We start from the raw sequence: 57,671 nt of genomic DNA, 5'->3' as shown, positions 1-57,671 counted from the left end.
AATTTACCGACTACAACGACGGTTTTGTTTTACCGTGTTCGTTAGAGTTTCGAACCCAAGTAATGTTTAAAGAACGCGACGACAATATTATTACTGTGCATTCTTTAAATTACCCAGGCGAAAAAGACAGCTTTAGCGTTGATGAAGAAATCACTGAAGGCCAGTCGCAATGGGGTAACTACATTCGTGCTGTTACTTATGTTCTTAAAAGAGCGGGCTACACACTGCGTGGCGCCGACCTACTTATTGACAGCAACTTACCGCAAGGTAGTGGCTTGTCATCATCGGCCGCACTAGAAGTTGCTGTAGGCGGTATGTTTAACCATATTGCACAGCTTGGTTTACCGCCAGAGCAAATTGCGCTATTTGGTCAAGAAGCCGAAAACGACTTTATGCATTGCCAATGCGGCATTATGGATCAGCTTATTTCAGCTAAAGGCGAGAACGGTCATGCGCTATTAATCGACTGTGAAAACCTCGCAACTAAATCAGTTAAAGTTCCTGATGATTTAAATATTGTTATTGTTAATTCAAACTACCCGCGTAAGTTGGTTGATAGCGAATACAACCAGCGCCGTATTGACTGCGAACAAGCTGCTGTAAAAATGGGTGTAGAAACACTTCGCCAAGCCACCATGGCTGGCCTGCAAGCAGTAAAAGCGACATTAAGCGAAAACGAATATAAACGTGCACACCACGTAATTAGCGAAAACGACCGTGTAATTGCAGCAACTACTGCACTACAAAATAACAATATGGATGCACTTCGCACGCTAATGGCTGCATCGCACCAATCGCTTAAACACGACTTTGAAGTAACCGTACCTGCAACCGATGGCCTAGTAGAAATTTGTAAAGAAGCGATGGGCGAGCGTGGCGCAGTTCGTATGACGGGTGGCGGCTTTGGTGGTGCTATTGTATGTTTGTGTCGCGATGCGGAAGTACCACTAATTAAAGCTGCGGTAGAAAAGCATTACTTTGAACGCTTTAGCCTAAATGCTGATATTTACGTATGTTCAGCGGGTTCAGGATTACAAATTACGTCTTTTTAAATAAACTTAAGGAATAAGCATGGCAAAGGTTAATTGGGGAATTATTGGGTGTGGCAATATAGCTCACACCTTTGCTACAAGCATTGCGCATTGCAGTAATGCACAGCTTATTGGCGCGGCTTCAACGAGTATGCAGCGCGCTAAAGAATTTGCCACACCGTACAATATTCAAGGCTATGAGAGCTATCAAGCTCTTATGCAATGCCCAAATATAGATACTATTTATATTGCCAATACCCACGATCAACACTTTAAAACGATAGCCCAATGCTTAAAACACAATAAGCACGTGCTAAGCGAAAAACCAATTACCGTTAATGCTAAGCAGTTGCAAAGCCTCACTGAGCTTGCAAAACAACAAAACTGCTTTTTAATGGAAGGCGTTTGGATGCGGTTTTTACCAGCTATAGTAAAATTACAACAGCTCCTAAGTGGAGGTGTTATTGGTAATGTGCACAGTGTTAATGCCAACTTTAGTTTACCTGGCAGCTTTGCCGACACTCACCGATTAATGAACCCTACAACAGCCGGTGGCGCCCTGCTCGATTTAGGTATTTACCCTATTTCGATTGCTGATGTGGTATTTAATAAAGCCCCTGAACACATCAAATCCTTTGTATATAAAAGCACAACCGGCGTTGATGAGCGAAGCACTGCTATAGTGGATTACGGTAACGGGCAATTTGCATCTCTTGCCAGCGCACTACAGCAAAATGGCCCAACAGAAGCATGTATTAATGGTGAGCTTGGCTATATTCGAATACCTCAGTTTGTAGGTGCAAAAACGCTAGAGCTACACATAAACGGCCAAGACCCTCAGTACTTTGAATACGACTTTAGCGACGATGAAAACTTTAAGTTTGAAATTGCACATGTCACGCAGTGTATATTACAAAAACAAACCCAAAGCTGTGTATTACCACTGGGTACTAGCTTACGGGTTATGAACATAATGGATACCTTACGAGCACAATGGCAGCTGCAATATAGCAATGCCGTCGAGTCGGCTGAACTGACAAATTAAAAAATAAAAATACACAACAAGGACACACAATGACACACACACTCAAGGCGCTTTCAAAAGCCATATTACTTGCAACGTGCAGTTTATCTGCCAGTGTAGCTGTTGCTGAATCTAATAAACCAGAGCAGCTATACCCGCCAATCACTAGCGAAGTACTGCCAGAGCTTGCAGCTAAAGGTAGCTACAATGTAGGTGTGCAAACACTTGATTTAGTTAACCCTGCGCAATTTGACCCCGCTACACAAGGTCAAAAAGATCGTCCTTTAAAAGTAGAGGTGTGGTATCCGGCTGCAAATACAGCAAAAGCGCCACTTACCAGCTACACTGATCAAACTCGCTCAGGTAAAGAGTTTACTCTGCAAGCCGATGCAATGCGTGATGTCGCCATTAATAATAAAGAGCACTACCCTGTGATAGTGCTTTCGCACGGTTATACCGGTTACCGTACAATTATGTACTACCTTGGCGAGCATTTAGCGTCGAACGGTTATATTGTGGTAGCTATTGATCATACTGACTCGACCAATGCCGATGTTGATTTTAAAAACGCGCCATTCTCTGGCTTTTTTAGCACGCTTATAAATCGCTCACGCGATCAGCAGTTTGTTATTAATTACTTTAATGAGCAAAACAACTTTGCAAGCAAGCAAGTAGACAACAAAAGTGCAGGCGTAATTGGTTACTCAATGGGTGGTTATGGCGCGGTAAATACGATAGGTGGTTGTTACGCTTTTAATGAGCAAACTACGGCTATGTTTACGGGTATGAAAGACCCAGCTCAAATTAAACAAGTACAGCAATTACTAAACAGCTGCGCTGGTGGGCAATACCAAAACCCAAAAGTAGACCCACGTATAAAAGCGATGGTGGCCTTTGCACCATGGGGCGGACAGCACGCTATATTTGATGCCAAAGCAATGGAAAATATTAAAGTACCTTCGCTTTATATAGCCGGTAACTTAGATGACATTTCAGGCTATGAAGGCATTAAAAGTCTTTATGAACAAACAGGCAGCAAAGATAAGTACATGCTTACTTACAAAAATGCACGCCACAATATTGCACCACACCCAGCTCCTGCTATTGCACAAAGCAGCAGTGAGCTAGATATAGGCCATTACTACGAGCCTTCGTGGTCTATGCGTACACTAAACGAAATCAACAAACACTTTGTACTTGCCATGATGGATTGCCATGTAAAAGGCATAGCCAGCGAGTGTAAATACTTAGATTTACCACAAAACGGCGACCAAGCTGTTGTTGATGGTAAACCGCAGCCACAGTGGCGCGGGTTTGATAATCGCTTTTCTACCGGTATGGATTGGCAACAAGCTAAACCTCACACCAAGTAATAATAAACTTTAAGCGGCTGTTTTAATCAATAGCCGCATACGCCCTTAAAATAATGCAAAAATAAAACACCTTTTATATAAAAGAGTTACCAGAAAATATTAGCGTGTTTATTTTTTAATCTGCTATTTTAAGAAAAAACCATTGCCATTAACTTCGGTTAAAGGCAATCTAGTCATATATAAGATAAGATAAATAACACAAATATCATGTCCAAATACATACTCTCAATTGATCAAGGAACCACAAGCTCTCGGGCCATCTTGTTTACAAAAGATGCAGACGTTTTTGGTACAGCACAACAAGAATTTTCGCAGCATTTTCCACAAAATGGTTGGGTAGAACACGACCCTAACGATATTTGGCAAACAGTGCTTAGCACTAGTCGCGAAGTGTTAGCTAAAAACGATGTAAAGCCTGAAGAAATTATTGCCATTGGTATCACCAACCAGCGCGAAACCACTTTAGTGTGGAACAAAAAAACAGGCAAAACAATTTATAACGCTATTGTATGGCAAGACCGTCGCACAAGTGACTATTGCGAAAGCCTAACAACTGATGAGCTTTGCCAAACAATAAGCGATAAAACAGGCTTATTGCTCGACCCTTATTTTTCGGCCACTAAAATTCGTTGGATTTTAGATAACGTTGAAGGCGCACGCGAACAAGCCCTTGCAGGTGAGCTCGCCTTCGGTACGGTTGACACTTACCTACTTTGGCAGCTAACAGGCGGCAAAGAGCACCGCACCGATGCAACCAATGCATCGCGCACCATGTTATTTAATATTCATACCCAGCAGTGGGATCAAGAGCTTTTAGAGTTATTCGATATTCCAGAATCGATGCTGCCAGAAGTAATGGATTCAGCTGACGAGTTTGGTTCAACCAGTGCTGACATTTTTGGCGCGCCAATTCGTGTTTGTGGTATTGCAGGCGATCAGCAGGCTGCGCTTGTTGGCCACGCATGTTTTGAACAAGGCATGGCAAAAAGTACTTACGGTACTGGCTGTTTTTTAATGCTTAACACTGGCGAAAAAGCACTGACCTCAGAAAACCGCTTACTGACCACTGTTGCTTATAGATTAAACGGCAAGCCAACTTACGCCATTGAAGGCAGTATATTTATGGCTGGCGCAACTATGCAGTGGATTGTTGAAGGCTTAAAACTACTTAGCCATGCTGGCGAAAGTGAGTCGATGGTCAAAGATGTACCGCTCGATCATGGTGTATTTTTAGTGCCTTCGTTTACGGGTTTAGGTGCTCCTTATTGGGACCCTAATGCACGTGGCGCTATTTTAGGGCTAACACGCGATTCGGGTATTAGCACCATAGTTGCCGCAGCGCTGCAATCAGTTGGTTACCAGACCAAAGATTTACAAAAAGCGATGGAACGTGATGGTCTTCGCCCAAGTGTGCTTCGTGTAGATGGCGGTATGGTAAAAAATAATTGGGTTATGACCTTTTTATCAAACATTTTAGGCGCAACAGTTGAGCGCCCAACTGTGACCGAAACCACTTCTTTAGGCGTAGCATATTTAGCTGGCTTACAAACAGGTGTGTACGAGTCGACTGAGCAGTTATCTAAAATGTGGACATGCGACCGTCGTTTTGAGCCAACCATGAGTGCCGACGAGCGTAACGATCTATACGCAAAATGGCAGCACTGCGTAGCTCAAGTATGCTTAACGAATAAAAACTGCCCATAGTAAATACTAAGTGGTTAAGGCTAATACTTTAACCACTTTGCTTTTTTAACTTAGCTAAATGCTAGATTTAAAAAGCATGCTTTACTGCTTTAAATTGAAAATGGATTGGCGTCAAAATTAACGAATAAAAATCTGGGTTTTCTATTGTCAAATGAAAACAGCAGCTTTATGATGCTTATGTCTTATTTATATTACAAATAAAAAGGTTAGCTCGGTGGAATTAGCAGATAACGAATATGACTTACTAGTCATCGGTGGCGGTGTAAACGGCACTGGAATAGCAGCTGATGCAGCAGGCAGAGGGTTAAAAGTTCTCTTGTGCGAACAATCAGACCTTGCCTGTGCAACATCTTCAAACAGTTCTAAGCTGATCCACGGCGGTCTGCGCTACCTTGAGCACTACGAATTTAGATTAGTAAAAGAAGCCTTAGCAGAGCGAGAAGTGCTACTTAAAAACGCACCTCATATTATGTGGCCGCTAACCTTTAGATTGCCGCATCAAAAACACCTGCGCCCTGCGTGGATGATTCGCATTGGCTTGTTTATGTATGACAACCTAGCAAAACGCGAAACACTAGCGGGTTCTCGAAGCATTAAATTTGGTGAAAATAGCGTTTTAGAACCCTCTATTACCAAAGGGTTTGAATACTCTGATGGCTGGGTTGATGATTCTCGCTTAGTCGTTTTAAACGCCCTTGCAGCGCAGGAAAAAGGCGCCGTTATTACCACACAAACTAAGTGTATAAATGCTAAACGTGAGCAAGGTAAATGGCAGGTAACGCTTGAGCAGCAAAAGGGCAAAGCTAAATACACTATTTCTGCCAAAGGCATTGTTAATGCTGCGGGTCCTTGGGTAGCTAAATTATTTGATGAAGCCCTAACAGAAAAATCACCACAAAATATTCGCCTTGTAAAAGGTAGCCACATTGTAGTGCCTCGCATTCACGATGAGAAACAAGCTTATATTTTACAAAATAAAGATCAGCGCATTGTGTTTGTTATTCCGTTTGAAGATGACTTCTCACTTATTGGCACAACCGATGTAGAACACAAAGGTGAAGCACAAGACGTTAAAATTAGTGATGAAGAAATTGATTACTTAATTGATATTACTAATACCTACTTTAAACAACCGATTAAACGCGAAGACATAGTACATACCTTTTCAGGCGTACGCCCATTACTTGATGACGAATCAGTTAATGCACAAGCCGTTACTCGCGATTATAAATTAGAGCTTTCGAGTGATGCTAAGCAAGCACCTCTATTGAGTGTGTTTGGTGGAAAAATTACAACTTATCGCAAACTTGCCGAAGCTGCGGTTAATAAGCTTGAAGACTTTTACCCACAAATGAGCAAAGCGTGGACCAAGCATAGCTCGCTCCCTGGTGGTGATTTTAGCTCTGTAGAAGCACTTAAATCAGAGCTAAAAGCAAAATACGAATGGCTACCTGAAATAACACTTAAACGCTTTGTACGCACTTATGGTACTCGTGCTAAAAATATATTAGGTAGTGCAACTGGGTTGAGTGATTTAGGCCAAGATTTTGGCCATGGTTTATTTGCAGCAGAAGTAGATTACTTGCTAAATGAAGAGTGGGCAGAAAACGCATACAATATTTTATGGCGCCGCAGCAAATTAGGACTACGTTTTAATGAGGCACAAGTTGCTGCGCTCAATGATTACATTGAGCATAACCAAGCAGCTAAAAGCGCTTAACTATTAAGTTATAATAGCTTCCTGTTAACCCCTTTATAATTTAATTTTTATAGAGGGGTTTATTTTTTTGACTCTAAATTAAATAAATAATTAAAACCGCTAAGCGTCGCTGTTTTAATATCAAACTCAACACACTTCACACCTATTTGATTAAGCGCCGTAGTAAAACACTTATTCAGCTGCTTTGTGCCAATCACCACAACTTGTGTATCACTTAATAATTGCCATTCGCTAGCGTGGCGAGCTGCTCGTACATCGCTGCCAATTAATACACCCGACAAATAGGCTTTGGCTTGTACTGGCGTTAACTCCTTTGAAAGCTGGCGTGTACGCACACTAAAAATACCATGTGCCAAGTTACCGCTATCACTACCTAAAGTTAGCTCACAGCCTTGCTCAAATGCTTTAAAGTCAAACTCACCTTCTGCACAGTCGTTAGGAATTAAAACACTTTGATGACATAACAAATCATATAACTCGCCGGTCATGGCTGTTTTAAAGCAAATGATTTCGCCGTTGTTTATAAGCACCCATTTAGTATGTGTACCAGGTAAACATAATAATATTTTACCTTGTTGATACTCTGGATTTTGCTTTAAAAACCCTAAAATTTGCAGCTCTTCGCCGCGCATTACATCAAATAAGCTATTTTGCAGCGTACACTTTGTGCCAGGTAACGCTTTAATAATATGTCCATCGCAATCAAAGCTAACCGCAGCATTAAGTAGCCCTTCAGGATTAATTGGGCATTCTAAATATGGCGTTTCGTGCCAGCCGATGCTTGAGGTAATTTGCCCTGCAATATATATAGGTAAACTGCCATATTCTTGCTTCCACACTGCAATGGTGTCGATTAGGGTTTGCTCAAAATTTTGATTCGCTTTAACAACGCCAGGGCCATCACGTTGTGCTAATAATTTAAGTGTTGATTGCGCTTGTACTTCGCACAAATAAGCACGTAAATGGCTCGTGCCCCAGTCAACAGCAATAAAAAGAGATGAATTAGCCAAGCTTTAAAGCCTCCCACCGTCGATTTTAATACTCTGCCCGGTGATCATACTGCTTTCATCGGCGGCTAAAAAGAGTGCCAAATTAGCAACATCTTCAGGGGTAACTAATTTTTTAAGCGCCATGGCTTCCATCCACTTAACTTGCTCTTCTTCGGTAAACCAACTTGCTAGTTGACGGTCGGTGGCCACCCACCCTGGCAAAATAGCGTTAACGCGAATACCAAACTCGCCGTAATCGCGAGCCAATGCCTTAGTCATACCAATTAGCCCTGCTTTTGCGGTTACATAGCCTGCCATTTGTGGCTGGCCCATAATCGCGTTAATAGAGCTAAAATTAATGATACTGCCGGCTCCATCGCCTTTCATAAAAGACATAGCAACTTGAGAGGCAAAAAATGCAGGGTTTAAGTTTATTTGTAAGCACTGATCCCAGTCTTGCACTGTAACGTCTTCGCTCGCTTGGCGGCGGTCGTTCGCTACATTATTAACTAGCACATTAATGGCACCAAAAGCGGCGCATGCATCCACAAGTGATTGCTGAAGTGCATGAGAGTCAGTTACATCAACTTGCCTATACCATAGTTTTGCATTGGGTAAATCACGAATAAGCGATTGCGCTGCCTTATCATCAATATCTATAAATGCTACTTTTGCATTTTGGTTTACAAAGGACTTAACCATTGCTCTGCCAATGCCTGATGCACCGCCTGTAATAAAAATAACTTTACCAGAAAGACTATGATATTGAGCTAGGGTGTTCAAATTCAACTCTCCATACAGCGCATTTTCAATTTTATTTAAACTCTTTATAAACTTACACTTACAGTATAAAGAGCCAAACTAAGTTGTTATTGCTGTGCTAAAATATTTAACTAATTAAAAGTTTATATCATATCCTTAAGTACATTAATATGATATATGATATATAATAAAGCAATATATCAACTCGGAATCCTGCGCAATGAAAAGCCAACCCCGTCAAAATTTAACACAACAATTAACCCACGATTTGGGTTTTGCTATTGTGCGTGGTGTTTACCCTGTAAGCGAAGGCCTGCCTTCTGAAGCCGATTTATGTATAAAGTATGATGTAAGTCGCAGCGCTACCCGCGAAGCGGTAAAAATGCTCTCTGCTAAAGGATTAATTTCATCCCGTCCTAAGCAAGGTATTCGTGTATTACCTGAAAGCAGCTGGAACATGTTTGATACCGACGTACTACGTTGGATTTTAAGCAGCAAGCCATCACTTTCATTATTAAAAGAGTTTACTCAAGTACGCGTTGCCCTTGAACCACAAGCGGCCGCTCTTGCTGCACTAAATGCAACAGCTGAACAACTCGCTGAAATTGATAACGCCTTAGCCCGCATGGCTGAAGCAGACGAAGGCTTGGACGATCCACTAGAAGCTGACATTGCTTTTCATACCAGCATATTAGTTGCCAGTAACAATCGCTTTTTTGTGCAGTTAACTGAGTTTATTAGTACTGCCCTTAGAGTAAGTATTCGTTATACAAACCACATTAAAGGTGTACCGGGCGCAGACGTTGCTAAACACGCTGATATTTTAGAAACCATAAAGTCACGCGATCCTGAACGCGCTAAAAAAGCAGTAGAAACAATTTTAGAAGAAGCACTGCAGTTAATTGAATCTAAATTAGTTTAATGTTATTTCAACATATTGTATAAATATTGAGTCCATCGAATTTACTCTTTGCAGTACATTCGATGGACTTTTTTATTGCCTATAAGGCTTAATACCAATCCGCAATAATACTTAATCATTTTGCGGGGCTAAACGTGTCGCTACCTGCGTTAAAAAACTCTCATTTACGACTGCATGGATGTAGAAGGTAGAGCAATGCAGGAGCAATTGCCGAGAACAACTAAATAGCGAATTTTTTGCCTAGCTACCAACACGTTTTTCCGCCCTCAAAATAGCTCATTTAATTAAGCGAATTGGTATAAATTACAGACATTAAAAAATCCGATATCAGTCTCCTGATATCGGATTTTTAATTATTTAAATCAGCTTAATAACTCTGGTTATTAACTGAGATAAAACGCCTTTTACAGGCTAGAATTACAATCCTAATTTCTTCTCAAGGTAATGGATGTTAGTACCACCATTTTGGAAGTTTTCATCTGCAAGAATTCTCTTATGCAAAGGAGTATTAGTTTTAATTCCGTCAATTACTAGCTCGTTAAGTGCATTGCGCGCACGGGCAATAGCTACATCACGGTTTTCACCGTAAGTAATTAACTTACCAATCATTGAATCGTAATGTGGTGGAACCGTGTAGTCAGCGTAAATATGGCTGTCCCAACGAATACCTAAACCACCTGCTGGATGGAAACGTGTAATTTTACCCGGTGACGGGATAAACGTTTCAGGATCTTCAGCATTAATACGACATTCAATAGCATGACCACGAATAACAACGTCGTCTTGAGTGAATGATAACGGTTGACCCGCTGCAATTTTTAACTGCTCTTTCACTAAATCGATACCAGTAACCATTTCAGTTACAGGGTGTTCAACCTGAATACGTGTATTCATTTCGATGAAGTAAAACTCGCCGTTTTCGTATAAAAACTCAAACGTACCTGCACCGCGGTATCCAATTTCGATACATGCACGTGTACAGCGCTCGCCAATGAATTTACGCGTTTCAGCAGTAATTCCTGGTGCTGGAGCTTCTTCAACTACTTTTTGGTGACGACGTTGCATAGAACAATCACGTTCACCTAAATGTACTGCATTACCTTGGCCGTCGGCTAATACTTGAACTTCAATATGGCGTGGGTTTTCAAGGAATTTTTCCATGTAAACCATGCTATTACCAAAGAATTGCTTAGCTTCTTGCTGTGTTAATGCAATTGAATCAATAAGTTCAGATTCGCTGCGAACAACACGCATACCACGACCACCACCGCCACCAGCGGCTTTGATGATTACCGGGTAACCGATACGCTTAGCGATTTGCATGTTGCGTTCTTTATCATCTGATACTGGACCGTCAGAGCCAGGAACACATGGAACGCCTGCTTTACGCATTGCTGCGATAGCAGACACTTTATCACCCATAAGACGAATAGTGTCGCCACGAGGACCGATAAATACAAAACCACTTTGCTCAACTTGGTCGGCAAAATCAGCATTTTCTGCAAGGAAACCGTAACCAGGATGAATCGCTACAGCGTCAGTTATTTCAGCCGCAGCAATAATGCGCGGAATATCTAAATAACTTTCAGTTGCTGATGGTCTACCAATACAGATGGTTTCATCTGCAAGCAATACATGCTTAAGATCGCGATCTGCCGTTGAATGCACAGCAACCGTTTTGATCCCAAGCTCTTTGCAGGCGCGCAATATACGAAGTGCAATTTCACCTCGGTTTGCAATGACTACTTTATCTAACATTAGAGTTGGCCTTTTAGGTTACGCTATTATTCAATGATGAATAGAGGTTGATCAAATTCTATTGGCTCGCCATTTTCAGCTAAGATAGCTCTTACTGTACCGGCTTTATCTGATTCAATTTGGTTCATCATTTTCATAGCTTCGATAATACAAAGTGTATCGCCAACTTTAACTTGCTGACCAACTTCTACATATGCTGGAGCTTCAGGAGACGCAGCTGAGTAAAAAGAACCAACCATTGGTGATTTAACTTGATGACCCGTAGGCTCAGCTGGTGCTGCTGCTTCAACAGCTACAGGAGCCGCTGCAACTGGTGCTGCTGGCGCTGGTGCATATTGCTGTGGAGCAAATTGCGGGTAACCTGGGCCAGCGCTCATGTTGTTGCGGTTAATACGTACTGATTCTTCACCTTCAGTGATTTCTAGCTCAGCAATACCTGATTCTTCTACTAATTCGATAAGCTTCTTTATCTTGCGAATATCCATTACACGACCCGCCTGTTAGTTTGTGTGTTAATTTAAAATTAAATTGCGCTTTGCAACCGGCTCACAGCGGCATTTAATGCTGCGTGATAACCCATTGCGCCTAATCCACATATCACGCCTTGTGCCACATCAGAAAAATACGAATGATGACGAAAGGCTTCACGTGCGTGCACATTACTTAAGTGCACCTCAAAAAACGGAATATCAACACTTAACAGTGCATCACGTAATGCGACGCTAGTATGCGTAAATGCAGCTGGGTTGATAATTATGTAATCAACCGCTTGCCAAGCATCGTGAATTCGTTCGATGAGTGCTTGCTCACTATTACTTTGAAAATGCGTTAACTCAACATCTAGACTATTAGCAGCACTGGTTAGCTCCTCCATAATCTCACTCAGCGTCTGAAAACCGTATTTATCCGGTTCACGTTTACCAAGCATGTTTAAATTTGGACCATTTATAACTAAAAGGTTAAATTTTGCAGCCATAATACGCGATATATCCTATAAGTAATGAGTTAAGCGGTTACTAACTAGTTTTTCACTTTTAAGTAAGCAGAAAAAGCAATGTAGCAACAATTTCTCACGTTAACCAACTATTATAGTGATTTCGACGTAAATAGCAGCAAAATACTGGTCTTATCAGTGTCGTGGGTACAAATATAAGAAGAATTAAGAAGGTGCCACTTAGTCAATTCAAGTGGCACTATTGCACTATTATTGTGCGCTGGCGCGCACAACTGCTAGGTGTTTAGCAAAGTCCTCAGCATTTAAAAAGCCCGTTACGCGCTGCGTACTAAGCTCTTGTCCTTGAGTATTAAAAAACAAAATACTAGGTAAACCAAACACCGTGTACTCTTCCATTAGCTCAATTGTTTTATTATCACTCTCAGTTAAATCAATTTGAATAAGCTGATAGTGGCTAAACTCACTTTGCACTTTGGCATCAGGAAAGGTGTAATGTTCAAACTCTTTACACGCCACACACCAGTCGGCATATAAATCGACCATAACCATTCGACCTTCGTCGTTTGCTTGTGCAACTGCTTCTTTTAATTCTGCTAAATCAGCAACCTGTTTAAACTCATTATTTTGTGAGCTTACCTGTACTGTTTGTACTTGAACTGGCCAAAAGTAGTTTTTAGTTAACGTAAAGCCTGTAATAACTAATAGAGTTGCAGCAAACCATAATGCAGTTTTTAACTTGCTTTGTGTTTGGCTACTTTGCCAATGATGTAAGTACAGTGCTGTTGCTAATGCAAGCACACCTGCCATTAATAATATAATGTCGGCGCTTACTAGTCGCTCAAGTAATATAAGCGGCACAACGAGCATCACAAAACCAAACAAGGTTTTAACTTGCTCCATCCAACCACCTGCTTTAGGCAGCAGTTTACCGCCAGATGTACCAAGTAATAAAAGTGGTAACCCCATACCTAAACTAAGCACGTACAGTGTTAAACCACCTACTAAGTAATCACCACTTTGCGCTACAAATAACAGTGCCGCCGACAGTGGTGCCGTAGTGCAAGGTGATGCAATCAATCCTGAAAGTACACCCATTAAAAATACGCCAACGTAGTTGCCGCCTTTTTGGTTGTTACTTACTTGGGTTAGCTTGCTCATCATACTGCTTGGCAGTTTAATTTCGTACCAACCAAACATCGACATAGCCAATAATACAAACAATAAACTAAAACTGATTAACACAAATGGATGCTGTAAATACCCCTGCACTTGCCCACCAAGCGCCGCAACAACTAAGCCTAGTGCTGCATAGGTAACTGCCATGCCTTGTATATATACAAACGACAACGCAAACGCTTTTTTAGTTGAAAGGTTTTGCTGACCCGCAATTAAGCTCGACAAAATTGGAAACATTGGGAATACGCATGGCGTAAAAGCAAGGCCTACACCAACAGCAAAAAATATGAGTAAATTAGTTATTAAGCTCTGACTGGCTAATTGCTCAGTAAAAGTCAGTTCTTTTTCGGTGTCACCTGAATTTGTTGTAGGTTCAGTAGTTGGCTCGTTGAGTGCTGCAAATGTACTTTGCGCTGTTGCCGCTTCATCTGTAGCGCTATTTTGATCTACATTTTTAATCTGTGCGCCACTAATTACACTAAGTGGGATACTAATCACTTCTGGTGGATAACAAAGCCCCGCTTTTGCACAGCCCTGATAGCGAACCTTAACAACCGCTCCCTCAGTGATATTACTTAACTTACTAACAACGCTCGCGGTATTAAAAAAAACTTCTGTTTTACCAAAAAATTCATCTTCAATAATTTCGCCACTACCAGAGTCACCTACTTGAATGTTTGCGCCCTTGGCAATGATTTCTATTTTCTTTTTATATAAATAATAGTCTGGTGCTATATCCCAACCTACAAACAAGGTGCTGCCTTGCTGATCAAAGTCAAATACAAACGCTTGGTCTACAGGTAAAAAAGTGTGTTGAGGAGGCCCAAGTAGATCACCAAGCACATTATTAGTCGCAGCCTTTACAGGTACGGTTAATAATGTAACCAACAATAAAAAGAAAAAACGCATTAATTCAGTACCTCGTCCATCCAATTAAAATACGCCAAATTTCCCGTAGAAACTTCTAAAACCTGAATCTCTGGCACTTCGTAGCTATGTAACTCTTTTATTGTTAGAAACACATCGTTCATTTTATCTGATTTCGTTTTTATAAGTAGCTTAGCTTCAGTTGCTTCTGCAACTTCGCCTTCCCACATATAAATAGAGCCCATGTTAGGTAAAATATTTACACAAGCAGCTAGTTTTTTTTCTACCAACGCCCTTGCAAGTGTGCGTGCTTCTGCTTCGTCTTTGCAGGTCGTAAAAATCATTTTAAAATGCGTAGTCATTATGAACCTATACTTATTGGACAGTGTCTATCATCATAGTATCTGATAGCCGATACAATGTGTAGACGCTAAAATATCAGTAAAATGACGATACCTATGCCCTAACCTTGAAAAGAGACCTCGTCACCCTCATTTATATTTCATCAACTCTTTTGAGTGTCATTATTTAGAGAGCGCTATGTTTAGATTTTTATTTGTGTTGTTTATTATCATCCCTATTATCGAAATCGCTTTACTGATTCAAGTAAGCGACGTGATTGGCGGATTTGCAACAATTGCACTTGTTGTTATTACTGCGATTTTAGGTGCCAAAATGGTTAAAACACAAGGTATGGGGGCGCTGCAAAACGTACAAGCGCAAATGGCGCAAGGGCAAATGCCAGCCAAAGAATTATTTACCGGAATATGCGTTGTAATTGCAGGTGTATTACTCCTTACTCCTGGCATTATGACTGACGTATTTGGGCTACTATTATTAACCCCTGCAATTCGTAACAAATTGGCTGCAGGCCTTGCTAGCCAAGCAACTGTTAGAATGAGCGCAGGCATGCAACAAGGGCCATCGCCGTTTGCTGGGCAGCAACATGCTGAACGAGAGCAAGGGCAAATGGAACGACCAACCACTATTGATGGTGAATATGAGCGAAAAGATTAAAAATTTATCGTTTTTTCTCTTGGAATTTTTCACTCTACCCCCATTAATGAATGCAAATTAGAAAAGCTTTTTTCTGTACTGTTCAGAAACTGTTAGGAGAACTAAAAAACATGAACATTCGTCCTTTACAAGATCGCGTAATCGTTAAACGTCTAGAAGAAGAAACAAAATCTGCTGGCGGTATTGTATTAACTGGCTCTGCAGCTGAAAAATCAACTCGCGGAGAAGTTGTAGCCGTAGGTAATGGTCGCGTTTTAGAAAACGGTGACGTGAGAGCGTTAGAAGTTAAAGCCGGTGACACTGTGTTATTTGGCTCATATGTTGAAAAAGTTGAAAAGATCGAAGGTCAAGAGTACCTGATCATGCGTGAAGATAATATTTTAGGCATTGTAGGCTAAACCTACTTTTCGTTTATAAACATTTAAGAATTTAGAGGAATTTAAAACATGGCAGCAAAAGAAGTACTTTTTGCAGGTGACGCACGCGCTAAAATGCTAACTGGCGTAAACATCCTGGCAAACGCAGTAAAAGTTACATTAGGCCCTAAAGGCCGTAACGTTGTACTAGATAAATCATTTGGCTCACCAGTTATCACTAAAGATGGTGTATCTGTAGCAAAAGAAATCGAACTTGAAGACAAGTTTGAGAACATGGGCGCACAAATGGTTAAAGAAGTTGCATCTAAAGCAAATGATGCAGCCGGCGATGGTACAACTACCGCTACAGTACTTGCACAGTCTATTGTTAATGAAGGCCTTAAAGCTGTTGCAGCGGGCATGAACCCAATGGATCTTAAGCGCGGCATCGACAAAGCAGTTATTGCTGCTGTTGCAGAGCTTAAAGCGTTATCTGTTCCTTGTTCTGATACTAAAGCAATTGCACAAGTAGGTACTATTTCAGCTAACTCTGATAAAGAGATTGGCGACATCATTGCACAAGCAATGGAAAAAGTAGGCCGTAACAGTGGTGTTATTACTGTAGAAGAAGGTCAGTCACTTGAAAACGAACTAGATGTTGTTGAAGGCATGCAGTTTGACCGTGGTTACTTATCTCCTTACTTCATCAACAGCCCAGAAAAAGGCACTGTTGAACTAGATAACCCATTTATTCTACTTGTAGATAAAAAAATATCTAACATCCGCGAATTATTACCAACATTAGAAGCGGTTGCTAAAGCAAGCAAACCACTACTAATCATCGCAGAAGACCTTGAAGGCGAAGCACTAGCTACATTAGTAGTTAATAACATGCGCGGTATTGTTAAAGTATCAGCAGTTAAAGCACCTGGTTTTGGCGACCGTCGTAAAGCAATGCTACAAGATATCGCTGTATTAACTGGCGGTACTGTTATTTCTGAAGAAATCGGCTTAGAGCTTGAAAAAGCAACAGTTGAAGACCTAGGTACAGCTAAGCGCGTAATTATCACTAAAGATGATACAACAATCATTGATGGTGCTGGTGAAGAAGCGGGTATTAGCGGTCGTGTTTCACAAATTAAAGCACAAATCGAAGAAGCAACATCAGACTACGATAAAGAGAAACTACAAGAGCGCATGGCTAAATTAGCTGGCGGTGTTGCAGTAATCAAAGTAGGTGCTGCTACTGAAATGGAAATGAAAGAGAAAAAAGACCGCGTTGAAGATGCATTAAATGCAACTCGTGCAGCGGTTGAAGAAGGCGTAGTACCTGGCGGCGGCGTTGCACTTGTACGTGCAGCTAGCAAGCTGGTAGATTTAGTTGGCGACAACGAAGATCAAAACCACGGTATTAAAGTTGCACTTCGTGCGATGGAAGCGCCACTTCGTCAAATCGTAACTAACGCTGGCGAAGAAGCATCTGTTGTAATTAACGCAGTTAAAGGCGGCGACGGTAACTTTGGTTACAACGCAGCAACTGGCGAATACAACGACATGATTGAAATGGGTATCCTAGATCCAACTAAAGTAACACGCTCTGCATTACAGTTTGCAGGGTCTATTGCGGGTCTAATGATCACTACTGAAGCAATGGTAGCTGAAATCCCAAAAGATGAAGCTGGTGGCGCTGATATGGGTGGCATGGGCGGAATGGGTGGTATGGGCGGCATGATGTAATCATCCCCTAAACACCTAGCTCAAATAAAAACCCAGCTTCGGCTGGGTTTTTAGCTATTGGGCACAAATAAAGTAAAAGCCACAGGTGTGGCTAATTAATAAAATGACTTCGCGTATCCCTTTGCTTCTTAAATGCATGCCAAGCCATACTCAGAGTTAATTTTATTTATTAAAAATTATTAAGGATATTAAGATGAATAAAAAACCTGAACTAATCATCTCATCACTCGATGCAGATAGATTGTATGACTTAATGGAATCATTGCCTGCAGGTAGCTTTGCTAATAAAGAAGAATTGGAAGCTGAACTGGCACGAGCAACAATAGTCGAACCTAAAGATATGCCATCGTCAGTTGTAACGATGAACTCAACTGTAAACTTTATTGTTGAGTCTTCTAAAGAAGAATTTACGTTAACCTTGGTGTACCCAAAGAGCAGTGACTCTAGCGGCGATAAAATATCGATATTATCACCCGTTGGTAGCGCATTACTTGGGCTAAACCAAGGCGACGAAATTGAGTGGCCTAAACCGAGTGGCGGCTTAATAAAGGTAAAAATAAAAGAAGTAACCTATCAACCAGAACGTGCTGGTGAATTACACAGATAAACACTTTATGCACTTAGTACTAAAAATCGATTTAAAGTAGACCCAGCCTCGGCTGGGTTTTGCTTTTTATTATAAAGCAGATTGATATTGTTTAATTTATACCCACATCTAAGTTACGTATAACTAAGATTTATATTAAATGGATTTATTAAATAATAACGGAATATTCATCTTCTTTGTTTTTGTTGCCCTTGTGACTGGGTTATTTTCATTCGTAGTTTGGGCTATGCTCAAAATGGTCACGTGGGGTAAAAGTATGTCTAAGGGGGCTTATTTATTTTTAGCATTCTTTCCGCTTATTTCTATTATTCCTATCCCACCGCCTACATACGAAAATGTACAAAAAGCAAAACAAGAACAAAAAAAACGCAAAGAAGACTCAGGTGATCCACCCGATGATGAAGACGAACTCGTAAGTTAATTCATATTACATACTGCGGGCATATACCTGCGTAATCGTTTACTAAATATGATAAAAAGCACATTTATTTAATAGTACGGAGTGAGCTAAACATGACTAACGTTCAACAGCATATTGGCAGCATTGCATTAGTTGTTAAGGACTACGACGAGGCAATTGAGTTTTATACTCAAAAGCTTAACTTTGAGTTAGTGGAGGATACTGATTTAGGAGAGGGTAAACGCTGGGTGTTGATTTCACCTCCAAATTCAAACGGGGCTAGTTCAAATGGGACTAATTCGAGCAGGACTAATCTACTGCTTGCTAAAGCCACAACGCCTGAACAGATGAGTGCTATTGGTAATCAAACGGGTGGTCGCGTGTTTTTATTTTTGCATACCGATGACTTTTGGCGAGATTATAATTTAATGCTTTTTAAAGGCGTTACATTTAACGAAGAGCCTAGAGTAGAACCCTATGGCACCGTAGCGGTTTTTGAAGACTTGTATGGTACAAAATGGGATTTATTACAGCTTAATAATCAGTGAGATAAAATGCTGTTAAATATAAAAGCAAAATTTTTATTAAGCGCAGGAGTTATTGCATCTGCAGCGGCTGTATGGCATTTACTTTGTATATGGGGTGGCACTAGTTGGTTTATATTTGCTCGCGCCCCAATACAAATAATAGAATCATCACAGCAAGGTACATTCCTTGCGCCTTTAGGTAGTATTGCAATAGCTGGACTCATGTTTGCCTGTACTGCATTCGCCTTATCAGCAATTGGCTTAGTGCGTAACATAGTACTTACTAGAACCGCTTTAATTGCTATTGCAACCTTGTGTATCATACGAAGCTTAATAATTATCCCTGCATTAATACGAGCCGATACGTGGAATATTATAGCGAGCAGTGTTTGGCTTTATGTAGGTGTATGCTTTTTAGTGGGTGCAATAACGTTCCACAATTTAAAGCCGAACACTGATAGTTGAGTGACGCTTAAACTCACGTCACTTTATTTACTAACTCCCTTACAATTGGGAATAGATCACTGGGTAGCATTCCCCTTTGCCCATCTCGCTCACTTGCGATATCACCGGCTTTAGCGTGCAGGGTTATACCATAGCGTGCTGCTTCATCAATATTTAAACCTTGAGCAAGTAATGCCCCAATAATACCAGTGAGTACATCGCCACTACCGCCAACTGCGAGTGCTGGGTTACCATCTTCACATACCCACGTGTGCTCAGCATTATCTATTAATGTTCCAGCGCCTTTTAATACACAAGTCGCGGTATAGCGCTTGGCGCAAAGGCGAGCATAATTAAAACGATCAGATTCGATTTCGCTGGTGCTAACACTTAGCAGTCGCGAAGCTTCGCCGGGATGTGGAGTAAGTACGCATTGCTCTAACGTGTATGATGAAGCTTGCTTAGCCAGTAAATTAAGGGCATCTGCATCTATAACCAAAGGCATTTTATTGTTTTGGCAATATTGCATTACTTCATCGAATGTTTGTTGTGCCCACTCGTCTTGCCCAAGCCCTGGGCCAATAACAACGCAGCTTGCCCACTCTAGCGCTTGATGTAAGTTATTACTGCTTACCATAAGTTCTGGTCTACCAATACTAATAGGCGTTATTGAGCTTTCGTGTGTATACACTCTTACCATGCCAGCACCCGTTCTAAGAGCTGCTTCACTACTTAACCTAATTGCACCTGCAGTACCTTGATTGCCACCAACACATAAAAGCTTGCCATGGCTTCCTTTGTGACTATTGATTGCCCGCGTGGCTATTCCTTTAAAGCTATTGATATTAACAAGGGTTCCTGAAGATTGAGCGATACAAGTAAACGCATCACCAATTGCTAAATCATCAAATACTAACTTACCGCTATATTGTTTACCTGCCGTCGTTGTGAGCCCTTGCTTTATACCTACAAAAGTAACGGTTGAAGTCGCTTGTACTGCGCACCCTAAAGGCTGTCCTGTATTTGCTTCAATGCCTGATGGAATATCAATGCTTATTACGGGCTTACCACTGTTATTTACAGCGTTAATTATATTCGCAAAATTATCGCGTACGGCGCTATTAAGCCCAGTACCAAGGAGCGCATCAATAACTATATCGCACTTATTAAGAGTGTCTTTTGTAAAATGAGAAACAACCCCACCCGCTTCTATCCATAGCTGCTGCGCTTTTGCTGCATCACCAGTTAATACTTTATTAGGCTCAGCTGCGCATACTGTTACCTTTTTACCTGATTGCATAATAAGCCTAGCTACAACGTAACCGTCTCCAGCGTTGTTACCATGGCCAACAATGACTAATGTATGCTGTGCATCAAATAACTGCCATTGCTTATATACAGCCTCGCCTGCACGCTGCATTAGGGTAAATAAATCACAATGACTATTTTTAGCCGCTAAAGCTTCATTGTCTCTTACTTGTTGTGCGGTAAATAAAGTTTTATTGAGCATGACGGCTCCTTTAATAGGTGATACTTCACCTTATCAAATACTTATATCTAGCGGCTAGTTCTGTAGGCAATTTTAAACTGTAATTTTATTTAAAGTCTAACTTAGTAAAACACTGCCACTTCAATTTGAGCATGGCTCACTTGAGCAAGGTGAGCTAATTAAAGTACAATACAGTTAATTAAAGGCTTGGCTTACTTGTAACCCAAGCCTGTTTATTTTTAGGTAGAGAAAAACATGGCACAAACTCGCGGTAACTTATTTATTTTGTCAGCCCCTTCTGGTGCTGGTAAATCAAGCTTAATCAATGCGTTATTAAAAAAACACGCTGACATGAAAGTATCTGTATCACATACAACTCGCGCCCCTCGCCCAGGTGAAGAAAATGGCGTGCATTATCACTTTGTATCTACAGACGAATTTAAAGCGCTTATTGCCAAAGATGACTTTTTTGAATGGGCTCAAGTATTCGATAATTACTACGGCACATCAAAGCAGGCTATTGAGTCGCAACTTGATGCGGGTATTGATGTGTTTTTAGATATTGATTGGCAAGGCGCGCAACAAGTGCGCAAAATTATGCCAAGCGTACAAACTATTTTTATTCTACCGCCTTCAAAAGAAGAATTAGAACAACGCTTAAATAACCGTGGCCAAGATTCGGCTGAGGTTATTGCCTCTCGTATGGCAAAAGCACAATCTGAAACATCACATTATAACGAATACGACTTTGTAATTGTTAATGATGACTTTGAGAGCGCACTTGCCGACATAGAAATGATTGTAATGGCTCAACGCTTAACACTAAAAGCGCAAGAAGATCGTCATCAAGTTTTACTAAATAGTCTGCTTAAATAATTTAAGCTTACTTAAATTAGGCTTAGGCAAGTAAAACTGATAAAAATTGAACACTGGCTATTGGCGAAAGTGGCTCCTTGGAGTAAACTACGTCTTTGCTTTTAAATTATTTTTGGAGTGCTGTGATGGCCCGCGTAACAGTTGAAGATGCAGTAGATGCAGTTGGTAATCGTTTTGACTTAATTTTAGTTGCGGCTCGTCGTGCCCGCCAAATTGCTGTTGGTGGTAAAACTCCACTAGTAGACCCTGAAAACGATAAGCCAACGGTAGTTGCTTTACGTGAAATTGAATTAGGTTTAGTTGATAGCGCTTCAATGGACTTAATTGACCGTGAAGAACAACAACACCAAGAAGCAGCAGAATTAGCTGCTGTTGCTGCCATTGTTGGTGGCAACCAATAATCGACCTCCCGGTCTGATTTAGCCAACGGCGCAGTATTTCTACTATAGCCGTTGGCAATCCTTTCATTTCATCGTATATTCGTAGCTTACCTAATTTGCTTCACTAGGGCCTGTTTATCTTTCGAGGTTAAATTTGCAGCAGTATGCTTGGTATTTAGGCAAGGCAGAGTCTATGTAGTGTGGTTATTTCCCATAAATAGGCGATAACGCAGCATAAATGCAAAACATGCGCTGCCCAAAGGGTTCTGCCTAGGGGCAATTTACTCTTTGTTGCTCGATTTTTACTTAGCCCGCTAGGCTAAAAACCTCGCGCCGCGATTAAATCGCCCCTAGATTGAACAAATTTTAATCCTGAAAGGTCAACAGGCCCTAGAACATTGGAGTGTGAATGTATCTTTTTGAAGGTCTTAAAAAGAAAATTTCAGAATACTTGCCCGCTGCTGATGTAGAGCTGGTTCAAAAATCTTACGTGGTAGCCCGAGAGGCCCATGAAGGACAAACTCGCTCAAGTGGCGAACCTTACATAACTCATCCAGTAGAAGTAACCCAAATTCTTGCAGGCATGCATCTTGACCATGAAACGCTCATGGCCGCGCTAATGCATGATGTAATTGAAGATACTGATTTTAGCCAACAAGATTTAGCCGAAATTTTTGGCGAAACTGTGGCAGAACTCGTTGAAGGTGTAAGTAAGCTCGATAAGCTCAGCTTTAAAGATAAAAAAGAATTCCAAGCTGAAAACTACCGCAAAATGATTATGGCAATGACTCAGGATATTCGAGTTATTTTAATCAAGCTTGCTGATAGAACGCACAATATGCGTACTTTAGGGGCACTGCGCCCAGATAAGCGCCGCAGAATAGCACGTGAAACGCTTGAGATTTACGCGCCAATAGCAAACCGCTTAGGTATTCACGATATTAAAAATGAGCTTGAAGACTTAGGTTTTCAAGCTTTATATCCTATGCGTCATCGCGCACTTAAATCTGAAGTAGCTAAAGCACGTGGTAATCGCAAAGAAGTTATCACTAATATCCAACATGAAATAGAAGCACGTCTTGAAGAGTCAGGCATTAAAGCGACTGTGTCAGGCCGTGAGAAACATTTATATAGTATTTATAAAAAAATGCTTAATAAAGAACTGCTATTTAACGAAGTTATGGATATTTACGCGTTTAGAATTGCAGTTGATTCTATGGATACGTGTTATCGCGTATTAGGTGTGGCTCATAGTCTTTATAAGCCTATAGAAACACGCTTTAAAGATTATATTGCTGTACCAAAAACTAATGGTTACCAATCGCTTCATACTTCATTAGTTGGCCCACACGGAATACCTGTTGAGATTCAGATTCGTACTCACGATATGGATCAGATGGCCGACAAAGGTGTAGCGGCGCACTGGATGTATAAAAAATCAGGTGATGGTGCCGGTAATACTTCGCAGCAACGTGCTCGCCAATGGATGCAAAGCTTATTGGAGCTTCAGCAAAGTGCGGGTTCATCGTTTGAATTTATTGAAAACGTAAAAACTGAGCTATTCCCAGAAGAAATTTACGTATTTACACCTGATGGTCGTATTGTTGAGCTACCAATGGGCGCTACCGCAGTCGATTTTGCGTATGCGGTTCATACTGATGTAGGCAACACTTGTGTAGGCGCTCGCGTTAATCGCAAGCCACATCCTTTAAGTAGGCCATTAGATACAGGGCAAACCATAGAGATAATAACAAGCTCAGGTGCCCACCCTAATGCAACATGGCTAAACTTTATTGTTACTGGTAAAGCACGCTTAGGTGTTCGTAATTACCTTAGAAGCCAGCATCATGAAGAAGCTATGCTTTTAGGGCGTCGTTTACTTGATTCGGCATTAGGCGAAAACAAACTAGATAGCATTGCTGATGAAAATATAGCGAGAGTACTTGAAGAGCACGAACTAACTACGCTTCTTGAATTACTTGTAGAAATTGGCTCTGGTAACTTAATGAGTATGTTAATTGCCAAGCGCTTATTGCAAAATGACAATGACGATTTAACTGATATAACAAGCCAAGCTAAAGCGACCATTATTGGTACTGAAGGCATGTTAGTGAATTACTCTAAGTGTTGCCGACCTGTACCAGGCGATGCCATTACGGCTCATATAAGCCAAGGTAAGGGCCTGACCGTTCACCGCCAAGAATGTAAAAATATTCGTGGTTGGGAAAATGAGCGTTCTAAATACTTAGTTGTAAAATGGGACGATAACCCAGAAAAAGAATATATTGCAGCTCTGAGAGTTGAAATTATTAACCATCAAGGCGCGTTAGCTAAGCTAACCAATGTTGTCGCTACAACCCAAGCCAATATTGTCGAAATTGCCACCGATGAAAAAGAAAGTAATTTATACGTGATAGATTTAGGGGTTACCGTTAAAAACCGTATCCACGTTGCTAACATTATGCGCCGCATTCGCGTTATGCCTGATGTACAAAAAGTCTATCGTAAAAAATAAAATAGGAAACACATGAATAAAGCATTTATCTCTACCGACAAAGCACCTGCAGCTATTGGTACTTACAGCCAAGCAGTTAAAGTAGGTACCGCTGTTTATTTATCTGGTCAAATTCCATTAGTTCCAGAAACGATGGAAATGATTTCAGAAGATTTTAGCGAGCAAACGCATCAAGTATTTAAAAATATTGCTGCGGTATGTGAAGAAGCAGGCGGAAAAATTCACGATTTAGTTAAAATCAATATTTACCTAACTGATCTATCTAACTTCGCCACTGTAAATGAAGTGATGAGCCAATACTTTAAACAACCTTACCCAGCTAGAGCTGCATTAGGTGTTCGTGCACTACCAAAAGGTGCACAAGTTGAAATAGACGGAATAATGGAATTACCTTCTACCAATTAAGTATTACAGGCTATAGAGCTTCTCTATAGCCTTTATTTTTCGCTCCACACTTCGTTTTATCTGACTTCTTGACTCAAATGTAAATTTCTAGCAATCTGTAGTTGTGTTTTAAAAAACAAACTTAACTTAAGTAGTAAAAAAGGATTAACTCGTGTTTAAGCTTGCCAACAATGGAAATGTTTTACTTGATGTAAAAGAACATATTCCTCCCAGCGCTGCATTTATTTTAGAGGCTCTCGAAAAGTCAGCTTTTTGCGACTGTAAAATAGATCATGACGCTATTAATGATTTTTTTAAAAACGAAAACACACAACAAACTCTCGTTGTAGCAACAAAACACAATGCCACTTTAAATGTAACAATTAGCGACGATAAAATGCTGGCCATTGGCGAGCTAACGCTTGCCCAAGGTGGAAAGTTATTAAGCTTAGAAGATGCAAAAAAACAACTCGTTAAAGCAGGTATTGTACGTGGGTATAAACAAGCTTTTTTAGAACAGCTGCTACAAAAACAATCTGAACACTCTGCGGGATCTGTCGTTAAGGGGATATTAGCTAAAGGTAGGCTCCCAAGCGATGGTTTAGCCACTAAACTAATAACAACCGTAGAGACTTTAAAAGACCGTTTAAAAGCGCCCAAGCTCAAAGAAGATGGCAGTGTGGATATGCGCGACTTTGGCAAGCTTGCAAGCGTAGAACCTGGCTCTGTGCTTATTCGCCAGCAACCAGCAACTCCCGGTAAAGAAGGTTTTACTGTAATAGGTGACATACTGCCCGCAAAACCCGGAGAAAATAAACAATTAGTCGCCGGCGAAGGCACTGAAATATCAAAAATGAATCCGCTTGAGTTAGTCTCTACTATTGCTGGTGTTCCGGTTGAAATTAATAATGGTATGCGTGTCGACGATATTTTTACCATTTCAGATGTAAATGTAAAAAGCGGCCATATTGACTTTCAAGGCAGTGTTATTGTTACTCGCAATATAGACCCAGGGATGAAAGTAACTGCCAAAGGCGATATTACTATATTTGGCACGGTTGAATCTGGCGAGCTTACTGCAGGCGGAAACATCACGGTTAAACAAGGCATTATTGGCCATCAAAAAATGGATAGTAAGTCACTTTCTTGCAAGCTAATTGCGCTAGGTGATATTCATGTATCTCACTCACAGTATTGTTACCTCGATGCAAATAATATTTTTATTGATCGCCAAACAAGCCATTGTGTAATAAAAGCTAAGCGCTTACTGCAAGTAGGCCAATCCGACTTACCTAAGGGTAAAATATTTGGGGGTGAAATACTTGATGCAACAACTCTCATTGCTGGCGAAATAGGGAATGAATCAGGCGCTAAAATGATTATTAACCTAGCGGCTTCTGGCGCTGAAATAACAGCGGATACTGATAATTGCTTTAAAGACTTAGCTAAAACAGATGCACAATTAGATACGCTGCAAGCAGCGCTAGAAAAAACTGATTTAGTGAAGGATGCCGAAAAGAAGAAAATATTAATTACTAAAATTGGAGCTACTCAAAAACATTACTGTGAGCAAGCAGAGCTATTAGAAAAACGTCTTTCAAACTTAGATCACGACTTACACGATTTACTTAGCGACGCTAATTTAACGGTGAATTCTGTTTTGCATTCAGGTGTAGAGATTCATATTTTTGATAAAGTACTTAAAACAATCCGCAATTACCCTCCGTGCAACGTTAAACTTTTAAATAATAAAATTGAAATAGAGTTTAAAACACACTAAAAAATTGAGTGCTCTATTGAGCACTCAAATTAACTCACTTTTTTACAATTTAAAGTAAGCCACTTACCGTATCATAAGTTTGACTTGGCCATACACCCACTTGTACTTGGCCAATATGCTGCTTTTGTAGCAATAGCATAGCCAAGCGAGACTGCCCTATTCCACCGCCAATCGTTTGCGGAAATTTACTTTGTAGTAGCGCTTTATGCCAATCAAACTCTAAGCGGTCTTCATCTCCAGTTGTACTTAACTGCGCTTTTAAAACCTCAGGGCTTACACGTATACCCATTGATGATATTTCAAATGCATCTTCAAGTACTGGGTTCCATACTAAAATATCACCATTTAAACCCATATATTGATCGCATGTTGGCGTAGACCAATCATCGTAATCTGGGGCTCTTACATCATGAATTTTGCCATCTCCAAGCGCGCCACCAATACCAATCAAAAATACAGCACCATATTCTTGTGCAATGGCTTTTTCGCGTTGCTTAGCACTAAAGTCAGGATACATTTTACGTAGCTCTTCACTTTGCACAAACTTAATATCGTCCGGTAAAAAAGGCGTTAAGCCATAAGACTCTCTTACAAAAGCTTCCGTCTCTTTTATCCCTTTATAAATAGATTGAACAGTTTGCTTTAGTGTTGCCAGCGAACGCTCTGTCGTTTCGCTAATTACTTTTTCCCAATCCCACTGATCAACATATACAGAATGAATAGGGCTTAATGAATCTTCATCTGGGCGCAAAGCTTTCATTTGAGTGTAAATACCCTCACCAACACTAAAGCCATAAGTTGCCAGTGTTTTACGTTTCCACTTAGCCAGTGAATGCACCACTTCGTAGCGGCTATCTGTAATCGCTTTCACATTTACAGCAACTGCGTTTTCATGGCCGCTTAAGTTATCTTGCGTACCGTCGCCAACCTTAGCCAAAATTGGGGCTTGAACCTCAACCAGCCCAAGTTGGGTTTCTAGTTGTTGTGAAAAAAATTGCTTAACTTTACTTATTTGCTGCTGTTGCTGCACATAGTGTGAACTCATAATAATTGGCCTCATTCCCAGTTATTGTTACTTGCTTAATTGATAAAAAGCGCTCTAACTAGCGCCATTAATGAAGTTAATGTAACGATTTAAAGGATTAACTCAACATCCCATAACAAAAATAGCTTTAATATATAAAAACCATTAATTAAGTGGTATAAAAACCATATATTCGATAATTTTATGACAAATATATAATGGAAAATTATTTAATCGATAATCTCGATAAACAGATACTTCATGCGTTAATGGCAAATGCCCGTACTGCGTATGCCGAATTAGCAAAAAGATTTAATGTAAGCGCAGGGACAATTCACGTAAGAATTGAAAAAATGAAGCAAGCAGGGATCATTACAGGCACCCAATTAACGATTAATACTAAACAGCTAGGCTACGATGTATGCTGCTTTATAGGTATTAATTTAAATAACGCACGTGATTACCCGCAAACGCTTATAAAGCTAGAAGCATTGGAGGAAGTGGTAGAGGCTTATTACACAACAGGTAACTACAGCATATTTATAAAGGTAATGACAAAGTCCATTGATCACTTACAAGATGTGCTGATTAATAAAATACAGGCAATAGAAGCCATTCAGTCAACAGAAACACTTATTTCTCTACAAAACCCAATTAGCCGTACGGTAATGCCTTAACTGCAAAAATCTCGTATAATTGCCGAAAAAAGAGGATAACCATGCAGCAAACTCGCTATCAAAGAATCGAAGACGTACTTTCGCGCCGTCAAACAGACCTAACCGTGTGTTTAGAAGACGTGCACAAACACCATAACTTATCTGCAATAGTACGAAGTGCTGATGCGGTTGGTTGCCATCACGTACATGCTGTATGGCCTGAAAAGCAAAAATGGCTAACAAATAATACCTCAGGTGGCAGTAAAAACTGGCTAGAAACGCACCTGCATAGAAATATTGATGATGCAGTTACTGCAATGCGTGAACGCAATCCAGAAATACAAATACTAGCGACTCACTTATCAGAAGATGCCGTTGATTTTAGAGAAGTAGATTACACCAAGCCAACGGCTATTATTGTTGGACAAGAAAAAACAGGGATATCAGAAAAAGCCCTAGAATATGCCGATCAAAATATTATTATTCCAATGCAAGGCATGGTGCAATCGCTAAATGTTTCGGTTGCTGCTGCGCTAATATTGTTTGAAGCACAGCGCCAACGCGAGCTGGCTGGTTTATATAATAGAGATATGTTGAGCGCCGAAGTTAAACATCCACTTTACTTTGAAGGCTGCCACCCTATTATCGCAAGGCAATGTAAACAAAAAAAATTACCTTATCCTGCACTTGATGAAAACGGCGAAATAGTCGCTGACGAGCAATTTTGGCAAGCTTTAAAACATACTTGATGGACTAAAGCTCTGTAAGTACACTTAGCCTACTCACAAATAATAAGATTGATACACTTTGTCTAAACCTAGCTTAAATCAATACCCAATTACAGAGCTCAAAGGGGTCGGCCCAAAAATGGCTGAGCGTTTGTTAAAGCTAGGTATTTTAACTGTGCAAGATATGCTTTTTCATTTGCCACTTCGCTATGAAGATCGCACTCGCTTATACGCGATTAGCGAGTTGTCACTGCATAGCCATGTGAGTGTTGAAGCAACAATTGAAACAAGCCAAATTACATTTGGTAAAAGGCGCATGCTTGTTTGCCAAATCAATGATGGTACTGCCAGGCTAACACTACGATTTTTTAATTTTACCGCCGCACAAAAAAACGCATTTAGTGCAGGTAAAATAATACGTTGTTTTGGTGAAGTGCGCCGTGGCCGTGTTGGCTTTGAAATGAGCCATCCTGAATACAGCATCAGCGATACTTCCAACGAGCAACCAGTAGCGACAACATTAACGCCCGTTTATTCAACAACCGAAGGTTTAAAGCAACTATCGATTAGAGCTTTAAGCGAACAGGCTATTGATTTACTACATAAATACTCAGTAGAAGAACTACTGCCTTCACAGTGGCAGCCATCAAATATGCCACTAAGTGACGCCTTATTATTACTGCACCGCCCACCAAATGATGTTGATGTAACTGCATTAGAGCAAGGTACTCACCCTGCTCAACAGCGCCTTGTATTTGAGGAGTTACTTGCTCAAAACCTCAGCTTATTGAAAGTAAGAGAGCAAGGGCAACAAGTTAAAGCCGTGGCATTAAATCCGGTAAACACATTAGAAAGCCAATTTTTAGAGCAACTTCCTTTTGCACCCACAAATGCGCAAAGCCGCGTAGTTGCTGAAATTAAAGGCGACATGCAACACGCGTATCCAATGATGCGTTTAGTACAAGGCGATGTAGGCTCAGGTAAAACCCTAGTAGCAGCACTTAGTGCACTAACAGCCATTGCGCAGGGCTTTCAAGTAGCTTTAATGGCTCCTACTGAAATTTTATCAGAGCAACATGGCGTTAATTTTACAACGTGGTTTAATCAACTAGGTATAACCGTTGCTTGGCTTGGCGGTAAAACAAAAGGCAAAGAGCGCGTAGCAACACTTGAAAAAATAGCCTCTGGTGAGGCGCAAATGATTGTAGGTACTCACGCTTTATTTCAAGATGAAGTTAAGTTTAATAACTTAGTGCTTATCGTTATCGATGAACAACACCGTTTTGGTGTCCACCAGCGTTTATCACTGCGCGAAAAGGGTAAGTTTGGTGATTGTTACCCTCATCAACTAGTTATGACCGCAACACCTATCCCACGTACGCTCGCTATGACAGCCTATGCCGACTTAGAAACCTCTGTGATTGACGAGCTGCCACCAGGGCGTACGCCAATCACAACAGTAGCACTTCCAGATACTCGCAGAGACGATATTATTGCCCGCGTTAAATTAGCGTGTAACGAGCAAGGCCGCCAAGTTTATTGGGTGTGTACACTTATTGATGAATCTGAAGTACTGCAATGCCAAGCCGCCGAAGACAGCGCACTGCAGTTAAAAGAAGCGCTACCAGAGCTAAACGTAGGCTTAGTACATGGCCGAATGAAATCAGCTGAAAAACAAGCCATTATGAGCGAGTTTAAAGCAGGTAATATACATGTTTTAGTTGCCACGACGGTTATTGAAGTTGGTGTAGATGTCCCTAATGCGAGCTTAATCATTATAGAAAACCCTGAGCGCTTAGGCTTAGCACAGCTGCATCAGTTACGTGGGCGAGTTGGCCGTGGCGCTACTGCATCGCATTGCGTGCTTTTATACCACGCACCGTTGTCTCACACCGCTCAAAAACGATTAGGAGTACTACGCGATAGTAACGATGGTTTTGTGATAGCTGAGCGCGATTTAGAAATTCGTGGCCCTGGTGAAGTACTCGGTACAAAACAAACAGGGTTAGCCGAGTTTAAAATTGCCGATCTTACCCGCGATAAGCACATACTTAATCAAGTAAGACCGATTGCACAGCAAATGCTTAAGCAACACCCAGAGGTTGTTGACCCACTAATTCAACGTTGGTTGGGTAACAAGCAAAATTACGCGCAAGCGTAACCACTCTATTTTCGATACTTTTGAGTTTACTAAGTTAATTTACTAAATTAGCTTACAAAGGATATAAAAAAGCCAGCCCTAAACAATATAGAGCTGACTACTGATATCTAAACTAAGCTAAGCTAAGCTAAGCTAAGCTAAGCAGCATAAAAGCGATTAGCGCCTTTTACTGCTCTTAGTTAAATTTAAGCTTTATTAAGCTCAAAAATAAGCGATGTTTGCGGAAATGATATTGGCATTTGTAAGCCAAACTGCATTAACGCTTCACCTGTAAATGTTTGACCATTTACCGCAGCAATAGAAGATGGGCGATACTCTTCAAATTTTACCGGCCACACTAAATTAAGTGTGTACTGCGCATCGGCATCTAGGCCAACAAAACGAAGCTTATTAGGCGCTGTACGCGGTGTTTCGCGAACGCTGTTATAGGCAAATAACGCTTTTGTTTTTTGCTCATCGATTAAACCAAAGTTAATTGATAAATCGTCGCTATCTAGGCGGTATAAATCGGCGCTATGAATAAACTCACGATGCTCTTTGTGTAGTGCTATTGCCGCTTTAAGTGCATTGTATTCGTGATCGGTCAGCTCACGTGGGTCCATTTCAATGCCCATGTGGCCAAACATTGATACCGCAGCACGCATTTCAATGCTCACATTACGCCCTGTGATATGACAATCACGTGGGCCTACGTGTGCACCCATAACCGACGATGGGAAAAAGAACGAACATCCACGCTGTATTTCAAGGCGATCTAGCGCATCGTTTGAATCTGACGTCCATACACGGTCTGTGTGTGCAAGTACGCCGTAATCTACACGTGCACCACCTGACGAACAGCTTTCTATTTCAAGCCCTGGGTGCGCCGCTTTAATACGGTCAATTAAACGATAAAGTGCTAATGTTTGCTGGTGCACTGCTGGCTTACCATCAAAATTACCCGCATGGTTAATATCGCGGTTCATATCCCATTTAATGTACTTAATAGTTGGGTATTCAACTAAAATATCGTCAATTGCTTTGTATAGGTACTCAACAACCTCAGAGCGCGTTAAATCAAGTACGAGCTGATTTCTAAAGCTTAACTGTTCGTTATTTTGGGAGCCTAAAACCCAATCAGGATGCGCGCGGTATAAATCGCTATCAGGGTTGACCATTTCTGGTTCAAACCAAATACCAAACTCCATACCTAAGCTATTCACATGATCAATGACTGGTGATAAACCATCGGGGTAAATTTTGTAATCTACTGTCCAATCACCTAAACCAGCGTTATCGCCACGGCGGCCTTTAAACCAACCATCATCAAGTACAAAACGCTCAATACCTAACGGCGCTACTTTGTCGGCTAGTTGCTTAAGCGTATCTACGTCGTGATCGAAGTAAATGCCTTCCCATGTGTTGTAATGCACAGGGCGCGTTTTTTCACGCTGTGCTTGGCTAAGTAAATTAGCTTTAACAAAACGATGAAAATTACGAGAAAGCGCACTAAAACCTTCACTCGAAAACGAGCCATAAATGCTCGGGCTTTGATACGTTTGACCTTTAGCAAGCGTAAGCTCACCAGGAAGTAATAGCTCACCCATTTGTACATAACGACGACCTTCAGCTAAAAGCTCTGCGCGTAGTTTATTATTACCACTCCAACCTAAATGAAAGCCGTAACATTCGCCGTGCTGCTCGCCTGCATTTTCGTTATGCACTAATAAACCAGGAAATACATCGTGTGATGTTTTGCCTTTACGGTTTTCACGAACAAAACTGCCTAAGACTAAATCAACCGATTGACGCTGGAATTCGTTTGACCAACGACCTTCAAAGCTCACTATTTTGCTTACGCTATCTGGCAATTGAAATGTTGGCGCGGCGCAAAAATTAACGCCCAGTGATGAGTCACCTAAATTAGTTAATACAGTATGAGCGCTTAGTACGTCAGTGCTTTTATCAAGTGTAATGCTGTGCACGACTTCAATACCACGAAGCTTATCTACGCTTACAAATTCAAGTGTTGCGGCTGAAGGCTGACGAACTTCTTGAAGTTGTGGCCCTACTGACCATGCGATTGAATCATTTACTAGCTCAAGCCCTGGCGCACCAGTAAAGCCTTCGCCTAATAACGGAGATAGAGAAATAGGCGCTTCTTCAACCACGGCACATTTTACTTCTTGACGCGTAGCAAGCTGAGTTAGCATTGTTTCTGTTGTTTGCTCAGATAGGCGTTTACCAAAGTACAGTAACGCCGGTGTTTTGCTCTGGCAGTCGAAAATAACGGTGCTGTTTACACTGTCTAATCGATAAAATGATTTAGTGTCGGCCATGATTTTCCTATCCTCTTGTTCATTGTGTGAGTTATAAATATAACGAAAATTAGTAAGCTACACTATGTGCTAAATGTATCTCTTTGCTTGAGCCACAATCTATCAGACAGTGATATTCAATAATAATAGTATATATCATATAAATTAGGTTTTGATAGTCTTTACATCGCAAATAGTCAGATAAACTCACTGGAAGTACCACTGTAATAAAAAGTATTAAACTAACCTTCGCTTTGAAGTTGTCATGTTGCTTTTAATACATATAAAAAAATCGGCCAGAGTTTCCCCATGACCGATTTTGTCAGCTGAAACTATTTATAATCTATTTTTGTACTTGTGCTTGGCCTGCGTCATCAAGTGCCGGTGTTTTACCTGCCCACTGCGCATTCAAACCAAATACCACTTTATTTACTATCAATGCAAAGGCTACACATACAATCAGTGTAATTGGCATTAAGTGAATGTAATGAATGTCAGTATGTAGTGGTGAGTTTGCAAATGTAAGCATGCCGTACATTACAACACCTAAAATTACTGCTGCAATACCTGCACGTGCATCCACATTTTTAAATAATAAGCCCACTACAAAAATTGAGAATATAGGCATACTTAATAAGCCATTTAATTGCTGTAGTAAGTTAATAATGCTATCTGCTTGCTGGTAAATTGGTACAAGTACCAGTGTTAAGCTTGTGAGTAGCAATGTTACGTAACCACTTAGCTTTACAACACTTGGCTCTTTATTAAAGTACGCTTCGTGAATGTCACACACATATAGTGCTGTAGCTGAATTTAATAAGCTGTTGTAAGTAGAAAGTACAGCTGCTGCCATTGCCGCTGCGAACACACCGGTTAACCATGCTGGCATTACATCACCCACAATTCGACCATAAGCAGCGTCGCCAATATCGCCATAAAGTTTAAACGAAATAATACCCGGTAATACCACAATTGCAGGGACGATTAAAAAACGAATACCCGCAGCTGCAAATATACCTTTTTGCGCTTCTTTAACATTAGGTGCTGCCATTGCTCGCTGTGTGATTGTTTGGTTAGTACCCCAGTAATACATTTGAATAAAGATCATACCGGTTAAAAGTGTTGGCCACGGAATAGGTGAGTCAGCATCGCCTATGAGTGTTAAGCGCTCCTCAGGAATACCCGTAAAGTCATAATCAATCGCATTAAGTGCTAAAAACACGACTAAAACAGCCATGCCTAGTACAAGTATGCCATTGTAGGTATCGGATACAGCAACTGCTCGCAGACCGCCAAAAAACGCATAAACAGCACCAATAATGGCAAATGCGGTGGCGATATACATTAGCGGAATATCAACCTTAAACATGGTTTGCATAAATAGCGCGCCAGAATAAATAACCGCTGGCATATAAATAAGTGCATTACCTAAAAAGAATAAACCACCAATAACAGCGCGAATATGTTTGTTGTTATAGCGCTTTTCTAAAAGCTCTGTGGTCGTTGTACAGTTGTATTTGTAATAAACAGGAATGAACACTTTGGCTAAAATAATCAAACCTATAATTGCTGCAAGCTCCCACCAAACCAGTAAAGCCATTTGGTTACCATTCATACCTACAAGCTGATCAGTACTTAAATTAGTTAATGTGATTGAACCTGCAACAAACATCCAAGTAAGGCCACCGCCCGCTAAAAAATACTCTTTGGTTTGGCTTTGTCCGTTATTGCGATTTTGGCCTCGGCATTTCCAATAAGTAAGGCCACCAATTAAAGCGGTGACAAAAACAAAAACCACCAGCTGTAAAATGTTATCTGACATGTGTGTGTCTCCTGCGCGTTATGCGCAATGTCTGTGTAATAAAAAATGCACGCTACAGCGCGTGCGCATCTCGACTTAGTTCTAACTTAATCTGCTTTAAAGGCATAAGTTCGGGACGTTGGTTATGCAGCTTTACCAATGCATTTAACTGAAACAGAGAAATAAGCATACTGTTAAGCACACTTAAGTAACCCTGCTTTTGTAGTTCTGCAATGGTATTGCTATCTAATGTTTGCAGTTTGTCTTCATCAACGGTGCTCAAACCTTGAATAGTTTGGGTTTCGCCTTGTTCAAACTGCAATACAATATCTATGTTTTTAATAAGCCCTAACCGCGCAACTTCTTGGGTAAATTGATACGTTTGATAGTCATTTTTTAAGTCGCTTTCTAACAGTTTTTGCTGTGCACTTAAAAATAAACTCGGGTTACCTTTAGCATCAAATAGTGCCTCACCTTGCTGCGTGTTTACGGCTGAGCTTTGATCATCAATCGCGATAAAATAATCGCTACTATTTGCTTCTCGGGTCATTAAATAAAGAGGCTGGGTTTGCATACATACCGGTGTGTAAAGTGCCCGCCATTGGTTGTTATTAACCAATAAACTTTGACCTGCACTAAAGCTGGTTAACGCTGATACTGTATAACTGCCATTTTTTGTATTACGTGCTAAAAAAATAGGTAAGTCGCAGGCTGCTTTTGCTATTTCATTTGCTCTTAAATTAACTAAATGCTGCGTTTTTGCGTATTCAACGGCTGCATTGGGGTTAATTTTTAATGTTTGGTGTTTGGTGTTTACTAGTTCACTAATAGCCATAGTTACACATCCTTAAACTGGGTTAGCTGCTAACCACTGCTCTATAAAAGCACGGTGAGGTGGCAAAGTTTGCAACATCTGCTGTGTAAGCTGGCTGTTACGTTCAATTATTTGTTTGGCTTGCACATGCTGTGAATACAAATATGCTTGCTTAGTAAAGTCAGGCTTAAAGCCCATACCGTACAAAACATACTGATAACTGGCGGCAGGGAATAACTCTAATGCGCCATGAAAATCTTGAATAAGCGGGCCACGGCTTCCCCAAAGAAGTAAATCTTCTTGCAGGGTTTGTGGAATAGTATTGGGCTGTACATGTGCTTGCCAGTAAGGCTCTGAGCGCTTGGTTAGCATGTAATGAAGCTTTAAAAAGTCGATAATACGCTGCCAGCGGTAATCCATTTGCTCGTTAAAGCGTTTAGCTACTATAGGCATTACTCGTGTATCTGCTGGCATGTGCTCTGCTACAAAGCGTGCTGAAATTTCAACAAGCATAATAGCGGTTGCTTCAAGCGGCTCTACAAACCCTGCTGACATACCAATAGCAACACAGTTTTTATGCCAAAACTTCTCACGGTATCCTGATTCAAAACTAATTTTACGGGCAGTTAAACCGTTTGCTGCATCGCCTAAATAGTCTCTTAGGTTTTGCTCTGCTTCATCGTCTGATAAAAATTTGCTTGAATAGACATGCCCTACACCACGGCGATGCGTTAAACCTATATCCCAAATCCATCCTGCGTTGTGCGCTGTTGCTATGGTATGGCTGGCTAAGGAGTTATCGTTTTCATCGTAAGGGACTTGCATCGCCAGTGCGCTGTCGTTAAATAGCACGTGGTCCATTTTTTTAAACGGTACGTTGAGCGCTTGGCCTAATAACAATGATGAAAAACCAGTACAGTCTATAAATAAATCGGCGTTTATAGTGCGGGTTTGATCTTTTAGAGTAAGCTCATTTATTGCACCACCGTCATCAAGCTTTACCTGATCAACAGTACCAATAATATGCTCTACGCCAAGCTTACTTTTACAATGCTGTTTAAGCATTTCTGCAAAAGCGCCGGCATCTAAGTGATAAGCGTAATTACAATTACCTTGATATTCACCCTGCGCTATACCTCTTGGGGCTAAGCTTGCTTCGCAAATATCATGTTGAAAATTAGTTTGCTGTGCAAAGTCTTCAACATTATCTAAATAAGGGGCTAAATCTATGCGGCCGTAGCCTAGCGGTACAGTAAATGGATGGTAGTAAAAGTCATTATTGCCGTGCGTCCAATTTACAAACTTCCCGCCTTGTTTGAAGGTAGCATTACAGGCTTTAAACACATCGACTTCACGCAAGCCTATTTGCTGAAGTGTGTTTTTCATCGTGGGCCAGGTACCTTCACCTACGCCAATAGTTGGAATGTCTGATGATTCAACCAACATCACTTTTAAGCCGTCACCATTTTGACCTTGGTGATACGAAGCTATAATTGCAGCGCTCAGCCATCCTGCTGTACCACCGCCAACTACCGCTACTGTTTTTATTGCTTTATTCATAATGGACTACTCTTTGAGTATTTCTGATAACGTTTTATACAACAAATGCCCGTTAGGGCATTTTGATTTAATGTGTATTCATTTTGGCCAATTAGGTTAACTAATATACATTACTGCTAAATTAACCTAATTGGTATTAGCACCTTGGTGCTGTAATGAAAACTAAGAGGCGAAAAATACGCCTCCATCATTAATTAAAACGATCCGCGAATACCAAACGCGTAACGTGAGCCATTATCTTCTACTGAATAGATTTGGTTAGCAAAACGACCTGTTTGCACTAACTCTTCTTCAGTGATGTTGATGCCTTCAGCAAAAATAGTGAAGTTTTCGTTAATATCGTAGCTTGCACTAATATCCCACTGGCCGTAAGTTTCTACGTTCACTGGTTCACCATTAAAGCCGTTATCAACTAAGCGTAAAAAGCCTTCACGGTTGTTAAATGCAACACGTGCTTGCCAGTTTTCTTGCTCATAGAAAAATATTAAGTTTTGTGAATCCCCAAGACCTTCTAGTGCAAATGTTTGTGTAGTATCGTCACCCACACTAATGTCGCTATTCACAACAGTTGCATTAGCAATAAAACCAAAGCCATTTTCAAACATGTGAGTAACACCGACTTCAAAGCCGGTTACAGTTGCAGACTCACCATTTTGAGGACGACTTACAGTGTAAACTTCTGAACTACCAATAAGTTCGTCATCTGTTTGATCTGTACATGTAGTACACGCAAAATCAGGGCCTGAACGATCAGACATTTCGTATGTTTCGGCACCTGTTAGGGTAACAATAAAGTCATCTACTTCTTTACTAAATACTGCAAAGCTAAATAAGTTAGCATCGTTGTAGTACCACTCGTAAGAGATATCCCAGTTTTCTGATTGGAATGGTTTAAGTGCTGGGTTACCACCACTTGCCGTTAAATTTTGACGACGTGGCTCGTTAAAGTTTGTCGCAGGAGATAGCTGAGACATCGTTGGACGAGTGATACTGTCGTACGCTGCAAAGCGTAGAATCATGTTGTCTTGCAGCTCTAACTTAACATTTAAAGACGGTAATAAGTTTGAGTAGCTAGTACCTTGTTCAATGCTTGTAGCTGGGCCAAATACGTTAGCAAACAATGTCGCATCTGACGTTGGAATAACATCGCTAATAAAGCTTTGTATTGCAGCAACTTCAATATCAGTTTCTGAGTAACGCGCGCCAAAGTTAACTGTTACAGGCATATCTGAAAGGTCAAAACCAAGCGTAAAGTCCATGTATAAGCTAGTGATGTCTTCGTTAATTGTGTAACGGTTATTTTGTAGTGTTGGTTCTACTGGGAAACCTTGATCGGCTAAGTAATCAAGCATTTTATCGCCATCGTAGCTATAAAATGTATCGATTAAACCAGGGAAGTAGTTACTCGCTGTATAAGCTTCAAAATCAATTGCATCAAGTGGTGCTTGTGTACCATAACCACAGAACTGACATTGGCTACCAAAGATTTGAAAGCTTGATTTTTCACGTTCTTGGCGATAAGCACCAAAGTTAATGCGATCAACGGGGCCTTTATCTGGCACATATTCAAAATCGGCTTTTACTTCAGTAATTTCATCTTCATCTGTAAATTGATTACCAATTTCGTTGTAATGAAGTCGCGCTAGGCTTGGATCTGGCAACGAACCATTTTCAAAACCATCATGCTGTACAGTAGGAATGCTGCCTGTACCGTCAAAAGTATAGCTATTGATAACACCTACAACGTTAAAGCGATCTCTACCCGCACGGTCGTTTTCGGCTGTTGAGCGAGATACATCAAATTTAGCTTTTAATGACTCGTTTACTTGCCAATCAACGTTAATACCAAATGCTTTATTAGTTACATCACGTGAGTTACGTGTATGTGATACAAAGTCACTTGCAGGGTCGCCACTTGGCGCGCCTAAGCCAACTTCTTGAGAGAAAGTTAAAAGAGTACCTGTTTCTGGATCAATCGTTGCACTACCTACGCGGTCTGGTTCAAACCAAGATGCTAAATCGCGTACTGTTGAATCAACTTCAAATTTTGAAATCATGCCATCAACAGTAATCGTAACATCGTCAGACGGTGCATATTGTAGTACTAAACTTGCGTTTGTTCGTTCGCGGTCTTGCTCATCAACAACTTGATCCCAGTTACGTGGAATGTAGGCATTTTCAAACAATACACCATCCGTTGGATTAGAGATTGTTTGGCCACCGCGCCAACCAGCCGTTAAAATTTGGTTATTTTGAAGTTTACGTTGTTGATTAGTGATGGCAAAAAGCACACCTAGCTTGTCATCGTTAAACGTATTACTTATTAAGAATGATGTTGATGGAGATACTTCTTCAGAAAGGCTTTCGTACATACCTTTAACTGAACCTAAAATATGTAAACCACCAAAATCAAAAGGACGTGCTGTAGTTACGTTAACCGTACCACCAATGCCGCCTTCTTGAAGAGTTGCTGTATTACTTTTATAAATATCAGCGCCGGTGATTTGATCCGCCGCTAATACATCAAAATTAAATTCACGACCTGCACTGTCTGTCGCAATTTGACGACCATTAACAAGTACAGTATTAAATTGTGGACCAAAACCACGAATAGTTACCGCTTGGCCTTCACCACCACTACGGTCAATTGCTACACCTGTAATACGTTGCAGAGATTCTGCTACGTTTAAATCAGGAAATTTACCAAGATCTTCTGCTTTAATCCCGTCTGTAACAACATTAGATGCTTTTTTATCTAACATTGATGAACGTAAGCTGCTGCGGATACCCGTTACTGCGATAACTTCAACATCTTCATTTACTACTGTAGGCGTATTGCCTTCAGCGCCTTGAGCTGCAACGTTTCCGCTTGCCAATATGCCTGTGATAGCAATACTGATCGCGGTTTTCTTGTTGAACGATAACTTATTGTTAATTATCATTTTTTAAAAACTCCTGATTGTGTGTAGTCGTTGTGTCGTTGTGGTAGTGCATATAGTTTCAAATACTATTTATATTATAAATACTTTAAACCAGCAAAAAGTGCAACCTTTTCCTGAATTATGGATAGCATTTAATCACTGTATTTTTGCTTTTAATTTTCTTTAAATTAACATTGGAATGCTGTATTCATTCAGAAAAAGAGTAAATAATAACCTGTTCGTAATCCTCTCCCGGCAATAAATTAGCTTTTGGAAAATTTTCACGATTTGGCGCATCTGGCCAATTTTGCGCTTCAAAACACAAAGCTTGCCGTGCTTTAAAAGGCGAACCAACAAAGTTTGCGGTATAAAGCTGCATGCCTGGCTGCGTACTTTTAAGGGTTAAACTAACGTTCGTGTGTGGCGAAGTTAATGTAGCCATGGTCTTTAAACTGCTGTCATCATTAAAAATATAGCAGTGATCAAAGCCATTTCCAGCTTCTAGTTGAGGATGAACGGCGCTTAAGGCCTCACCAACTTGAGCTGGCTTAGTAAAGTCAAAGCAGGTACCGGTGACTGATGCAGATTCATTAAGTGGAATACTAGTTGTATCAATAGGAAGATAGTAATTGGCATTAACTTGAACAAGGTGTTCATTAATTGATTCGCTGCCATCAAGATTAAAATAGCAATGGTTGGTAAAGTTAACGAGCGTTTCTTTATTGGTTAGCGCTTTAAAGTGCAGAGTAAGCTCGCCGTTTTTAGCGCTAATCGTTTGCCAAACCTGCAACTCACCGGGGAAACCTTGTTCGCCGTCGGGCGAGCAATAATAAAGTTCAACTTCACTTTCAGTTTGTTTGGTTACTTGCCAAAGTACTTTATTAAAGCCTTTAACGCCGCCGTGCAGGCTATTAGGGCCGTTATTTGCTTCTAGTTGATACTGCATACCAGATAAGTTAAAACGCCCCTTTGCAATGCGATTAGCGTATCGACCTACTGTAGCGCCAAGATAAAATGGGTTTTCAAGATAGTATTGAGGATCATCGACGCTAAGCGTCATTTCTTGTTCTTTAAATTTAATGCTTTTTATTATTGCGCCAAATGGCAAAATTTCAGCTGTTAAATTTTGACCATCACTGAGCTGAATAACTTGTAAAGGTTGGTTATTGGCAATAGATGTCACACGCATTCTCCAATCAAATTACCGAATTAACATTTCCTGTTATAACGGCGCAACAATATATAATATAAATAGTATATAACTAGCGCTTGTAACTCAATCTAAATGCGTTAAAAAATCACGACAAAAATTTACAGCTGCCATTATTATTTACAATAATTCAGCTCAGTATGGGCTTATGTAAAATATAAGCCTCGTAAGGTTAACTGCTTTGGTAAATATGCTCGTTAAGCGCCGCTTTTTCGTCAATGCTAAGCGCTTGTTTTGATTTAGCAACAAAGTCGTACCTCACCATCACAGCTTTGCCTATTGCGCAGCATTTATCGTGTTGCCATGCTTCCTGTCTAAGCGTAAAAGAGCTAGTGCCTATATGCTCTACAGAGGTTTTAACTGTCACTTCGTGGCCATAAAATAATTCGCCCACAAACGACACTTCAACTTTGGCGATAATCAATTTCCAATCATGTGGATTTAAGTCCGGTGTAAAAAACTTAAAAATAGGTCCACGTGCGACTTCAAACCATACAGGTAGTACGGTATTGTTAATGTGTCCGAGTGCATCTGTTTCGCTAAAGCGCGGCATCACTTTTTCAATAAACATAAAAATCCAATAATAATTATATAAAGGTAAACCATGACGGACTTTATACGCGTTATTGATAACGCATTAAGCGATGAGTTTTGCGATGAATTTATTACCACATTCGCGCAAAGCCCGCATGTAAAACAAGGGGTAACATCGGGCGGTGTCGACTTAAAGAAAAAAGACAGCCACGACCTACACTTAAATAATCACCCCGAATATGCACAACAATTAAAACATATACAACAAACGACTGCACAGCATGTTTTTAAGTATGTTGAAGAGCATATTTTTATGATGATTGGGGCATTTGGCTTAAAGGTCTATCACCCAAAAACAGGTGAAGTAGTCGATTTAACCCAAGAGAATTTTGAAGAAGTGGGTAAACCACAATTACCTTTGCTAGTTCAGCAAATTTTTAGACTTGGTAATATTCAAGCGCAAAAATATGAAGTAAACAAAGGTGGCTACCCTTACTGGCACAGTGAAGTTTATCCGCAGCTACAGCACAATGAAGCACTACATCGCGTGTTGTTATTTATGTTTTATTTAAACGATGTAGAAGAAGGTGGTGAAACGGAGTTTTACTATCAAAATCGTAAAATAGCACCTAAAAAAGGCACTATGGTAATAGCTCCTGGCTACTTTACACATACCCACAGAGGTAATAAGCCAGTATCAAACGATAAGTATATTTTAACCTCGTGGGTACTGTTTAACCGCGCAGAACAAATATACGGTGCGCCAAAGAGTTAGCGCACCAAAACTTACATGATTAACCGAGTAGTTCATCAAATAAGTCAAATAGCTTATCAAGTTCAGTAATCGTGTTGTAGTGCATACAACCAATACGTACTACACCGCCTTTATCAAGCACACCTAGTTGCTTGCACAAACCTTGCGCGTAAAAATTACCATCCCACACACAAATATGCTGCTTACCTAAAAATTCTGAGACGGCGCGCGGCTCAAGCCCTTCAAAAATTAAAGCAAAAGTAGGTGTACGCTCATTTAAGCGATCAAAGTCATCAATACCAAACAGCTTAATGCGTGGGTAGTTTACCAAGCGCGTTAAAAAGTGCTCACTAAGCGCCATTTCGTGTTGCTTAGTTTTAGCAAAAGCTATGCTTAACTTTTCGCGGCGTGAATGGCTATCGTCAAGTTCGCTAATTGCTGCAATGTAATCAACAGCCGCGATAAAACCCGCCATGGCTTCAAAGCTTTGTGTGCCGGTTTCCCAGCGACCTGGTGCTACGTCTTTAGCTGGCTCAACTTTATAAGGCGTAAACCCGTCTAAATGTTCTTTTTTACCATAAACCATGCCTAAATGCGGGCCAAAAAACTTATATGCAGAGCAGGCTAAAAAATCGCAATCAAGTGCTTGCACGTCAACAAGCTCGTGTGGTGCATAATGTACTGCATCAACATAAACAAGTGCGCCTACAGCGTGAGCAAGCTCTACAATACGTTTAATATTATTAATTGAACCTGTGGTATTTGACGCATACGTTACCGCTACGAGCTTAGTATTACTATTTAATAGGCTTTCAAATTGCACCATATCTAAGCTGCAATCAGCTTCATTAATAAGCGCAGTATTTACCTTTGCGCCTTTATCTTCTGCGGCTTGTTGCCACGACGATACATTTGAGAAATGATCGGCATTGGTTACAATTATTTCATCGCCAGCCTGCCAGTCGCGTGAAATTGCACGGCTAAAGCTAAATGTTAGGCTGGTCATGTTTGGACCAAACACAATTTGTTGTGAGCTAGGTGCATTAAGTAAGTCAGCGGCGGCTTGGCGCGCATTCGCCATCAACTCAACCGTTTTATCACTAGAAAAAAACGCGCCACCTAAGTTCGAATTATAATGACCTAAATAAGCTGTCATCGCATTAAGCACCGATGTTGGTACCTGCGAGCCACCTGGTCCGTCTAAAAATATTGGCGATTTACCATCAACGTTTTGCATTAATGCAGGAAACTGCTCACGTAATTGCGTTATGTTCATGCTTATTCCTTAAGACGTTAATACAAAACAATCCAGGTAACCTGGTTTGCTAGCATCAATTTTGTTCATAGGTGTTGCGTTGTGCCACACTTGACGGTCATTTATTAATGCAAACATGCCGTCTTTTATTTCCATTTTAAAACAAGGCTCAGCTTGCTTGTTTTCGTATACAAGTAGCTCGCCGCCTTCTAAGTTCTCGTGAGAAACGCCGCATATACATACATGGTCAAAACCATCTTGATGCACGCCTTCTGGCGCTGCTGGCGTATCACTGTTAATAGCAAGCATACGGAACTGATGAATTTCAATATCACGCTGCTCATCAATACCCGTAAGTTGGCGAAACTCATTTACAATGCTTTTCATGCCTTCTGACTCAAGTAAACTTTGCTCTAGGTTTTCGTAAGTTCGCTCTACATTACCTTGAAAAGTATTAATTGAATCGTCTTGAACAAATGCTTTGGTTTGTTGTAACTTTATTTCACCATTTTGCATTTTAACTACTGAGTAACGACGTTTACGAAAGGCACCATCTGCATAAGGATTTGCAGGCAGGTTATCAAAAGAAGGCTTAACCAAATCAATATTTGCTTGGTTAACAAAACGTAGTTGCAGTAAATTCTGGTTGTTTAATGCTGTCATAAAATCTCGCCTAAAATAATGAGAATATTGATGAGGATTTTAATGCATTTTGATAGGAATTTTTGCGCGATTACTTACTTTAAAAGCAACTTAAGACTAGATTTAATACAATAATATAAAAAAAGAAGCATGAACTATCTAATATTTATTTTAGCCAATAAAAAACCCGCCTAAGCGGGTTTTTAAACAAACTCTAAAAATTATACAGCTTGTTGAATAATCACGTTGTCTGCTTTTTTAGTGTAAGCAGGCATACGGTGGAAGTTCAAGTAACGGTATGTATCTGACGCCGTTGCATTGATCTTCGCAGCATATTCTTGGTACTCAGCAACTGTTGGTAATTTACCAATGATTGCAGCAATTGCAGCAAGCTCAGATGATGCTAAGAATACGTTTGCGCCATTACCTAAACGGTTAGGGAAGTTACGTGTAGAGGTAGACACAACCGTTGCTTTATCTGCAACACGTGCTTGGTTACCCATACATAGTGAACAACCTGGAGTTTCGATACGTGCGCCAACACGACCAAAAATACCGTAGTAACCTTCTTCTGTAAGTTGGTCTTTGTCCATCTTAGTAGGTGGAGCAACCCAAAGCTGAGTCGGAAGTTGACCTTTAAAGCCATCAAGCAACTTACCAGCAGCACGGAAGTGACCAATATTAGTCATACAAGAACCGATGAATACTTCATCAATTTTCTCGCCAGCAACATCAGAAAGAAGACGCGCATCATCTGGGTCATTTGGAGCACAAAGAACAGGTTCTTTAATCTCAGCTAAATCAATTTCAACGATATGCTTGTACTCTGCATCAGCGTCAGCTTCCATTAGTTCTGGGTTAGCTAACCAATCTTGCATTGCAGTAATACGACGTTCAATCGTACGTACATCGCCATAACCTTCAGAAATCATCCACTTAAGCATAACAATGTTTGATTCAAGGTATTCAGAGATAGACTCTTTAGATAACTTAACAGTACAACCTGCTGCCGAACGCTCTGCAGATGCATCTGATAATTCAAACGCTTGCTCAACAGTTAGGTGCTCAACGCCTTCAATTTCTAGTACGCGACCAGAGAATTCGTTAATTTTACCTTTTTTCTCAACTGTTAATAAACCTTGTTTGATACCGTAGTAAGGGATTGCATGAACAAGGTCACGTAAAGTGATACCTGGTTGCATTTCGCCTTTAAAACGAACCAAAATAGATTCAGGCATATCAAGTGGCATAACACCGGTTGCTGCTGCGAATGCTACTGCACCCGAACCTGCTGGGAATGAAATACCTAATGGGAAACGTGTATGTGAATCACCACCAGTACCTACGGTATCTGGTAATAACATACGGTTTAACCACGAGTGAATAATACCATCACCTGGACGAAGTGAAACACCGCCACGGTTCATGATGAAATCAGGAAGCGTATGGTGAGTGCTTACATCGATAGGCTTAGGATAAGCTGATGTATGACAGAATGACTGCATTGTTAAATCTGCAGAGAAACCTAAACATGCTAGATCTTTAAGTTCATCACGTGTCATAGGACCTGTTGTATCTTGCGAACCAACAGTTGTCATTTTAGGCTCACAGTACTGACCTGGGCGAATACCTGCAACGTTACATGCTTTACCAACCATTTTTTGCGCTAGTGTGAAGCCTTTATCAGAAACTTCTGTTGCTGTTGGTACTTTAAATGTATCAGTTGCGCCTAAGCCAAGAGATGTACGCGCTTTATCAGTTAAACCACGACCGATGATTAGTGGAATACGACCACCAGCACGAACTTCATCTAAAATCACATCAGATTTAAGCTCAAAAGTAGAAATCACTTTATCAGTACCATGTTGCTTAACAACACCTTCGTACGGATAAATGTCGATTTGCTCGCCCATGTTGAGTTCATCAACATTTAATTCGATTGGTAATGCGCCTGAATCTTCCATTGTGTTGAAGAAGATTGGAGCAATTTTATTACCTAAACATACACCGCCAACACGCTTGTTTGGTACAAACGGGATATCATCGCCCATAAACCAAAGTACAGAGTTAGTTGCAGACTTACGAGAAGAACCCGTACCAACAACATCACCTACGTAAGCAAGTGGTAAACCTTTAGTTTTTAATTCTTCAATCTGAGTAATTGGACCAACTTCGCCCGCTTTATCAGGTGTAATACCATCGCGTTCAATTTTTAGCATTGCTAAAGCATGAAGTGGGATATCTGGACGAGACCATGCATCTGGTGCAGGAGACAAGTCATCAGTATTTGTTTCGCCAGTTACTTTAAATACAGTAACTGAAATCTTTTCAGCAACAGCTGGTTTATTAGTAAACCATTCTGCATTTGCCCAAGACTCAATAATTTGCTTAGCGAATGTATTACCTGCTTTTGCTTTTTCTTCTACATCGTAGAACGCATCAAACATAAGTAATGTATTTGAAAGGCCTTTAACTACGATTGGTGCAAGTGTTTCGTCATCAAGTAGGTCAATCATTGGTGCGATATTGTAACCGCCCAACATTGTACCTAATAATTCTGCCGCTTTTTCTTTAGAAACAAGTGGAGAATTAGTTTCACCTTTAGCTACAGCTGCTAAGAAGCCCGCTTTAATATAAGCAGCATCATCAACACCTGCTGGTATACGCTGAATGAACAAATCTAAAATGAATTCTTCTTCACCTGCAGGTGGAGTTTTGATTAATTCAATAAGATCAGCAGTTTGCTGAGCATCTAATGGCGCTGGTACGATACCTAACGCGGCACGTTCTTCTACGTGTTTACGATATTCTTGTAGCACAATATTGCCCTCTTGGTGACGTGAAAGTATCCGGTAGCGCTTCAAGCGCAAATAAGTTACCCAATACTTATAGTATTCTAACGCGTAATTATAAAGCTTTTATGGATAGATGAAAATCCATCCAGTTACGCAACTGATTATACCGATTATAAATACTATGAATAGTGGTTGTAGTAAAAACTATTTTCATGAATACTTGTTAAGTAAGAATCATTACCATTAACCAATATTAATTTATTACAGGCATAAAAAAACCCAGCACTTAGCTGGGTTTTTATTACAAACTATTTAATTAACGTAAAACTTTAACGTTTTTGATAGTTTTGATATGCGCTTCTACACGACGGTTTTCTGCGTTTGCAGCTTTAGTGTTTGCATCATTTTTAAGACGCTCTTCACCTAAACCAACTGTAGTAATACGGTCTTTAGCAATGCCATCAGAAACTAATTGCTTAGCTACTGCATCAGCACGTTTTTTAGATAACCATTTGTTGTAAGTTGCTTTACCTACAGAAGAAGTGTGACCTTCTAAAAGTACTGTTGTATCTGGGTACTCTTTTAAGAATGCAGATACTTTTTCAATATCGTTTAAGTACTGAGTAGATACTGCTGAAGCATTGTTAGGGAAAGTCACTAATAAGCTTACAGTTACTTCTTTGTCTTCATATAAAGTACAACCAGTGCCATCAACTGCATCAGTCATAGGTGTGTTAGCACACTTATCATCTGCATCAGGAATGTTGTCGTTGTCGCTATCTGTAGGAGCTACAGCTACTTCAATTACCTTAGGCTCTGGAGCTGGTTTAACTGGCTCTACAGGAGCTGAATTTTGGCCAAATAAGTAGTTAATACCAATTTTAGCGCCTACATCTGTGTAACCACGGTCAAGACCTTGGTATACAGCTGTTTCAGCATTTACAAATAAGCCATCTGTAATGAAATGTTGGTAACCAACACCTGCATTTAAGAATGTGTTGTCATCTACTACGTCCATTTCTTTAATACCGAAAAGACCGTAGAAAGGACCACCATTTAAATGGTAAAGAGCATCAATACCGTAACGCTCGCCATCAATACTGTTGCGGTTGCCAGCAACTTTATCAAAAGCATTAAAATCCATATCTGCATATTCAAGACGTGCGCTCCAGTAATCACTGAAACGGTAACCGGCTTCAACACCCCAGCCAGTTGATTCATTTACGTCAAGACCAGCTTGAGCACGCATGTTTTTCCAAGATGCGTCATAGTAGTCGCCAAATGCGCCAATGTAGAAACCTTCTTCTTTATCAGCAGCGAATGTAGATGCGCTAGTTGCAGCCAACGCGATTGCAATTGTAAGTGATTTTAATTTCATTGTTTTCTTCCCATTTGAACAATTTTAAATTGTAGCTAATCGATACTAGCTCAATCAGTTTTATATAGACTAACTGAGCCTTTGTTAATCAATACTTAACGAAAAATAAAGTTTATAACTTTTTTCTATGCCCAGTCACAACACACATCCACTTACTATAGGCGAAATTAAAACTTTATTGAAAAATAAATATAGTAGTTTTTTGTAAATTAGTACTTAGCAAGGAATGTAAGAGCAATTAAATTAAATGCACTTATAAATGTAAATGCAAAGAAACATTGCTTGGCTTTAATTCGGCGCATAATACCACCAGAATTAACATTCCCCTAGATATATGCGCATGTTTGATTAAAAAATGACTCTTTTTAATCATGTGGTTATATTTAAAGTTAAGAGTTAAGTACCACAAAAAGTCTGGTAATCATTCTCATTTATCGGCGTAGCTTGAAATTCTGATAATTTTTCACTGTCAGAATATGGGTTACTGGCTATTTTTATAAAGCGCTGTAGCAACTCACTAGACCCAGTAGCGTTATATTGTGCAATTATTTCTTCGATCACATGATTACGCGGTATTACACGAGGATTTGCAGCTCTCATTACTTCATAACTATTATCGTCGGTTAAGCTTACCCACTTAGCTCTCCATTCAATTAGCGACTCTGGTATTACTACTTCTTCTTTTAAGGATTCAGTAAGCGCATCAAAAGTATTGGTGTAATCGAGCTGGTTATCTTTTAATAGTGTTAACAACTCTGCGATTAACTCGCCACTACTATTGAAAGATTCATTTAAACCCAGTTTTTGTGCCCACATAGCCGTAAACTCAGTATTAAACTGATCTGCAAAGCTATTAATAAATGGCGTCATTAATGAAACCGCTTGCTCGTCATCATCGCTAATAAGTGGTATTAAACTCTCAGCTAAGCGAGCACAGTTCCAGTTAGCTATATTAGGTTGATTACCAAATGCATACCGACCTTGTTTGTCGATAGAGCTAAATACGGTATCAAAGTCAAAGCTATTCATCATGGCACACGGGCCGTAATCAATGGTTTCTCCGTTTACTAGCGTATTATCGGTATTCATTACTCCATGAATAAAGCCAACACGCATCCAGCTCACAACTAGCTTAACTTGGTTTTTAATCACAGCGCCTAAAAATGCTAAATAACGCTGCGATCCTGTATCCGTTATTTCTGGGTAGTGTCGCTCTATAGCTAAATCGGCTAAATTTTTAAGCCCTTCCACATCGCCTTGCGTTGCTAAATATTGAAACGAGCCAACACGAATATGGCTCGTTGCTAAACGAGTCACTATGGCGCCTGCTTGTGGCGGATTACGATAAACCGTTTCGCCACTACCAACAACCGCTAAGCAGCGTGTGGTTTTAATGCCTAGTGCATGCATTGCCTCGCTCATTACGTATTCACGAATAGCAGGACCAAGAGCACAACGCCCATCCCCCCCTCTTGAGTAAGGAGTAGCACCAGAGCCTTTTAATTGAATATCCCACAACTGGTTTTTATCATCATTAATAGCGCCCAATAAATGCGCTCGCCCATCGCCTAAACGTGGTGAAAAATGCCCAAATTGGTGCCCAGAGTAACCAAGTGCTACTGCAGGAATCGCCTGTTTCTCGTTACCGCTAAAAGTGCTAGCACGCAAATCAGCTGCAACGTTAATATTAAACTCTTTTGCTAAGCTCTCGTTCCACAGCAATAGCTGAGGAGAGGCAACACTTGCAGGAAAATCTTCTATCGCAAAGTTTTCCGTAATGTCTGTGTATCTTGGCACTAATTTCATGGTAATTCCTATTATTGCTGACTTATACCAACACGGTTGTCACCAACGCCATAAGCAACAATTAAACTTAACTCTTGCATACTTAAGCCGCTTTGCTTTTGCATTTCATTAAAAAAAGCTTGGGTTGCATTTAGTGACTTTTTAGTTTGTAAGCCGCCATCTATAATTTTATGGGCGCGTAAGTAACTCTCTACATCGCGTGATAGTAAAAAGGTATCTTTACCAAGTGCTCGTAGCGCATAAGGTCCTGTATTTCCGCCTAAACGCGCACCATGTTTTTTTAAATACGCCCATAAACCAATAATATCGTCTGCTGGCCAATTAGCGATAAACTGACTAAAACTGCCATGTTCCCCTGCTATTTCGTGGATCATGTAAGCATTTTCGGTAATTGTTTTTACTTTTTTATAGTTACGAACAATTCGCTCATCCGTTGCTTTTTGTTCCAGCATATCAGGTGGCATCATTAATAACTTATCAACGCTAAAATCCCAAAAAACCTCTCTAAAGCCTGGCCACTTATTATTAATGACTGACCAATAAAAGCCGCTTTGAAATACTTTTCGAGTAAATTCCTCAAGCCAATCGTCGTCACTTAACGTGCTTAGTTGTTTTTTAGATAGCGGTTTTGCAAGTAATAACTTAAGCATTTTTTCGGAGCCTTTTCGCTCTACCGCTCGCTTATAAATATCGCTAAATTTTTCCATACTAATTAAATACCTCACTACTTATATTGCTAGTGTACGAGAAAAGCACCCAATACGTAACCACTCCCATTATGGATGAATGAATATGCATTTAGTCGCTTGACACCTAGACGGCTAAAATGCTTTAATCGCCGTAATTACCCTATTTAAATTGCACAGGTTTGTAAGTTTTTACTCTACAAACAGGTGTAAAGGGCTAGAAGAGGTGCGTTATTCAGGTAGCGTATGTTAGGAGCGCAAACTCCAGTGAGCATACGTGAGGGGAATTAACGCCGAGAAGTAACCACTTTTGCGAGGTGTTTATTTCGGGCGACTAGGTTGAACCCTAGCGACTGTCACCAATAGCTGCTTATAAAAGCAGCTTATTAGTTTGGTGGAGAGCTTCTGGTCTTAAATATTAAGGCCGTGCGCCCTATTATTTTAAGCCCATTCGCTCTTCGAATTATTAGTTCGAACGACGTTAATGCGGCTCCTTCCATAAAGCTTTTTAACTCTTCGAATAATACCAATTGCATTAAATTAGTTATCGCTAAAATGATCACGTTTTTAATAAAGTTGGTACAAATTATAAGTTCGTGAGAGATGATCAACAACTTCAATTTAAACGACTACTCATTGTGGACCGCGCTCGTAACGCCATTTGATCAACACGGCGATGTTGACTACAACACGTTAACTAAACTGGTTAGCGATCAAGAAGCAGCGCATAACGGTATTTTACTACTTGGCAGCACGGGCGAAGGTTTAGCACTAACGCTAAAAGAGCAACAAGCCATTGTTGAACACGTATGCCAGCTAAAACCAGCAGTACCACTCATGGTTGCTGTGGGCGGTAGTAACTTAAAGCAACAAATTGAGTGGGTTAACTACTGTAATACACTCCCAATTCATAGCTTTTTACTTGGCTCACCGCTTTATGCAAAGCCTGGCGCTATAGGTCAAACTCATTGGTTTGAAAGCCTACTTAATGCAAGTGTTCACCCGTGTATGCTTTATAACGTACCGGGTCGAAGTGCTGTTAGCATTCCAACTGCAACAATTCAAAACTTACAAAATAATAAAAATTTATGGGCGTTAAAAGAAGCGAGCGGCAGCATTGCTCAGTTTGAAGCTTATCGCCAAGCTGCGCCTAATTTAGCTATTTTTAGTGGCGACGATGCGCTAATGCCTTATTTTGCTCAAGCTGGCGCAAAAGGTTTGGTGTCGGTAGCTGCAAATGCATGGCCCGCACAAACTCACGAGTTTGTTAAACGCAGCTTAAGTGGTCAACACCCTAATTTATTTGCCCAGTGGTCAAGCGCTATTAATAGCCTATTTGCTGTTGCAAACCCTATTCCCGTAAAGGTATTGATGCATTTGCAAGGTCGCTTAAGCAGCCCGCAACTTCGTCCACCTTTAACACACCTTGAGTTAACTCAAACCGATTGCATCACAACTGCAAACAACACCATTTTATCTTGGCATTAAATACAGGTTTTTATAATGAGCTGGTTAGAACTATTAAATAATTTAGAATCGGGCGCAGTACGCGCAGCATCACAAAACGAAAGCGGCCAATGGCAAGCTAACGTAGAAGTAAAACAAGGCATTTTGGATGCCTTCAAAAATGGCACTAATACTGAGTTTGCAGGTGGTTTTGTTGATAAACATAACTTAGCTCCGCAAGAATTTAGTACTGACGATGGCGTACGTATGGTGCCGGGTGGCTCTAGTGTTCGCCGTGGTGCTTATGTTGCTAAAGGCACGATTATTATGCCACCAGCGTATGTAAACATTGGTGCATACATCGACGAAGGCACAATGGTAGATAGCCACGCATTAGTTGGCTCGTGTGCACAAGTAGGTAAAAACGTACATTTAAGTGCTGCAGTGCAGCTTGGTGGTGTACTTGAGCCAATTGGTGCAAGCCCAGTAGTTGTAGAAGACGACGCCTTTATTGGCGCTGGCTGTATTATTGTTGAAGGTGTAGTCATTAAAAAAGGTGCAGTACTTGCCCCAGGCGTGCGTTTATCGGCGACTATTCCGGTATACGACTGCGTAAACGAGCGCCAACTAGATAAAGGCGAGCCAATCCCAGAATACGCGATTGTAATACCAGGCTCTCGCCCTGCGTCAAACGAGTGGGCGCGCGAGCAAGGCCTAAGCATGTCGTGTGCGTTAATAGTTAAATACCGCGACGAAAAAAGCGATGCATCGTTATTGCTTGAAGAGGTTTTACGATAATGAGCTTTTTGAGCACGCCTATCAAAACCGCTGTAAATACAATTACACAACAACTTGATACACCTTTTTTTGTTTACGACCTAGATCAACTAAACGCGCATCTTGCACGTTTAGTTGCGCAAACCGATGTAAAACTGTGGTACGCGGTAAAAGCAAATCCACTGTCTAAAATTATTCAAAGCTTAGACAGCGCTGGCTTTAATTTTGACGTAGCAAGTAAAGGTGAGCTTGAGCAAGTGCTAGCACAAGGTATTAGCTCACAGCGCGTGCTCAACACAGGGCCTGCAAAAAGCCCTAAACAAATTAAACACTTTATTGAGCGCGGAGTACGTATATTCGTAGCCGAAAGCCTCAATCAAGTACGTTGGTTAAACCAACAAGCGCAACGACAAAATACGCAGTTACAAGTATTACTGCGAGTGCAATTACGCTGGCCTGAGGGTGAAAAAAACCCACTGGGCGGCGACAGCCTTACGCCGTTTGGTTTAGGTTGTGATGAGTGGCAAGCACTCAATGTAGCTGACTACCCTGCACTTAAGTTTGACGGCTTGCATATTTTTCAGTGGGGCAACATGCTTAGCACGCAAAAGCTAAGCGAATTGTGGTCACAAATGATTGCACCACTTAGCCAACTTGCCAGCGATTTAAATATTAGCCTTAAAATTTTAGATTTAGGCGGCGGCTTAGGTATTCCTTATACACAAAATGAAGCAACGCTTGATTGGGATGACTTAATAGCTGCGCTCGCTAAAATTAAAAATGATGCGGGTGTGGAAGAATTATGGATGGAACTTGGTCGTTATGCCGTTGGCGAATGTGGTCATTACGCAAACCCAGTAATAGAGCGCAAACAAAACTATAATCAACAGCAAGTCATTTTAAGCGGCGGTATAAATCACTTATTACGCCCTGCTGTTACCAGTCAAGATTTTCCTGCTGCGTTACTGCGTGAATCCAGTGCTAAAACTCAAGCGGTCACTTTATACGGCCCACTTTGTACAGCGCTTGATTGCTTGGGTGAACATAACCTGCCAAGCGATTTAAATGAGCACGACTGGCTAGTGTTTAGCCAATGCGGTGCTTACGGCTTTACCGAAAGTATGCCGTATTTTTTATGCCACGAGCTCGCCGCCGAGTACACATTGCAAAATGGTGAACTTACCTGTGTTCGCCAAGCCGAAAATGCCAGCCACTACTTAAGGTAATAAGCATGAGTAATACAACACACATCAGCCAAGAGAACATTGTAGTAGGGGAAGTTGCAAACGGCTTACCGCTTACAATTCCGGTGTATCGTTTAAAAGGCGATGGCACAGGGCCTAGTGTTTATGTTCAGGCCAATATGCATGGCGCTGAAGTGCAAGGTAACGCAGTTATTTTTCAGCTACTTGAGCAGTTAAAAAACTTAAATCTTAATGGCGATATTACATTAGTGCCTTATGCTAACCCAATTGGTTGTAATCAAAAATCTGGCGAGTTTACCCTTGGCAGGTTCGATCCGATTACGGGTACTAATTGGAATCGCATGTATCACTACAATAAAAATTTAGTGGCACAGTTTGCACAAAATCATACCCAGTATGACGACGCTACATTAAAAAGTAACTTCAAACAGGCACTTATTGACGAAGTAGACAGCAAACTTAACGGCCCTGCTTATTTACTTAATACGGGTAAACGCATTGCACTTAACCTACAAAAGCTCGCTCATCAGGCTGATATAGTACTCGATTTACACACAGGCCCTATTTCAAGCAAGCATTTGTACTGCCCAACCTATGCAACCGACAGCGCACGTTACTTTAATATTGAACATGTACTGCTTATTCCTAGTGATTTTGACGGCGCTATGGATGAAGCTAACTTTTGCCCATGGTGGCATTTAAGTGATGCGCTTAGCGGACAAGGTCGCGAATTATCAATACCTGTAGAAGCATTTACTGTAGAGCTAGGCAGCCAAGAAAAAATAGACTTAAAAGAAGCATTAAACGATGCAAACAGCATTTTAAGTTACTTAAATCACAAAGGCGTATTACAAAACGCACCGCATACGCCAGCTAATATGACTCGCTATGCATGTAATTTAGATAACTACTTTGCTTATTACGCCCCCATTGGCGGCATGGTTGAATACATAGCCCCACTTGGTGGGCACATTAAAGCCGGTGAGCCTATTGCTAATATTTTGCGCATGGAGCGCTACTTAAGCGAGCAACCACTGCAAACACTTACTCTCGATTGCGATGCAATTGCCATTTTGCACTTTGCCTCGGCGAGTGTTAACCAAGGCACCGAACTTTATAAGTTTTTTACTAACATATTTGAGCTCTAGCTCACCCTTCTCATTGCGTGAGAGCACATTAACTAAAATAGTTAATGTGCATTAGAAAAGCGGCTTAGGCCGCTTTTCTTTTGATCTATATTTACTTTTTATACGTATAGAACTTGTTATAAATACAAATTCAGTAAAAGTTCACCGTTACATATGTAAAAAGACGTTATAATTAAATTAACGCATACAACACAACCCAAACTCACAAGGAATTACAATGAGCTGGCGCCACTGGATCACACTTTCTGCCTTAATAAGTACAGCTACCTTCGCACAAGAAGAAGTTGCTACAAATGAGCAAGACAACGACATCGAACTTGTAAAGCAGTGTATTTTAAATGAAGTAATTGGCGGGGATGGTAAACAAACATTAGACGATCTTCGTAAAAAGTGTTCAGCTCTTGAAGAAAACAAACAACTTACCGCGCTTGATAAACGCCAAGCTCGTGAAGAAGTAGGTAAAAAAAATAGAAATGTAATTACGCCACATAAGCGTAACTATATTTTACCGCTTTCGTACGTATCACACCCAAACGATCGCCCATTTGATGGCTTTGATGTACTAACAGACGATAACGACGGTGAACCGCTCGACAACTTAGAAGCAAAATACCAGCTATCGATAAAAGTGCCTCTTTACGATGATTTTTCGGATAAAGACCAAGCCATATTTTTTGGCTTTACACTGCAATCATATTGGCAGATTTATAACTCAGAAATTTCGTCTCCATTTCGTGAAACCAACTACGAACCAGAGATATTTTGGATAAATTACCTCGACCCAGAAAACGTATTATGGGGCGACGAAATGGCAATCGCATTAGGTATTTCGCATCAATCAAATGGTCGAAGCCAACCAAACTCACGTTCGTGGAACCGTATTTATGCAGACTTTATCTGGGAAAACAGAGGCTTTGTTTTTAGCTTTAAACCTTGGTACCGAATAGCTGAGGACGAAAAAGAAGATATTTTAGAAGCCAATGGCGACGACAACCCAGACATATATAAATACATGGGTTACTTTGAGTTTAGCGGCGCGTATCGTTTTCATGACCATGAATTTAGCTTTATGACACGTAACAATTTAAATTCAGATAATCGTGGTGCAATTCAACTCGACTGGTCGTTTCCTTTATGGGGCCGCGTTCGTGGTTATGCACAATACTTTAACGGTTATGGCGAAAGCTTAATTGATTACAATGCGGATGTAGAACGTATTGGTGTAGGTATATTATTAACCGATCTGCTGTGATACTTCCCTAAGTTTTACGCACAAAAAA

The 57,671-nt window shown here is 40.6% G+C and carries 49 protein-coding genes and 1 riboswitch (1 of these 50 running past the window's edge); of the genes, 27 read left to right on the top strand and 22 right to left on the bottom strand.

Annotated features, from left to right (window positions below; translation table 11 throughout):
- The 5 genes from galK to glpD all read left to right on the top strand — a co-directional run.
- Nucleotides 1–1,052, top strand: partial view of a galactokinase gene (gene galK / locus P20429_RS18205; RefSeq protein WP_007580059.1) — the 3' portion only. The gene continues 97 nt to the left of window position 1, outside the view; only the last 1,052 of its 1,149 coding nucleotides appear in the window; its start codon lies off the left edge, out of view; its stop codon occupies nucleotides 1,050–1,052.
- A 19-nt stretch (nucleotides 1,053–1,071) separates the two neighbouring features.
- Nucleotides 1,072–2,076 carry a Gfo/Idh/MocA family protein gene (locus P20429_RS18210; protein ID WP_007580057.1) on the top strand — a complete coding sequence of 335 codons (1,005 nt, stop codon included), beginning with the start codon at nucleotides 1,072–1,074 and terminating at the stop codon, nucleotides 2,074–2,076.
- Between the two features lie 29 nt (nucleotides 2,077–2,105).
- Entirely contained in the window at nucleotides 2,106–3,428 is a 1,323-nt protein-coding gene (locus tag P20429_RS18215) for a dienelactone hydrolase family protein (protein ID WP_007580055.1), read from the top strand.
- Between the two features lie 207 nt (nucleotides 3,429–3,635).
- Nucleotides 3,636–5,132 (top strand): glycerol kinase GlpK, encoded by a 1,497-nt coding sequence (glpK, locus tag P20429_RS18220; protein WP_033026209.1) that lies wholly within the window; start codon nucleotides 3,636–3,638, stop codon nucleotides 5,130–5,132.
- Between the two features lie 214 nt (nucleotides 5,133–5,346).
- Complete coding sequence (gene glpD, locus P20429_RS18225; RefSeq protein ID WP_007580052.1) at nucleotides 5,347–6,852, top strand: glycerol-3-phosphate dehydrogenase; 1,506 nt, start codon at nucleotides 5,347–5,349, stop codon at nucleotides 6,850–6,852.
- Nucleotides 6,853–6,911: 59 nt separating this feature from the next.
- On the opposite strand, the gene P20429_RS18230 is transcribed toward glpD, so the two are convergent.
- Together P20429_RS18230 and P20429_RS18235 are read right to left on the bottom strand one after the other, a co-directional pair.
- Complete coding sequence (locus P20429_RS18230) at nucleotides 6,912–7,862, bottom strand: 2-dehydro-3-deoxygalactonokinase (protein WP_007580050.1); 951 nt, start codon at nucleotides 7,860–7,862, stop codon at nucleotides 6,912–6,914.
- Between the two features lie 3 nt (nucleotides 7,863–7,865).
- Complete coding sequence (locus P20429_RS18235; RefSeq protein WP_002958845.1) at nucleotides 7,866–8,624, bottom strand: SDR family NAD(P)-dependent oxidoreductase; 759 nt, start codon at nucleotides 8,622–8,624, stop codon at nucleotides 7,866–7,868.
- Nucleotides 8,625–8,823: 199 nt separating this feature from the next.
- On the opposite strand from P20429_RS18235, the gene P20429_RS18240 reads away from it, so the two are divergent.
- Complete coding sequence (locus P20429_RS18240) at nucleotides 8,824–9,525, top strand: FadR/GntR family transcriptional regulator (protein ID WP_007580047.1); 702 nt, start codon at nucleotides 8,824–8,826, stop codon at nucleotides 9,523–9,525.
- Between the two features lie 417 nt (nucleotides 9,526–9,942).
- Here P20429_RS18240 and accC read toward each other — a convergent pair whose 3' ends face one another.
- From accC to cutA, 5 genes are all read right to left on the bottom strand, one after another.
- Complete coding sequence (accC, locus tag P20429_RS18245) at nucleotides 9,943–11,283, bottom strand: acetyl-CoA carboxylase biotin carboxylase subunit (protein ID WP_007580045.1); 1,341 nt, start codon at nucleotides 11,281–11,283, stop codon at nucleotides 9,943–9,945.
- 26 nt (nucleotides 11,284–11,309) lie between these two features.
- A complete protein-coding gene (accB, locus tag P20429_RS18250; RefSeq protein WP_007580042.1) occupies nucleotides 11,310–11,768 on the bottom strand; it encodes an acetyl-CoA carboxylase biotin carboxyl carrier protein in 459 nt (152 codons plus the stop codon).
- 38 nt (nucleotides 11,769–11,806) lie between these two features.
- Nucleotides 11,807–12,259 carry a type II 3-dehydroquinate dehydratase gene (gene aroQ, locus P20429_RS18255; RefSeq protein WP_007580040.1) on the bottom strand — a complete coding sequence of 151 codons (453 nt, stop codon included), beginning with the start codon at nucleotides 12,257–12,259 and terminating at the stop codon, nucleotides 11,807–11,809.
- A 228-nt stretch (nucleotides 12,260–12,487) separates the two neighbouring features.
- Nucleotides 12,488–14,323 (bottom strand): protein-disulfide reductase DsbD, encoded by a 1,836-nt coding sequence (locus P20429_RS18260; protein ID WP_007580038.1) that lies wholly within the window; start codon nucleotides 14,321–14,323, stop codon nucleotides 12,488–12,490.
- Nucleotides 14,323–14,643, bottom strand: coding sequence for a divalent-cation tolerance protein CutA (gene cutA, locus P20429_RS18265; protein ID WP_007580036.1), 321 nt, complete (start codon nucleotides 14,641–14,643; stop codon nucleotides 14,323–14,325). Before cutA ends, P20429_RS18260 begins: the two co-directional genes overlap by 1 nt.
- Before the next feature lie 178 nt (nucleotides 14,644–14,821).
- On the opposite strand from cutA, the gene P20429_RS18270 reads away from it, so the two are divergent.
- From P20429_RS18270 to P20429_RS18295, 7 genes are all read left to right on the top strand, one after another.
- Entirely contained in the window at nucleotides 14,822–15,298 is a 477-nt protein-coding gene (locus P20429_RS18270; protein WP_007580034.1) for an FxsA family protein, read from the top strand.
- Between the two features lie 110 nt (nucleotides 15,299–15,408).
- Nucleotides 15,409–15,696: a co-chaperone GroES gene (locus P20429_RS18275; RefSeq protein WP_007580032.1), complete on the top strand. Its 288-nt coding sequence runs from the start codon at nucleotides 15,409–15,411 to the stop codon at nucleotides 15,694–15,696.
- Between the two features lie 48 nt (nucleotides 15,697–15,744).
- The gene (groL, locus tag P20429_RS18280; protein ID WP_007580030.1) at nucleotides 15,745–17,391 is read left to right on the top strand and encodes a chaperonin GroEL; all 1,647 of its coding nucleotides are present in this window, start codon (nucleotides 15,745–15,747) and stop codon (nucleotides 17,389–17,391) included.
- A gap of 193 nt (nucleotides 17,392–17,584) precedes the next feature.
- Nucleotides 17,585–17,998 carry a nucleoside diphosphate kinase regulator gene (gene rnk, locus P20429_RS18285; RefSeq protein WP_007580029.1) on the top strand — a complete coding sequence of 138 codons (414 nt, stop codon included), beginning with the start codon at nucleotides 17,585–17,587 and terminating at the stop codon, nucleotides 17,996–17,998.
- A 139-nt stretch (nucleotides 17,999–18,137) separates the two neighbouring features.
- Nucleotides 18,138–18,419 carry a hypothetical protein gene (locus tag P20429_RS19095; protein WP_033026207.1) on the top strand — a complete coding sequence of 94 codons (282 nt, stop codon included), beginning with the start codon at nucleotides 18,138–18,140 and terminating at the stop codon, nucleotides 18,417–18,419.
- Between the two features lie 92 nt (nucleotides 18,420–18,511).
- Complete coding sequence (locus tag P20429_RS18290) at nucleotides 18,512–18,946, top strand: VOC family protein (protein ID WP_007580025.1); 435 nt, start codon at nucleotides 18,512–18,514, stop codon at nucleotides 18,944–18,946.
- Nucleotides 18,947–18,952: 6 nt separating this feature from the next.
- Nucleotides 18,953–19,390: a hypothetical protein gene (locus P20429_RS18295; RefSeq protein ID WP_007580023.1), complete on the top strand. Its 438-nt coding sequence runs from the start codon at nucleotides 18,953–18,955 to the stop codon at nucleotides 19,388–19,390.
- Nucleotides 19,391–19,403: 13 nt separating this feature from the next.
- On the opposite strand, the gene P20429_RS18300 is transcribed toward P20429_RS18295, so the two are convergent.
- A complete protein-coding gene (locus tag P20429_RS18300; protein ID WP_007580020.1) occupies nucleotides 19,404–20,879 on the bottom strand; it encodes a bifunctional ADP-dependent NAD(P)H-hydrate dehydratase/NAD(P)H-hydrate epimerase in 1,476 nt (491 codons plus the stop codon).
- Nucleotides 20,880–21,113: 234 nt separating this feature from the next.
- Between P20429_RS18300 and gmk the strand changes: the two genes are divergently transcribed.
- From gmk to P20429_RS18325, 5 genes are all read left to right on the top strand, one after another.
- Nucleotides 21,114–21,734: a guanylate kinase gene (gene gmk / locus P20429_RS18305; protein WP_007580018.1), complete on the top strand. Its 621-nt coding sequence runs from the start codon at nucleotides 21,114–21,116 to the stop codon at nucleotides 21,732–21,734.
- A 125-nt stretch (nucleotides 21,735–21,859) separates the two neighbouring features.
- Nucleotides 21,860–22,135 (top strand): DNA-directed RNA polymerase subunit omega, encoded by a 276-nt coding sequence (gene rpoZ / locus P20429_RS18310; RefSeq protein WP_007378835.1) that lies wholly within the window; start codon nucleotides 21,860–21,862, stop codon nucleotides 22,133–22,135.
- Between the two features lie 388 nt (nucleotides 22,136–22,523).
- Nucleotides 22,524–24,629: a bifunctional GTP diphosphokinase/guanosine-3',5'-bis pyrophosphate 3'-pyrophosphohydrolase gene (gene spoT / locus P20429_RS18315; protein ID WP_007580016.1), complete on the top strand. Its 2,106-nt coding sequence runs from the start codon at nucleotides 22,524–22,526 to the stop codon at nucleotides 24,627–24,629.
- A gap of 12 nt (nucleotides 24,630–24,641) precedes the next feature.
- Nucleotides 24,642–25,034, top strand: coding sequence for a RidA family protein (locus P20429_RS18320; RefSeq protein ID WP_007580015.1), 393 nt, complete (start codon nucleotides 24,642–24,644; stop codon nucleotides 25,032–25,034).
- Between the two features lie 151 nt (nucleotides 25,035–25,185).
- Nucleotides 25,186–26,793, top strand: a complete 1,608-nt coding sequence (locus P20429_RS18325; RefSeq protein ID WP_007580013.1) for a DUF342 domain-containing protein — start codon at nucleotides 25,186–25,188, stop codon at nucleotides 26,791–26,793.
- A 49-nt stretch (nucleotides 26,794–26,842) separates the two neighbouring features.
- Here the strand turns inward: P20429_RS18325 and asnA are convergent, their stop codons facing one another.
- The gene (gene asnA, locus P20429_RS18330) at nucleotides 26,843–27,838 is read right to left on the bottom strand and encodes an aspartate--ammonia ligase (protein ID WP_033026202.1); all 996 of its coding nucleotides are present in this window, start codon (nucleotides 27,836–27,838) and stop codon (nucleotides 26,843–26,845) included.
- Nucleotides 27,839–28,035: 197 nt separating this feature from the next.
- Between asnA and asnC the strand changes: the two genes are divergently transcribed.
- The 3 genes from asnC to recG are packed head-to-tail and all read left to right on the top strand — an operon-like array spanning nucleotide 28,036 to nucleotide 31,362.
- Entirely contained in the window at nucleotides 28,036–28,494 is a 459-nt protein-coding gene (gene asnC, locus P20429_RS18335) for a transcriptional regulator AsnC (protein WP_002958822.1), read from the top strand.
- 41 nt (nucleotides 28,495–28,535) lie between these two features.
- Nucleotides 28,536–29,222 (top strand): tRNA (guanosine(18)-2'-O)-methyltransferase TrmH, encoded by a 687-nt coding sequence (gene trmH, locus P20429_RS18340; RefSeq protein WP_007580009.1) that lies wholly within the window; start codon nucleotides 28,536–28,538, stop codon nucleotides 29,220–29,222.
- A gap of 58 nt (nucleotides 29,223–29,280) precedes the next feature.
- Nucleotides 29,281–31,362: an ATP-dependent DNA helicase RecG gene (gene recG, locus P20429_RS18345; protein WP_007580007.1), complete on the top strand. Its 2,082-nt coding sequence runs from the start codon at nucleotides 29,281–29,283 to the stop codon at nucleotides 31,360–31,362.
- 185 nt (nucleotides 31,363–31,547) lie between these two features.
- Here recG and P20429_RS18350 read toward each other — a convergent pair whose 3' ends face one another.
- The 7 genes from P20429_RS18350 to P20429_RS18380 all read right to left on the bottom strand — a co-directional run bounded on the left by P20429_RS18350 (nucleotide 31,548) and on the right by P20429_RS18380 (nucleotide 42,536).
- A complete protein-coding gene (locus P20429_RS18350) occupies nucleotides 31,548–33,680 on the bottom strand; it encodes an alpha-galactosidase (RefSeq protein WP_007580005.1) in 2,133 nt (710 codons plus the stop codon).
- A 322-nt stretch (nucleotides 33,681–34,002) separates the two neighbouring features.
- On the bottom strand, nucleotides 34,003–35,481 hold the full coding sequence (locus P20429_RS18355) for an SLC5 family protein (protein WP_007580003.1): 1,479 nt from the start codon (nucleotides 35,479–35,481) through the stop codon (nucleotides 34,003–34,005).
- 52 nt (nucleotides 35,482–35,533) lie between these two features.
- A complete protein-coding gene (locus tag P20429_RS18360) occupies nucleotides 35,534–36,295 on the bottom strand; it encodes a SapC family protein (protein WP_007580001.1) in 762 nt (253 codons plus the stop codon).
- A 12-nt stretch (nucleotides 36,296–36,307) separates the two neighbouring features.
- Nucleotides 36,308–37,834: a tryptophan halogenase family protein gene (locus P20429_RS18365; protein WP_007579999.1), complete on the bottom strand. Its 1,527-nt coding sequence runs from the start codon at nucleotides 37,832–37,834 to the stop codon at nucleotides 36,308–36,310.
- Between the two features lie 194 nt (nucleotides 37,835–38,028).
- Entirely contained in the window at nucleotides 38,029–40,776 is a 2,748-nt protein-coding gene (locus P20429_RS18370) for a TonB-dependent receptor (RefSeq protein WP_007579998.1), read from the bottom strand.
- 187 nt (nucleotides 40,777–40,963) lie between these two features.
- Complete coding sequence (locus tag P20429_RS18375; RefSeq protein ID WP_007579995.1) at nucleotides 40,964–41,938, bottom strand: aldose epimerase family protein; 975 nt, start codon at nucleotides 41,936–41,938, stop codon at nucleotides 40,964–40,966.
- A 199-nt stretch (nucleotides 41,939–42,137) separates the two neighbouring features.
- Nucleotides 42,138–42,536, bottom strand: a complete 399-nt coding sequence (locus P20429_RS18380; RefSeq protein ID WP_007579993.1) for a thioesterase family protein — start codon at nucleotides 42,534–42,536, stop codon at nucleotides 42,138–42,140.
- 33 nt (nucleotides 42,537–42,569) lie between these two features.
- Between P20429_RS18380 and P20429_RS18385 the strand changes: the two genes are divergently transcribed.
- Nucleotides 42,570–43,274: a 2OG-Fe(II) oxygenase gene (locus P20429_RS18385; RefSeq protein WP_007579992.1), complete on the top strand. Its 705-nt coding sequence runs from the start codon at nucleotides 42,570–42,572 to the stop codon at nucleotides 43,272–43,274.
- Nucleotides 43,275–43,293: 19 nt separating this feature from the next.
- On the opposite strand, the gene P20429_RS18390 is transcribed toward P20429_RS18385, so the two are convergent.
- The 6 genes from P20429_RS18390 to P20429_RS18415 form a co-directional block, all read right to left on the bottom strand.
- Nucleotides 43,294–44,529 (bottom strand): cysteine desulfurase-like protein, encoded by a 1,236-nt coding sequence (locus P20429_RS18390; protein WP_007579990.1) that lies wholly within the window; start codon nucleotides 44,527–44,529, stop codon nucleotides 43,294–43,296.
- Nucleotides 44,530–44,538: 9 nt separating this feature from the next.
- The gene (locus P20429_RS18395; RefSeq protein WP_007579988.1) at nucleotides 44,539–45,171 is read right to left on the bottom strand and encodes a 2OG-Fe dioxygenase family protein; all 633 of its coding nucleotides are present in this window, start codon (nucleotides 45,169–45,171) and stop codon (nucleotides 44,539–44,541) included.
- Nucleotides 45,172–45,371: 200 nt separating this feature from the next.
- Nucleotides 45,372–47,969, bottom strand: a complete 2,598-nt coding sequence (gene acnB / locus P20429_RS18400) for a bifunctional aconitate hydratase 2/2-methylisocitrate dehydratase (RefSeq protein ID WP_007579986.1) — start codon at nucleotides 47,967–47,969, stop codon at nucleotides 45,372–45,374.
- Between the two features lie 292 nt (nucleotides 47,970–48,261).
- Nucleotides 48,262–49,323: an OmpA family protein gene (locus P20429_RS18405; protein WP_007579984.1), complete on the bottom strand. Its 1,062-nt coding sequence runs from the start codon at nucleotides 49,321–49,323 to the stop codon at nucleotides 48,262–48,264.
- A gap of 396 nt (nucleotides 49,324–49,719) precedes the next feature.
- Nucleotides 49,720–51,129: a YdiU family protein gene (locus tag P20429_RS18410; protein WP_007579981.1), complete on the bottom strand. Its 1,410-nt coding sequence runs from the start codon at nucleotides 51,127–51,129 to the stop codon at nucleotides 49,720–49,722.
- 11 nt (nucleotides 51,130–51,140) lie between these two features.
- Nucleotides 51,141–51,836, bottom strand: coding sequence for a DNA-3-methyladenine glycosylase I (locus tag P20429_RS18415; RefSeq protein WP_007579979.1), 696 nt, complete (start codon nucleotides 51,834–51,836; stop codon nucleotides 51,141–51,143).
- Between the two features lie 192 nt (nucleotides 51,837–52,028).
- Nucleotides 52,029–52,228, top strand: a riboswitch (Lysine riboswitch).
- Nucleotides 52,229–52,418: 190 nt separating this feature from the next.
- On the opposite strand from P20429_RS18415, the gene dapA reads away from it, so the two are divergent.
- From dapA to P20429_RS18440, 5 genes are all read left to right on the top strand, one after another.
- Nucleotides 52,419–53,303 (top strand): 4-hydroxy-tetrahydrodipicolinate synthase, encoded by an 885-nt coding sequence (dapA, locus tag P20429_RS18420; protein ID WP_007579977.1) that lies wholly within the window; start codon nucleotides 52,419–52,421, stop codon nucleotides 53,301–53,303.
- Nucleotides 53,304–53,318: 15 nt separating this feature from the next.
- Entirely contained in the window at nucleotides 53,319–54,059 is a 741-nt protein-coding gene (locus P20429_RS18425; protein WP_007376223.1) for a 2,3,4,5-tetrahydropyridine-2,6-dicarboxylate N-succinyltransferase, read from the top strand.
- A complete protein-coding gene (locus P20429_RS18430; protein ID WP_007579975.1) occupies nucleotides 54,059–55,264 on the top strand; it encodes a PLP-dependent decarboxylase in 1,206 nt (401 codons plus the stop codon). The genes P20429_RS18425 and P20429_RS18430 overlap by 1 nt, the downstream gene beginning before the upstream one ends.
- Nucleotides 55,265–55,269: 5 nt before the next feature.
- The gene (locus P20429_RS18435) at nucleotides 55,270–56,391 is read left to right on the top strand and encodes a succinylglutamate desuccinylase/aspartoacylase family protein (protein ID WP_007579972.1); all 1,122 of its coding nucleotides are present in this window, start codon (nucleotides 55,270–55,272) and stop codon (nucleotides 56,389–56,391) included.
- A gap of 217 nt (nucleotides 56,392–56,608) precedes the next feature.
- Entirely contained in the window at nucleotides 56,609–57,643 is a 1,035-nt protein-coding gene (locus tag P20429_RS18440; protein WP_007579971.1) for a phospholipase A, read from the top strand.
- The last annotated feature ends 28 nt before the right edge of the window (nucleotides 57,644–57,671 follow it).

This window comes from Pseudoalteromonas sp. BSi20429, assembly GCF_000238895.1.
Taxonomy (GTDB): domain Bacteria; phylum Pseudomonadota; class Gammaproteobacteria; order Enterobacterales; family Alteromonadaceae; genus Pseudoalteromonas; species Pseudoalteromonas arctica.
The sequence above is the reverse complement of the archived record's forward strand: the minus strand, read 5'-3'. Positions and strand labels throughout refer to the sequence as shown.

Bases quoted from the DNA above. Each gene is read 5' to 3' on its own strand.
- P20429_RS18210 (WP_007580057.1), top strand. From the start codon at position 1,072: ATGGCAAAGGTTAATTGGGGAATTATTGGGTGTGGCAATATAGCTCAC.
- P20429_RS18215 (WP_007580055.1), top strand. From the start codon at position 2,106: ATGACACACACACTCAAGGCGCTTTCAAAAGCCATATTACTTGCAACG.
- glpK (WP_033026209.1), top strand. From the start codon at position 3,636: ATGTCCAAATACATACTCTCAATTGATCAAGGAACCACAAGCTCTCGG.
- P20429_RS18240 (WP_007580047.1), top strand. From the start codon at position 8,824: ATGAAAAGCCAACCCCGTCAAAATTTAACACAACAATTAACCCACGAT.
- accC (WP_007580045.1), bottom strand. From the start codon at position 11,283: ATGTTAGATAAAGTAGTCATTGCAAACCGAGGTGAAATTGCACTTCGT.
- accB (WP_007580042.1), bottom strand. From the start codon at position 11,768: ATGGATATTCGCAAGATAAAGAAGCTTATCGAATTAGTAGAAGAATCA.
- aroQ (WP_007580040.1), bottom strand. From the start codon at position 12,259: ATGGCTGCAAAATTTAACCTTTTAGTTATAAATGGTCCAAATTTAAAC.
- P20429_RS18260 (WP_007580038.1), bottom strand. From the start codon at position 14,323: ATGCGTTTTTTCTTTTTATTGTTGGTTACATTATTAACCGTACCTGTA.
- cutA (WP_007580036.1), bottom strand. From the start codon at position 14,643: ATGACTACGCATTTTAAAATGATTTTTACGACCTGCAAAGACGAAGCA.
- P20429_RS18270 (WP_007580034.1), top strand. From the start codon at position 14,822: ATGTTTAGATTTTTATTTGTGTTGTTTATTATCATCCCTATTATCGAA.
- P20429_RS18275 (WP_007580032.1), top strand. From the start codon at position 15,409: ATGAACATTCGTCCTTTACAAGATCGCGTAATCGTTAAACGTCTAGAA.
- groL (WP_007580030.1), top strand. From the start codon at position 15,745: ATGGCAGCAAAAGAAGTACTTTTTGCAGGTGACGCACGCGCTAAAATG.
- rnk (WP_007580029.1), top strand. From the start codon at position 17,585: ATGAATAAAAAACCTGAACTAATCATCTCATCACTCGATGCAGATAGA.
- P20429_RS19095 (WP_033026207.1), top strand. From the start codon at position 18,138: ATGGATTTATTAAATAATAACGGAATATTCATCTTCTTTGTTTTTGTT.
- P20429_RS18290 (WP_007580025.1), top strand. From the start codon at position 18,512: ATGACTAACGTTCAACAGCATATTGGCAGCATTGCATTAGTTGTTAAG.
- P20429_RS18295 (WP_007580023.1), top strand. From the start codon at position 18,953: ATGCTGTTAAATATAAAAGCAAAATTTTTATTAAGCGCAGGAGTTATT.
- P20429_RS18300 (WP_007580020.1), bottom strand. From the start codon at position 20,879: ATGCTCAATAAAACTTTATTTACCGCACAACAAGTAAGAGACAATGAA.
- gmk (WP_007580018.1), top strand. From the start codon at position 21,114: ATGGCACAAACTCGCGGTAACTTATTTATTTTGTCAGCCCCTTCTGGT.
- rpoZ (WP_007378835.1), top strand. From the start codon at position 21,860: ATGGCCCGCGTAACAGTTGAAGATGCAGTAGATGCAGTTGGTAATCGT.
- spoT (WP_007580016.1), top strand. From the start codon at position 22,524: ATGTATCTTTTTGAAGGTCTTAAAAAGAAAATTTCAGAATACTTGCCC.
- P20429_RS18320 (WP_007580015.1), top strand. From the start codon at position 24,642: ATGAATAAAGCATTTATCTCTACCGACAAAGCACCTGCAGCTATTGGT.
- asnA (WP_033026202.1), bottom strand. From the start codon at position 27,838: ATGAGTTCACACTATGTGCAGCAACAGCAGCAAATAAGTAAAGTTAAG.
- asnC (WP_002958822.1), top strand. From the start codon at position 28,036: ATGGAAAATTATTTAATCGATAATCTCGATAAACAGATACTTCATGCG.
- trmH (WP_007580009.1), top strand. From the start codon at position 28,536: ATGCAGCAAACTCGCTATCAAAGAATCGAAGACGTACTTTCGCGCCGT.
- P20429_RS18350 (WP_007580005.1), bottom strand. From the start codon at position 33,680: ATGGCCGACACTAAATCATTTTATCGATTAGACAGTGTAAACAGCACC.
- P20429_RS18355 (WP_007580003.1), bottom strand. From the start codon at position 35,481: ATGTCAGATAACATTTTACAGCTGGTGGTTTTTGTTTTTGTCACCGCT.
- P20429_RS18360 (WP_007580001.1), bottom strand. From the start codon at position 36,295: ATGGCTATTAGTGAACTAGTAAACACCAAACACCAAACATTAAAAATT.
- P20429_RS18365 (WP_007579999.1), bottom strand. From the start codon at position 37,834: ATGAATAAAGCAATAAAAACAGTAGCGGTAGTTGGCGGTGGTACAGCA.
- P20429_RS18370 (WP_007579998.1), bottom strand. From the start codon at position 40,776: ATGATAATTAACAATAAGTTATCGTTCAACAAGAAAACCGCGATCAGT.
- P20429_RS18380 (WP_007579993.1), bottom strand. From the start codon at position 42,536: ATGTTTATTGAAAAAGTGATGCCGCGCTTTAGCGAAACAGATGCACTC.
- P20429_RS18385 (WP_007579992.1), top strand. From the start codon at position 42,570: ATGACGGACTTTATACGCGTTATTGATAACGCATTAAGCGATGAGTTT.
- P20429_RS18390 (WP_007579990.1), bottom strand. From the start codon at position 44,529: ATGAACATAACGCAATTACGTGAGCAGTTTCCTGCATTAATGCAAAAC.
- P20429_RS18395 (WP_007579988.1), bottom strand. From the start codon at position 45,171: ATGACAGCATTAAACAACCAGAATTTACTGCAACTACGTTTTGTTAAC.
- P20429_RS18405 (WP_007579984.1), bottom strand. From the start codon at position 49,323: ATGAAATTAAAATCACTTACAATTGCAATCGCGTTGGCTGCAACTAGC.
- P20429_RS18410 (WP_007579981.1), bottom strand. From the start codon at position 51,129: ATGAAATTAGTGCCAAGATACACAGACATTACGGAAAACTTTGCGATA.
- P20429_RS18415 (WP_007579979.1), bottom strand. From the start codon at position 51,836: ATGGAAAAATTTAGCGATATTTATAAGCGAGCGGTAGAGCGAAAAGGC.
- dapA (WP_007579977.1), top strand. From the start codon at position 52,419: ATGATCAACAACTTCAATTTAAACGACTACTCATTGTGGACCGCGCTC.
- P20429_RS18425 (WP_007376223.1), top strand. From the start codon at position 53,319: ATGAGCTGGTTAGAACTATTAAATAATTTAGAATCGGGCGCAGTACGC.
- P20429_RS18430 (WP_007579975.1), top strand. From the start codon at position 54,059: ATGAGCTTTTTGAGCACGCCTATCAAAACCGCTGTAAATACAATTACA.
- P20429_RS18435 (WP_007579972.1), top strand. From the start codon at position 55,270: ATGAGTAATACAACACACATCAGCCAAGAGAACATTGTAGTAGGGGAA.
- P20429_RS18440 (WP_007579971.1), top strand. From the start codon at position 56,609: ATGAGCTGGCGCCACTGGATCACACTTTCTGCCTTAATAAGTACAGCT.